The organism is Methylobacillus sp. (assembly GCF_036844465.1).
Classification (GTDB): Bacteria; Pseudomonadota; Gammaproteobacteria; order Burkholderiales; family Methylophilaceae; genus Methylobacillus.
In genome coordinates, this window is record NZ_DAIUFW010000008.1 from 1 (window position 1) to 57,671 (window position 57,671).

A 57,671-nucleotide genomic window follows, 5' to 3' on the forward strand; every position below is an offset into this window, starting at 1 on the left:
GCTATTACCGCGAGTTGTTCGGCGAATGCCCCATCGACACCCTGCGCCGTGCTGTAGAAGGCTTTAAGCAGCCCTGATACTCTCTAAAATATATTTGCAAGAATAAACCATCGAATATCCTGGGTGATAAACCTCACCCCTTTCCCAATACCTTGGTTTATATACCATTTCATATAGCTCTGGCTGCCCTTCCAGCCTTAGCATTCCCCATGCATATACTTGGTAATCCCGCCTGCTGCACTCAGAACTCCAAGCCACTATCACCATAAAAACAAAAAGCCTCGCAAATACGAGATTTGCGAGGCTTTTTTTCGGCTCAAAGAAATGAATCTAATCAGATCAGAACGCGAACCTGAGCGATGCGACTGCCGAACGGCCCGCGCCCATGCTGGCGTAGTGGGCAGAATAGGCTGAACTGTAGTACATCTTGTCCGTCAGGTTGTAGAGATTCAACTGCAAGGTCGTGTTCTTGGTCAGGATATAGCTGGCCATTGCATCGTAGCGCACATAGCCCGGCGTACCCTTGCGGATGAGCACATTGTTAACGCCGTATGAATAACCGCCAATTACATCGCTCTGCCCGGAAGCACCCACACCCACCGTCAGCTCAGGCGTGACCTTGTAGCTCGTCCACAGGCTGGCGCTGTGCTTGGGCGTATTGGGGAAGGCTTTGCCCGTACCTGCGTTATCAACACCTGCCGTGGTTTTACCAATATCCTTCTGCTCACTATCCATATAGGTATAGCCACCAAATACATCCCACTGCGAAGTCAGGCGACCAGCAAAACCGAACTCAATGCCATTGACCACCTTTTCACCCGCCATCGAAGCCAGCGAAGTGTTCGGGTCGCGGACACGGGCATTGGTAGTGTCGTTACGGAAGATCGCGGCTGTCAGCGACAATTGATTATCCAGTACGTCCCACTTGGTGCCGATTTCGTAGGAACGGGTCTTTTCCGGCTTCAACGCATCAGCGTTGAGGATTGGGCTGCGTCCGCCATTAGAGATAGTCTGGCTCTCGCTGCCTTGACCGTTGGTGCCACCACCCGGCGTGGATGAGGAACCAATGCTTGCATAGACACTGGCATTAGGTTGCAGCTTGTAAACCACACCCAGTTGGTAGTTCAACAGATTGTCGTCACGACTGAAGGAGGTAGTAGCATCCCACTGCTGGGTGCGGTAACGGTCATAGCGCAAGCCAGCATTGATCAGCCACTGCTCATTGAGCGTAATGGTGTCGAATGCATAAAGTGCGGTGGTATTTGTCTTGTAATGTGTGAAGCTGCGATTACGCACCATATGGCCCGTCCATGGATCGCTACTGTTGGGGTCATACAGACTGGTACACATGTAGGGTGAAAAACCTGCTACGCACTGATTGCTATTGGCAATATTCACACCATTGGCATCGACCATTTTGTAGCTGTCAACATCTGACTCTTCAAACGACAGCTCCAGGCCAGTCACGTATTGGTGCTTGACGTCGCCGGTAAAAGCTTGGCCAGTGAATTCGGTCACGTTCTGTAGCGCCTCGTTCTCGGCATAGCGCGAGTTCATACGGCGCCATACCTTGCCGCTGCTGACATTGTTCTGACTATCATCAGGCTGTGTCCAGACAAAGTCCTGAACTCCCTTGCTCCAGCGCGTGGCGTTGCGAATCTTGTTGGTATCGCTGAACTTGTGCTCAAAGTCGATAGTCAACATATCGCTCTTTTCCTTGCGGAAGTCACGCTCTTTCAAACCATACCAGTTGTCACGATCGCCACCGTAAGTGGGTCGCACGAATATAGGTGAGGTCAACGTATTGACATTATTACCTCTCGCATACGGCACACCGCTGTCAGGCATATCGTCCGTCTGCATGTGTTCATAAGCCAACGTAAGCTGGGTTGGCGTGCCCATACCGAAGGTAATGGTTGGCGCAATGCCCCAGCGCTGATTGTCCGGGCCGTCACGGCCAGGCACATCGGCATCGTGCGCCATCAAGTTCAGTCGGAAGCCGGTAGTATCATCAAGCATGCGGTTGATATCGAGCGTACCGCGCTTGTAGTTATCAGTACCGATACCAAGGTCGCCGCTAATGAAATTTTCGCTCTTGGCCTTTTTGGTCTGCATGTTGATGCTGCCGCCAGCGCCGCCACGTCCTCCGTAGGCGGAATCAGCGCCCTTGATGACCTCGATGGATTCAATGTTGTACACCTCGCGTGAGCGAGCGCCGATATCGCGCATGCCATCAATGAACAAGCTGCTTTGCGAATCCATACCGCGAATGAATGGACGGTCGCCTACCGGGTTGCCGCCTTCGCCAGCACCGAAGGTGATACCCGGCACGGTACGCAACGCTTGCTCAAATGTGGTCGCACCCTGATCACGCATCAATGCGTCGGTAATGACAGTGACTGTTTTTGGAGTATCCAGCAAAGGAGCGGTGAATTTGCTCAAGGAAGCCCGATTAGCTTTGTAGCCGTCAGTCTCTGCCTCTTTATCTGCAGAGACCTTTACCTCCGGCAAGGTATTGCTATCCTTGACCGGCTCGTTGCCTTCTGCAGCAGCTGTATTGGCAAACAAACATGCAACGGCAATAGTCAAAGGCTTGACGGCAAAGTCAGCCAGTTGGCTCTTTGATTCGAACATTGATTTCATCCTGTTTTATTTAAATGGGAAATGAACGCCAGCCAGTAATCAAGCACTCTCCCTGTCCCTGGATACGTCTGGCAAGCAATTTGCAGCACGCGCGTAAAACACCCGTACTGCAAATACAATTGGCATTGCGAATTATTCCTATTTATTATTGTAATAGTTTGTCAATTTGTGTTTGTTTGTGTAAAAAAGAGCAAAAATTGCAATAGTTCGCCACAATTAAACAGCGGGAAAAGATAATGATCCGGAGCGTCTGTTGACGCTCCGCTTTCTCTAGCACGCTCTTATCTCGGTATGATTCCGGAACTTGGCATCGTGGGAATGCTGTTATCGGCTATCAATATATGAGTTGCCGGATCCAATCTGGCAGATAGAGTGGCAGGACAAGCCTGGGATTATAGATTTACAGCGGTAATTCGATGACCGCGCGCAAGCCGCCTTCGTGACGATTGTGCAGGCTGATTTCCCCGCCATGGGCGCGGATGCATGAGCGTGCGATGGAGAGCCCAAGCCCGATGCTGCCTTGATCCTGGTGGCGTGCCGCATCAAGCCGCACAAACGGTTCAAAAACCAGCTCAAATTGGCCAGGGTCGATCCCCGGCCCATTATCCGTTACTTCGATACGCAGAAATTTATCGTCTTCCGAGCGCATGACATCAACCGCCACGCTACCGTAACAGGCAGCATTGCCGACGAGATTACCTATGGCGCGCTTGAGATGGACTGGCCGGCAACGATAGAACATATTGTCACTGACCTGTGAATGCCAGCGGATATCCTTGCCTTGTATGCGTTGGCTTTCTACCACTTCACTCACCAAAGCATTGAGAGGCACATCCTGCGTCGGCTCTTGCAACGCTTCATTACGAGCGAATTGCAGGGTACCTTCCACAATCACGCCCATATCGTCCAGTGTTCGCGCCATGCTGTCGCGCAGTTGCTCATCTTCGATGAACTCGGCCTGGATGCGCAGCGAAGTCAATGGTGTACGCAAGTCATGGCCAATCGCGGCAATCATCTGCGTTCTGCCTTGAATAAATTTCCCCAGGCTTTTCTGCATGTCATTGAAAGCATGAGTGATCTCGCGGATGCCTTCCGGGCCCGATGGCCGTGCCAACTCCACATATTCACCCCGGCTGAGCCTGCGTGAGGCCTCGGCAAGCTCGCGAAGCGGACGCATGATTCGACGCCCGAACAAGATGGCGATAATGGCACTGGGAATCATGCTGATGAGAATAGAGAAACTCAGCACCCTGCTCCAGTGCGCAGGTAGTATGGTGGGCCAATGCTCGCTGCGCAGCCATCTGCCGTCCGGCAGAAGCACATCGACATGCAGCGACCATGCCTGAACACCCCTGAACGCCCTTTCCAGCCAGTTATCCTGGTCAATGCCATCCAGATTGTAATCTACCTGCGACAGCCGCACTTGAATGGGAACCTCTGCAGGCAAATTGAGCATCTGGTGCAGCGATTCAGTGATGTCACGCTCCTGCTTTTCCATGCCGCGTGGATTCTCCAACACTTCGCTTGCCAGATAGAACCGGGAATCAGGCAGGTTGATATCTGCAAGCAGCGTATCCGCATCATTGGAATGAATAACCGCCTGGTAAGTGGAAAATATCCTGGCCTCGATAGTACGCGCAGACATGGGATGGAGCGTCATATTCTCCGCTTTCCACCAGGACAACGTTACCGCTGCAATCAGGTGAGCCACCACCATGGCGAGCAGCCATAACGCCAGCAACTGCCCGGAGATGCTGCGAGGCCACCACCTCAAGATGCAATCACCATGACCTTGGCCGCCAGCATGTAGCCATCTCCGCGCACCGTCAGCAGCATTTTGGGGCGACGGGGGTCGGATTCCAGCTTTTTCCGCAGGCGGCTGATCTGGCTATCTATGCTGCGATCGAATGCAATTGCGTCTGTACGCTGGGTCAAGTCAAGCAACTGGCTGCGGCTCAATACGCGGTTGGCATTTTCAACAAACGCGCGTAACAAATGGTATTCCGCAGTGCTGAGTGGCACGTTTTCATTATCGGGATTGTAGAACTGGCGGGTGCCAGTATCGAATACCCAACCGTTGAAGGTAAAGGACACGCCGCCTTTAGGCTCGCTACCTTCCTGTTGCCCGTTGCTTCGCGCTGTGCGGCGCAACACGCTGCGCACCCTGGCCAGCAGCTCGCGTGGATCGAATGGCTTGACGATATAATCATCCGCGCCAATTTCCAGCCCTGCGACACGGTCCACCTGCTCTGCCATGGCGGTCAGGAGAATGACGGGAATGCCCAGATGCTCCAGCACATAACGGCACAGGGAAAGGCCATTTTCCCCCGGCAGCATGATATCAAGCACGATCAGGCTGAAATCGCGTTCTTCCAGCCGTTGGCGCATTGCCTTTCCATCCGCTACCGCCTCAACCTCGAAATCAAACTTGCGCAAGTAGGCGGACAGCGGCTCCCTGATACTCTCGTGGTCGTCAACAATGAGCACGCTTGGCTGGACACTCATGTTTCGCTTTCATCATCATGTAAATAAGAAACATTATAAACCAGCCGGCTCAGTATATTTTTAGAGATAGAGGGCAGAAGGAATATCCCGCTCGCCAAACAAAAAGCCGGGAGTTACCCCGGCTTGCTGTTGCGCTGCAATATTCACTTGATTGAATATTTACCTGACCGGCAGGTATACCACTTCTCCAGCCTTCATGTCCGGCATCAGGATAAAACGTCCATCCGCAGACAAGGCGATATCGGCAGAAGACTGGTGCCCTTCGCTGATCAATTGCGGCGTAGCGCGTGGCTCGGCCAATTGCCAGACTTTTCCGCCCGCCCAGTCACTCACATAAAGCAGGCCATCGCTGTCTCGCACCAAGCCATCGGCACCGCCGAATCCCTGATTGAGCAAGGTCACGACTGGCTTGCTGCCAGTATGGTTCAACTGGAACAGTTTTCCGCTACCAAAATCCGCCACCAACAACTTGCCGGGGCCATCCAACAGCAGGCCATTCGGGCGCTTGATGCCAGCTTTATCGTTGATCAACTGGCGCACCTTGCCTGCAGGGGAAATCTGGTACACGGCAGCATGCTTACCGTTGTCATCGCCGCTGTCGGACACATAGACATTGCCAAGGCCGTCAATTTCGATGTCATTGAGGAACACTGGCGTCTGTGGAAAATCACCCGGCTTGGCAATCACGGTTTTGCTGCCATCCAGACCGATTCTCACAACCTGGTCCACATCCGCGACATACAATTGGTTGTTGAACAGGTCCAGGCCTTTGGGATCATTCAGTCCATCTGCCAACGTCTGGCGGCTGCCATCCTTGTTGATGACGGTAATCTTGCCATCACCCTTCTTGCCGAATTCCCCGATCTCGGAAATGAATATCCTGCCATCTGGATGCGCCACGGCAGATTCCGGCATCGCCAGTCCAGTAATCTTGCTGTTTGCAGGAGCGGGGCTGGCAGAGGCAGTTGCTTGCCCGTAACTGACGCGGTAGATGACGTCGCTATAATCATCGGAGATCAACAGCGAACCATCATTGAGCTGCAACACGTCGGTTGGCCGCCCCCAGGCGGCGCCATCGTTGAGCCAGCCCTCGATAAATACCTCGGTGGATTTGGGCTTGTGCTGCTCATCAAACACCACGCGCATGAGCTGGTAGCCGATAGGCTGGCTGCGGTTCCAGGAACCATGCTGCGCGACAAAGGCATTGCCATGGTACTCGCTGGGGAATTGCTTGCCGGTATAGAACTTGAAGCCGAGATTGGCGCTGTGGGCCTGGAACTCGACCACGGGCGGCGTTAGCGCCTGGGGCGGTTTCTTGTTTTGCCATTCCGCAGGCCGCGCATCACGCCCGCCAACGTATGGGAAACCGAAATGCAGACCGGCCTTGGGTGCAGCGTTCAGTTCATCAGGCGGGATATCATCCCCCATCATATCCATACCGTTATCCGTAAAGTGCAGCACGCCGGTACCCGGTTGGAAATCCATGCCCACCGAATTGCGCACGCCCCTGGCAAACACTTCCACATTCCTGCCGTCCGAGTCCATGCGCAGGATGCTGGCTTCCACGCCTTGCGGGTCGCAGATATTGCACGGCGCGCCTACCGTGACTACAGCTTCTTGTCCGGGCCATAGGCGATATAGCGCCAGCCGTGGTGCGCCTTGTTCGGCAATTTGTCGTAAATCACCTCGCGCATGTCCTTGAACGGCAGGCTCAGGTCGAAATCAGGCGCGGCATAACGCGTGATGCGGTTCTGCTCGGCCACATACAGGTTGCCGTCTATCATGGCGACGCCATTACCCACAGACAAATCGTCCAGGATGGTGACCACCTGGTCAGCCTTGAAGTCCTTGTTCTTGTCCACCACGGCATAGACTTTATTGCCGCGCGTGCCGACATAAACCGTGCCATTGGTGCCCAGTGCCATCTGGCGCGCGCCCGGCACCTCGGCATAGATTTCCACCTTGAACCCGGCAGGCACCTTGAGGCGGCTCAGGTTGGCCTGAACCTCAGCCACATCAGCATGCGCAATGCCGGACATCCATCCCATTGCCATGCTGATTGCCAGTCCTGCCATACGCTTATAAACAGGCATGTTGTTTACTCCTTGATTTACCAAATATGTAAGTATGCCAAAATCATTAATCTCTATATATGGAAATATTGAAATTACAAAATTCCATAATATGGAATTATCCCCACCTTGCTATTCCCAACAGGATATAAGGTTTATGATGGAACCTATCTGTAGATATCCTTGGCAACACCGACTCATGAAGGAGGGTTGGAGCTCAAGATTATAGGAATAATGCAGCTGGGCGCAGAGTTTTCCGAATATGCACATGCTTCTGTCGGACCATGCCTACTTCGGTATCAGACAAGCAAGACTGGCCCATATTCATTATTCCTTCATATGATGGGTGTAGCATGGTTTCAATTGCATGGAGGAGAAAATTATGTGCAGAGGCGTAAAAGTAACTGACCATATTGGTGTTGAAAAACGCATTGAATTCCCGCATCCACACGCGGCACTACCAGTCAAGGATGCCGCAGGCAATATCCGCTGGTTGCGCTGGGGCAACAACCTGGAAGAAAAGGAAGATGGTTTCTTCATTGGCGGCTGGGCGCGCCAGGTATCGCTGGACCAGGGCAAATGGGACAAATTCAAGCCTGAGCCGGTAGATCTGGTTGTAGATGAGTTCTTGAGCCGTGATGCCAAGCGCAAAGCTCACTGGATCGATATCCCGGACAGCCATGTCATCAAAGGCATTATCGCTACCCGTCATGACGAGCGCCGGATTTATGTCATTACCACGCAGGCCCCGGAAGAGTTTGCCGGCACCGATGAATGCTGGCCGTTGATTGCGCCAGCTATCTAGCGCTAGATTCAAATAGCACAAAACAAAAAGCCTGCAATTTACATCGCAGGCTTTTTGTTTTGTTGGCCTTCGGCCATACGGTCATCGTTATCGGCTGGCTGGCAAATTGCAGTACTGCGCAACATCCGCTTCTGCTTCACTAAAAATGAAATCCTCTCCTTCCCGCGCTTCAACCACAAAAGGCCGGAGCGCGCCATATTCCTCATTGTCGGGCTGAATCCGGTATTCGCCACACACATAACTTACCTCGCCATGCTTCACTTCTTGCAAATGCTCGAACTGTGCAGTTTCAGGATATTCAATATGCTTCAGGGCAGCATTCTTCGCGCTGTCGATCACCTTGCCATCCAGCATACGCACCTGTGTAAATACCACCCACGCAAGCACCAGGGCCAGGACAGCAAGAAACAGTTTTGAAATGGATAATCTCACTTTTTCTCCTTTAGCAGATTCACTATAAAACTGTTGACGCATACTTCATGCGGAAGCGGAAATACCTGGCCGTCACATGCTGACCGTGCCTTTCCATCCACCAGGTTTCTGATGGCATATTCCTTTATCGCTCAGCATCGGCTTTTGATAGGGCGAAACGTGATCGCTCTTCATGATTTTCTCCGTCTTGGCGAGATCGTGCGCCTGCCATACTAGCGCCCCTTTGGCACTGGCGCTGATCATCAGCGTAAAGTCCTTATTGTGTTGTGCTGGAGCAGCTTGCTCGCAACTGCCTTCCGCATGGGCAATATTTCCCGTTGTCATCAGCACATATATCACCAACCACAAGGTAGGCATTCGCCATATTTTTCGCATGCAGTCCTCCTTATCATCAATTCATTGGCAGACGGTTTCACTCTCTCTTGCTCGCCATTCAGGCGTTAACCCCATCCTATGGCATCATCATAACCACCAGTATCTGGTCGCCACATAGGACAGCCGTTGAACCTGCTGTCAGATTCCTCTGACAACACCATCTATCTGGCAACGCCATATAAAAAAGCCTCTATCCAAAGACAGAGGCTTTTCAGAAACGAAGGCTAATAGTGCTCTAGAAAATCAGCCAAACCAATAGCAGCACCGTAATGGGCACACCTAACAACCATGCAATGACATATGGCATTTTTCTCTCCTTCTGGTGATTAATAAGGATCTCTGACAGTGGTATGAACGACGCTACGCGCAGTGCAAGTCCCTGCCACGACAGCGGCGATCAGGCTCAAGAGGAAACCAAATGCCGCCCAGAGGGAGAACTGGGCCGCCATTTCGGCCGCCTTGTCAGCAGCTTGCTTGGCTTTTTCCTTGCTGGCGGCATAGGCGTCTTCCAGTTTTTGCACTTCCGCATCAGCCTGCTCTCTGGAAACTCCGGCAGCTTCTGCCAAGGCACTCACCGCACGGTCACGATCGATAGTGCGGCCATTCTCATCCGTATTGACCAGATAGCGGGTGAGCGCATGCCAATACATCCCAGGGCGAGGTTTGCGCTGAGACTCACCGCTTTGCTGCTGATCTGGTCCAGGCGCCATATCGCGGAAAAATGCTTCCACTTCCAGCCTCAGATCGCTCCCAGCTTCCGGACTCAAGCCTGAAGCAAGCAACGCACCTCCGGCAGCGGCCCCACCACTTGCAGCACCCACTGTCGCAGCAGTAGTCTTGAAGACGCCACCGACAAGATTGGTAAACAAGCAGGCCCCAGCAATTGTCGCCAGCGCCCAAATGACGATACCAAGCAACGCCCCGCGGCAACGGGTGATTTCATTGCTGGACAATACAGCCACGATAGTGCCTGCCGTCAATGAAAGTATCCAGCTTACAACCCACCACAAGGTCGCACCTATGCCCAATGCCTCGGCTGAAGGAGTTCCTCCCGCTTCCAGCGGCTCCACGAAGCTAAAGCCCACGCCTGTACCTACCAGGCTCAGGATCAGCTGTACTGCAATGGCCACGGCAAGTCCGGCCAGGATGGCCCGCCATGAAATGGAATATCCCAGCCAGTCCACCCTTCTTGTTGTTTCAGTATGCAACGTTGCCATGTCGGCCTCCTAATCATGTTGATTGATTGTTATATTCCAGCCCTGAATGGACTGTAGGCAGATTAGAAAAAACAAACAACGCGCGTCATCGGCGAAGTGCTTTAATGTCTGTCAGACCGCTCCTACACAAGAGCGATGACACAGATGACTTGGTAAATCGGGAATAGAAAGAGACAGATGAGCAGTAGCAGAAGATCAGGATGAGGCCACTGCCATAGCGCAGAAAGAAATATATCTTGATAACAGATAAGCAGATACATCATCCAGGCCAGGCAACAGCCTGGCCTGGATGGATTACTTCTCCATCCAGAGAAACTGGTCGTTATCCGTTTTCATGAAGAAGAAACCATTCTTGTCGATCCTGAGCGCGCGGATGCGATAGTCACTCAACACCGGCTCGGCATACACCAGGCGCTCGCCTTCCTTACGCATATACAGCAGGTTATTGGAAGCCATCCCTGCGACAAAAAAGCCTTCTTCCCAATATTCATTCTTGCCGGTTTTGGGATATTTTGCGATGGCGCCCACGCCAATGGAAGGATTGAATACGAATACCGGCTTCTCGAAATTTTCGTGGGAATTGTATTTGTTGCCATAATAGTTCCCCATCCCCTCGCGCTCATACAGTGTGCCGTAACTGACTACCGGCCAGCCGTAGTTCTTGCCGTGTTTGATCAGGTTGATCTCATCTCCGCCCTTGGGGCCATGCTCGGTTTCCCACAATTCGTTGCTGTCGCGGTCAAAATACAACCCGCCCGAAGGTGAGCGCAAGCCGGAAGCATAGACTTCGGCAGTCGCATTATTGAGATTGATCCTGATCATCTTGCCCAGCGCGGTGGCAGGATCCTGTACGCCATCCGGCTTGGAGAAATCGCCTACGCTCAGGAACATGGTGTGATCATCTGCCCCCAGCACCAGCTTACCGCCTACCTGATGACCAAGAAAAGGCTCCTTAATGGCTGGATAACTCAGGAATATATCTTTACGATAAGTCAGCGTGGCATTCTCGCGGTCAAGATCGAAGGCCGAGACAGCGAGCCTGGCGCCATTGGCTTCATGGTCCCAGGTGGTATAGGCGACGTACAGAACATCGTCCACCAGCAAAGAATCCTTGACCCCGGCGAGCTCCCTGCAATACACCAGGCCATCGTAGTCTTCGCCCTTGGGTTCTTCACGCTGCTCCAGGCCAGGCTTGTCCAGACGACCGGCATGACTGGCAATCTCCAGTTCGCCGGATTCATTGATCCTAGTGAAATAGATGTCGCCACACTTGGTAATGAAAAGGAACTGCTTTTTCCCCAATATCTCGAACGGGCCTGTGGGATATTGGTCGCTGAACGGCAGCTCGCGCACTTCCAGCTCTTCGCTGCCGAAGATAGAAGTCAACTTCACTTGGCGGGGTTCGGGCATGATTTCATCCACATCCACGCTGGCGAAATAGCCTTGTCCAAACGGCCACCATTGCATGTGGTATTGGTTGGCGCCAGCAAAAAACAGGATAACGCCGAGCAACAGAACCAATAATGAGATAAAGAGTTTCTTATATTTTTTAAGCATAGTCATACGCTGCCTGATTGATATTGGTTGGTACTCGCAGTTTCTGCAGCAAATGTCGTGTTCACAAAGACCGGCTCACCTCGTAAAAGTTGCTACTTTTATAACATGTCATTGCTGCTCAGCAACATGCCAGCGGTTGCGGCCTGCTAGCTTGGCTGTATACATGGCCTGGTCTGCCAGCTTCATCAGCACATCATCTGTCATCTGCTGGCCGTCGCTCAGCGCAATGCCGATGCTCGCTGAAATATGCAGCCCGCCCTCCACTGGCCGCGCAAGCTCCTGCACCAGTTTCTCGGCAATGCGCACGGCATCCTCTATACCATGGATATCTTCCAGCAACACCACAAACTCATCGCCGCCCAGGCGGGCCGTCACGTCATTCACCCGCGTCACCTTGCGCAGCCTCGCCGCCACTACCTGCAACACCAGGTCACCCGCCGCATGGCCATAGGTATCGTTGATCTGCTTGAACCCATCGAGGTCGATCAACAATACAGCCACCAGGCTATGCTCGCGTCCGGCGCGGGCAAGGGCGCGCTTCAGGCTATCCGTCATGAGGGTGCGGTTTGCCAGGCCGGTCAGGGAATCATGCAGCGCCATGTAGCGAAGCTCGCGCTCCTTGTGGCGCAGTTGCGTATTCACCGCCTCGATTTCCTTGGTGCGCAATGCCACGCGCTCTTCCAGCTCGCGCTCGCTCTTGATCAAGGCATCCACCAGCTCTTGCTTGGCATTCAGGGTATCGCGCTGCGCCTGTTCCTTTTCCTTGCGCATAATAGTAATCCGGTTAGCCAGTGCAAACGGCAGCATCAGCATTTCAATCGCGGAGCCGACCTGCATGGCATTGATGGTAAAGGCATTGGTCGGCAGCCAGCCAAAGTTACGCAACCCCAGGATCGCGACTCCAGCCAATACTGCACTCCACGCCATCAGGAAATACAATGCGCCCGGATTCTTGCGCATTAAAGAGCCAACTGCCATGATGGTGACAAACAATGAAAATGAAACACCTGCCATCGATACCACCAGCGCGGAAAACCGGTAGGTGAAGAAAAACGGCGCGCACAGGCAGAACACGAAGAAACCGGCAAACGCCAGCATCACCAGATCAAGCCGTGGAAAAGTTTGGCGCGTGTTGAGGAAGATGCGGCTGAACAATACGCCGAAAAAACCCGTCGCCGCCATGCCGCACGGCAGGGCGATATTGCCCCATGCCGGCCATAATGGCCAGAAGAACTGGTTGCCCAGGCCGTTCATCGAGGTCTGCGCCACCACCATGCTGCCCACAAAGGCCACATAGAACAGAAAAACCGTCTCACGCGTGGATAGGTAAATCAGGAAATTGTAGAAAAACAACGCCAGCAGGACGCCATAATAAAGCGTCAACAGCGCATAGGTGTACTGGTCGTGCTTGTGCAAGGCCTCGACCTGCCACAGGTTGACAGGAACGGTCAGCGTGCCTTCCGAGCGCACCTTGATGTAGATGACCTCCTCTTCCGAGGCCAATTGCAGCGGGAATACCAGGTTGCGGTGCGAATAAGGCCGCTGGCTAAACGGATAGAGGTCGCCGGATTGCTGCATGCGGTATTGTCCATTCGCATCACGACTATAAACCTCCACATGGTCGAGAGAGGCAAACGCCACTTCAAGCAGCCAGCGGTCAGTATGTTTGCTGTCAACAGAAACCGGCAATGCAAGCCAATAGCTTGAACTGGAATATCCAAGATTCATGCCATTGCGATTTTGCGACATGAGTCGCCATGGTCCGCCTGCCTGCAGTGGCGGCAACCCCTCCACAGTCAACTGATTGTCACGGTCTTCGAGGTACTGCAGAAAAGGCGTGGCAGACACCATACCCTGGCCAGGTTCCAGGAGCAATCCGACTGGTTGCGCTCCCGCCCAGACATGACAGTTCACCAGCAGAATCAGGATGATTAGCCTTAGCAAACAGCCTCCCTTATATGGCTGATGATTCTATCTCATCATCACGCCAGCATTTTTTGTAATCCGGAATAAAATTCCATATTTTCTTGTCACGCTAAGAGTGTACTGAATTCATTGCCTTCAGCACCAGCCCTGTGATGGGTATTGCCTGTATTTGCTACCGCCCAATCGGCTTTAATTCCAGACATATCCCAGGTTGAAGATCAGTGCGCTATCAGTGCTTTTCCTCCCATCAGCAGGCTGGCCTGCCCAGTCCAGGTTATATTGGACCGAAGCGTTGAAGTTATTAATGATAGGGAAACGCAGGCCAGTCTTGGTAAAGGCCAGCGCATTGCTCGCATTATCCAGTCCCAGCAGGATTTCATGCTCATGGAAGAACTGCGTGCTGCCACCGAGAATACGCTGGTCGTATTTCACCGCCCAGCGCGCGCCAGGGTAGCTTTCGTTATCGACATCGTAGTAATTGACCGTGACATAGTTCAAACCGCCTTCGACGAACAGGTTGAGGTCTGGCCTTTCATATACCTGATAACCGCTACCGGCCCCGGTGGTCGTCCGCAACCTGATATCCCGGAACCGGTCGTTTTCCAGCGTGTTGTTGACATACACATACCACTTGTTACTGACAAAACGGTCCAGCTTGATGAGGGAACGGTTGTTGAACTGGGTGTTTTCCCCTTCGCTGGTCGCGCGGTTGACCACGGCAGCCACCGTCAAACGATGCTTGAGCGTGCGCGCAATGGATTCCCCATCCAGACGCAAGGTAGTGGTATCGGTGTTCCCCTGCGTCACGGCGCCGCCCAGATTGATGCGCCCCTTCCAACTCACCCCTATTCCGGAAAGCTCCGGGGTCGGGTTGATGTACATCAATTCCTCCAAAGGAATTTCCTTCTCTTCGTATTGTTTATCCTCATTTTTCCTGACGCGTGCTGGCGCCAATTGAATGGTGGCCTTGCCGATATCGTAGCTTTCCAGCGGCGTCCTGAGATTGGTACGGTCACTGAGGGTGATAGCCAACGGTTCATCAGTTCTGATGGTCTCGATCTCGGACCAGATCACCTGAATCTCCCCTGCATACGAAGTCTTGAACACTACTTTCTCATTGAATTTCCGCACTATCTTGCCCGTGATGACATCGCCGTTCTTCATCCTGATCTCGTCCGCCGACGCCAACCATGGCCATATGCCGCAAACTGCCACCAGAATAACTATCCAAACCCTCAAAACACTTCCTTTCAACTCAATCAAATACATTTTCACTATTCAATATAATGTCATATAACGCAGTGAATACTGCCCCCCCCATATCAATTAAACAGATATCAATAGCATTCACTATATTGTTAATTGATGATCAATTAAGATCAATCCCAACGAAAAGCGTTCACCCCGATCATTTTTACCCTTACCATTTCATCATGAATAATGAGACAATTTCCAGTTGATCAATATCAGGATATTTTAAAGAAAGATTAGCATGAAGCTATGTTCTACTGCCTTATTCGCCGCCTTATTGCTTCATGGCGCCACTGCATTCGCCATCTGCAAAGATCATGGCAATTACCAGCCAGAACAAGGTAGTTCTATCATTGGCGGCGTCGCCTTTGCCGATTATAAGAACGACAAGATAGACGCATACTTTTACGGTGAAATGTGCTGGACCGCTTCCGAAATCGCGGAGGAGGGCAACCACCGTATTTTCTACAAACTGATTGCCAGCCGCGATGCCAATGGCCGCATCGCTAGCTACGTCTCCTTGCCAGAATCAGCTCCCGGTATGTTTCCCTGCCCCAAGGGCAGCGTGCAGATGGCCGCCGATGGCTATTTTGACAAGATCGATGGCGCCAAGCCCGGCTTCCGCACCCTAGCATGCCAGGCCAATGACACTGCGCCATAATCCTGACATCCACAGCCTTTATCATGCTGACATTCTCCAAATCAGCACCGCCACAAACCCCGGCATGAATAGGTGCATAAGTTATAATGGTGGAATTTTTAAAATATCCGTGCCGCAACATCCGGTTACCCTCCGGGGGGCGGCGAGAAAAGAATGAGTCCATACCAGAAAATTGCGACTGACGATGTTCGCATCAAGGAAATCAAGGAGCTGAGATTACCGTCGGAGCTACTTGAAAAACTGCCTGCAAGTACCGCCATCACCGACAATATCGTAGCTACCCGCAGCGCGATTCATAAAATCCTGCACAGCGCCGACGACAGGCTGCTGGTCATCATGGGCCCGTGCTCCATCCACGATTATGAGGCCGGACTGGACTACGCGCGCCGCCTCGTCGCCATGCGTCCGCGCTATGAGCAAGAGCTATTGCTCGTCATGCGCGTCTATTTCGAGAAGCCGCGCACCACCGTAGGTTGGAAAGGCTTGATCAACGACCCGTTCCTCGACGGCAGCTTCCGCATCAACGAAGGCCTGGAGCAGGCACGCCGCTTCCTGCTGGATGTCAACGCGCTGGGCATGCCCGCCGGCACAGAGTTCCTTGACGTCATCACGCCGCAATATACCGCCGACCTGGTGAGTTGGGGCGCCATCGGCGCACGCACAACCGAATCACAGATTCATCGCGAGTTGGCCTCTGGCCTTTCCTGCCCTGTCGGGTTCAAGAACGGCACGGACGGCAATATCCGCATCGCCGTGGACGCCATCAAGGCAGCTGCCAGCCCGCACCATTTCCTGTCCGTCACCAAGGAAGGGCGCTCTGCCATTATCTCCACCAGCGGCAACGAGGATTGCCATGTCATCCTGCGTGGTGGGAAAGTTCCGAACTACGATGCAGCCAGCGTGGAGGACACTTCACGCGAGTTGGCCAAGGCAGGCTTGGCTGCCAAAATCATGATCGATTGCTCTCATGCGAACAGCCTCAAGCAATTCAGGCGCCAGATCGATGTCATTGCCGATATCCGCAGCCAGATTGCCACCGGCGACGACCGCATCATTGGCGTAATGATCGAATCGCACCTGAATGAAGGCAGGCAGGATCTTATCCCGGGTTGCGAGCTTGAATACGGAAAATCCATTACCGACGCCTGCCTTGGGTGGGATGATTCCATCGCATTGCTCGATGCACTGGCCGTCAGTGTGCGCCAGCGCCGCAAGCACCAGCAAGAGACCGAGTAAAAGCAGGTTTCACGGTATGCGTGCGCCCGCTTCATGGCGGCTGATGCAGGCCGAGGACCTACCCGCCGTCGTGCAGATTGCCGGGCAAGTGCATCCTGATTATCCCGAGGATGCAGCAATTTTCGCCGAGCGCCAGCAACTTTACCCGCAAGGCTGCTGGATACGGCAACACGGCAGCGATATCTACGGCTACCTGATCAGCCATCCTGCGCAACTTGGCTCCCCGCCAGAACTCAATAGCCTGCTGCATGCGTTGCCTGTCAGCGCCACAACCTATTACTTGCATGATATCGCCTTGCTGCCAGCCGCAAGAGGCATGCATGCTGCAAACAGCATCCTCACACAGCTATGTTCGCAAGCCGCCCAGCAAGGCCTGGATAATCTCTCGCTGATTGCCGTCAACCAATCTACTGATTTTTGGCAACGTCAGCATTTCCAGGCTGCCAACCATCTCGCCTCGGCAGTCAAACTAAAAAGCTACGGCCAGGCCGCCTGCTATATGGTGCGTTCACTAAGCTGATAGTGAGGTACCCAAATTTTCCATCAATGCATCTGGGCAGCTGCTGCTTGTTGTCCAGCAGCAGGCTCACGCATCAATAGCCAGACCAGGCCAGCCCCTATCCCGGCCGTGGCGGCCCCAAGCAGAAAAGCCAGACGATAACCCGTCAGCAATGCCGCAGCCAAAGTCTCACCTTGCGCCAGCACCTGTTGGCTTGCCAATCCTGCCACGCTTGCAAATATTGCCAGCCCTACGGCTCCACCCATCATGAAGGCAGTATTCACCATGCCCGACGCCAAGCCGGAATCTTCAGACGCAACATCATTCATTGCTGCCAGCAACAAGGGGTTGAACACCATGCCGCCGCCCAAGCCCAATAACACCATGGCCGGCAGGATATCCGCCACAAACCCGCCATCCAGCGGAGCACGCGCAAACCAGCCCAAACCCAGCGCCGCAAGCAGCAGCCCTGCAATCAATGTATGACGCACCCCGATACGCAGTACCAGCCATGCCGATATTCCCAGTGAAAACAGCGCCATCACCACATTGGCAGGCAAAAATGCCAAGCCAACCTGTAAGGCGTCATATTGCAAGACAAACTGCATATAGAGGGCCGCCATGAAAAACCAGGCAAACAGGGCAGCAGCCCACAATACCGCCACAGCATTGGCAACAGACATATTGCGCTTGCGGAACAAGGTCAACGGCATCAACGGCACCGCCACCCGCAATTGCAATACAATGAACACAATCATCAGCAGACCTGCCAGCGCGAACAATCCCATGGTCTGGATAGAAAACCACCCGGCCTCGTTGCCATTTACGATGGCATATACCGTCAGCATCATGGCTGATGTGATGCTGATTGCACCGCTCACATGCAGTTTCTGAGGTCGCAGCTCTGCATCATGAGCTGGCAACAACCGCATGCACAGGCCATACACCAGCACGCCGATAGGCAGATTCACCAGGAAAATCCAGTGCCAACTCCATAAGCTCGTAAGCACACCGCCCAGCAACACACCCAAGCTACCGCCCCCGGCACAAACGAATCCGTAGACCCCCATGGCCTTGGCGCGCTCAACCTGCCCGCTGAACAAATTCATGATCAAGGACAACGCCATCGCCGTTACCACGGCACCGCCCAGCCCCTGCGCGGCTCGCGCCCACACCAATTGCTGCTGTGTGGTTGCCAGCCCGCAGACCAATGAAGCTGCCGTGAACGCTGCAATCCCGACCAGGAACAAGCGCCGCCGCCCGAAAAAATCCCCCATCCTTCCACTCAGCAGCAGAAACCCGCCAAAAGTCAGCATGTAGGCATTCACTACCCATACTAGCGAGGTTTCACTGAAGCCAAGATCAGCCCGGATGGATGGCAACGCCACATTGACGATGGTGGTATCAAGCACAATCATCAGCACACCCAAGCACAGCACAATCAACACCAGCCAGCGTTTGGAAACCTGAGAATGATGGTCTGCCTGCATAATGCCGCCTTACGAGAATTGAGAGAGGTGACGGAAAAGAAAAAAGTTACGCAATTGCGCAACCTGGATACTTTATGGACAAAACAGCAATAAAAAAGGGTTAGCTTTTCAGCTAACCCTTTGTTTTTTCTGGTGGGCCGTGCGGGACTCGAACCTGCGACAAACGGATTAAAAGAGTCATTTCACCAGTCCCTTAAAAGGCCAAAGCTATACAACGCAAGGGTTTTAGCCACTTACGGACGGCAGACAATACCATTGAGCTTCATTATTGTCGACAGCTAGTTGACGTTTTGGCTCAAGATTCAGGCAACCTCACTCCACCCGTAATAAGAGCATTTTTCTGGTCTCGCTCCCTTCTGGTTAAGTGCGTACGCTTTTCTTTTGCCAGCAACTCCCGTAAACGCTCTTCAGGATTAAATCGCTCCAAGACAGGCTTTTGCCTCTCACCTGGCCTTTCATCAAACGTACCCCGCTTCAATTCGCGCTGATACTCCCTGCGCATCTTTCTGCCCATCGTGCTGGGATCGACATGCCCATTTTCATCAAAAAGCACATCGCCAGCCCCTTTCCTTGAAGACATTGGTTCTGGGGACTTGGGTTTCACTGGGGCTGACTGTTCCTTAACAGCCTCAGATTGCTTCACCGCATTCACGATCACGTCATATGCTCGTTTTGCTTCCTCAGTCTCCATAAAGGCCTTGGCATATCCATTTTCACGAACCGAGGTGACATGAAAAGTACGCACCGCATCCTTCAAGCACTTTCGGATATATGCCGAGAGTGTGAACTCCATTTTTTTGCACGCAAGCTCAGCTTCCTCTTTCAATTCCCTGTTGAGCCGAATTGTTAACGTAATATCGTTTTCCATAAAAACCCCCTGTCGTTACGCTGTACATACACGCGTATGAACCATGTACATACATTATTTCCGGTAAAACCCGCATTAATGCTGGCTTTCCCCTTTACACACGCCCGTTTAATCTTTCCCCCCGTATTACCTACGGGGGCGGTGTGAGTGCATGATGCAATTTGAGGGTTTTGCAGGGCAAGGGGCTAAATTTGAATGGCTTGCAATGGGGCGCAAAGAAACATTTGAATTTCTTATGGTTTTGGCTTCATTGATAATCCAGATAGCAAAAGGCCGTTGCGTATAGCCGCCCCTGGCTGGCCCAACGCAACGGCCTTTGCTTTTCAGGATTTACCTGATCAGGTCTATTCCCGCCGCCCCTTTCCAGTTATCCACAGCGCTTGCGTCGCATGCGCTGCGCTATGGATAACTGGGGCGGCTTTTTAAGGCTACTTAATAGTATCAAGCTTATCTAGCTTTAACATCTCCTGAAAACTACGAACAAAACGGAAATCACTCCATTCACTTACTCGAAGTCTCACCAAACCTTTTTCCACAGCACCACGCAATAATGCAGCATCAGAGAAACCAACAATTTGGGCCAACTTCATAAAACCCTTATGTTGGATTGCTCTAATAAAAAAAGGGTAATCTTGAGAGTATTGAGCATAATATTGCAATTGAGGGTACCACCACCCATCATCCTTTATCAGAGCCATAACAAAAATAAGAAGATCTGCCTCAATAAGAGAAGATAAAGGTAAATCACTGCGATCTGATTGAATTTTAATCAGTTCAGCAGCAGGGCTATACAATCGCCTACCTTCAGGAGCTAGTTCTGATTGTAAAATCTCAGAGGTGGCATGAAATCTTTTAAAATCTGTAAAACTGTCTACTGAGTTTTTATATTTTTCTGGCATTAAATAATGTGACGTTAAAACATCATGCAAAATCTTAAGTGCACCCGACTTTAAAAGTGAAGCTACTATATAAATAAAAGTCTCATATACAAATAAAGCGTGAGATTCATACCACGCATCACTCCATGAATTTAGCTCTGGAGGCGCTGTTTTAAGAGAAAGCAACTGCTCAAGAAAATCACTTAACGCCTCATTGAACTGATCACTGGGCCTAACTGAGCTCTCAAGGCTAACCCAATCAATAATATAATTTCTCGCAATCTTTAACTTAGAACAATCTTCAATAATCTTCTTTGCTAAGTTTTCAACATCTGGCCTTTCTCTTGTTCGCAATAAATCTATGTAATCAACACACTCTTTAATAAATTCCTGCCTATATAAAGGCAACCCTTTTTTATCCTCTAAAACAGCAATTTTCAGCATATTAAACTTTGTAAATGCTGAAGTTATAGGCGTAGAAATATTACTTGTAATATATAGAGGCGCTGTTCCAATTTTTGGTTTTTCATGTAATGGCTTTCCATACAAAACCCTTACCAAAGTTTCCCAATTATCATTCACAGCTTCTACCGAGGAGAAATCTATCCATATTCTTGACTGCAGAAAAATAGGAAGAAAAGGCTTTCCATCATCAGAGAATTCCGCAACTATCGGAATAAATTTAGCTTGATCAACCTTATCATAAACCTCTTTAGAAATTATTTGCGACTCAGTTCCTACGCCAGCCTCTCTTCCATCAGCTTTTTCAGAATATCGTTTATCGCAAATAACAAGAACATGAGTCACACTTTTATCGGTCACCATTCTTTCCATAAAAGCAAACTTATCATGCCCCTCCTTCAAATCATAAATATCTAAAATTACATCAACGCCATTTGAAATAAGCTGTTCCGCCCAACTTTTGACTCTCATCTGATGCTCAGAAGAACTCCAGCTATATGAAATAAATACTTTTGGTTGCATGTATTCCCCTTTTCCAAACTGATAGAAGTTTTAATGTATTTATAAATAAAGCAATAAAACTTTACACACCATTGCTTGACTTTGCACCCCATTAAACCCTATTCTGAACTCCTCTCAAAACTACAAGCGGCCTGTCGCCCCGTCAGATCGCGGCTATTTTTACGTCCATTGTTTTCTTATGGCGGGGTAGAGACTGGGTATACAACACCGCAAGGGAAGCCCAGACGCGGCTTCTTGTAGGCCGAGAGTGCGCCCGCCACCCCGTAAGCAGTAGGGTGGCCTCTCTCTAAACTACAGGAGGTCACTATGACCAGTCAGCAATCCAATCCCCTGAACGGGAAATTCTGGGTGGAAGCCGAATATGGCGGACGCCACATCCAAAACAAAGCAGCCCAAGCCCTGACAGCCACTTATGGCGCCATGGGTGTTGCCCATCTCATCGAGCGCAGCATTGCAGAAATGAACCTGGCCCGGGAAACCGAGCATGAGTATTCAGGTTTGCAGCCCGTGCTCCTGGAGAACATTCTTTGTGCGCAGCATGTCTTGCTGAACGTGATCAGCAAGCATGTGGAGGAATTATGCGAGCACCACAAGGAAGGACAATGAGATGGCCATCAAAAAAATGGAGGGGGGCTGGCTAGTCGATATCCAGCCCGGTGGCCGTGGGTCTAAACGGTTCCGTAAGACGCTAGGGACCAAGAGCGAGGCATTGGCTTATGAGGCTTGGTTGAAGTCCAAGGTCTTGACCACGCCGGAATGGCAGCCTGCGAAGCGTGATCTACGCAGATTGTCCGAGCTGGTCGATGTTTGGTTTGAGCATCATGGATCTAACCTGCGAGCTGGACAGGATACCTATAACCGCTTGAAGGCGCTTTGTGTTGCCCTGGGCAATCCTTATCTTGATCGTTTCACTACTGGGATGTTTGCGCACTATCGCAAGGCACGTGCAGAGGCTGGCATTGCGCCGAATACGATTAACCGTGAGCATGCCTATCTGCGAAGTGTGTTTAACGAGGCCAAGCGCCTAGGACACTGGAACGGCGATAACCCCTTGTCAGCAGTCAGGCAGATCAAGGTGCCAGAGCGGGAGTTGTCATACTTGTCGAAGGAGGATATCAAGCGCTTGCTGGCTGCACTTGAAAAGTCGAAGAGCCGGGATGCATTGCTGATTGCGAAAGTGTGTTTGTCTACAGGGGCACGATGGAGTGAGGCCGAGCAATTGAAGCCAAGTCAGGTGCGGGATGGGATGGTGCATTTCAGCAATACAAAATCAGGGAAGAACCGATCTGTACCTATTCCCGAATTCCTGATTAAAGAGCTAAAAGCGCAGGATAAGCACAGAGGGGCGTATGGGCGTTTATTTCAATACTCCTATAACGCATTCAGGGAAGCAGTCAAAAGAGCGCAGCTAGCGCTGCCAGATGGGCAAATGACGCATGTATTGCGACATTCCTTTGCCAGCCACTTCATGATGAACGGTGGGAACATTCTGGTGCTGCAGCGCCTACTAGGACACAGCAGCCTGACCATGACGATGCGATACGCGCACCTTTCCCCCGATCACTTACAGGAGGCTAGGAAGTTAAACCCGATGATGAATCTGGATTAGGCGCCATTGCTGCACTATAGACACCTTTAGCGGGTCGTCATTTGGTTGACGTTTTTGAAATGAAAAAGGGTTAGCTTTTTAGCTAACCCTTTGTTTTTTCTGGTGGGCCGTGCGGGACTCGAACCTGCGACAAACGGATTAAAAGTCCGCTGCTCTACCGACTGAGCTAACGGCCCTTGAGATGAGAGTCTCATCTCGGAAAGCGCGCAATTATGAAGAAAAGCGTGGTTGGCGTCAATGCCGGATTGAAAATTCCTGTTACGTTACTCGTCGGATTAATAGTCAGCAACGTCCAGATGAAGGCGAGAAATACTTTTCCTGACTATCTCATGCCGGGAAAACGCCCCTGCATGGCACGCATCATTTTTCCCATGCCGCCCTTGGAGAACATTTTCATCATTTTCTGCACTTCCTCGAACTGGTTGAGCAGGCGGTTGACTTCCTGCACCTGCACACCGGCACCTGCCGCAATACGGCGTTTGCGCGTAGCCTTGATGATCTCCGGCTTACGGCGCTCCTGCGGTGTCATGGAGTTGATGATGCCCTCGATGCGGCGCAATGCCTTGTCGCCCGCCTCATTATTAACTTGGCCCATCATGCCGGAAATCTGTGTCGGCATTTTGTCCATCAAGGCACCCATGCCGCCCATTTTGCGCATTTGCAGCATCTGCGCCTTGAAATCATCCAGGTCAAAATTCTTACCTGACTTGACCTTGTCAGCCAGTTTCTTGGCTTCGTCCAGGTCTACGTTTTTCTGCGCCTGCTCAATCAACGAGAGCACATCGCCCATGCCCAGCACACGGGAAGCCATACGTTCAGGATGGAATAGCTCGATACCATCCACTTTTTCGCTGACGCCGATGTACTTGATTGGTTTGCCAGTGACATGGCGCACAGACAATGCTGCGCCGCCACGAGCGTCACCATCGAGCTTGGTGAGCACGACACCAGTCAATGGCAGGGTTTCGCCGAAGGCACGCGCGGTATTGACAGCATCCTGGCCTTGCATGGCATCGACCACGAACAAGGTCTCGATCGGATTGAGCAGGCTGTGCAGTTGCTTGATTTCGGCCATCATGGCTTCATCGATACCCAAACGGCCTGCGGTATCGAAAATCACCACATCATAGAAATGGCGCTTGGCGAAATCCATGGTCTGCGCCGCAATATCTGCCGGCTTTTGTGTCGCGTTGGAATCAAAGCAATCCACCTCCAGGCTCTTGGCCAGCGTCTTCAATTGCTCGATCGCAGCGGGACGGTACACGTCGGCACTGGCCAACAGCACTTTCCTTTTCTCCGCCTTGAGCAAACGCGCAAGCTTGGCAGAAGTCGTGGTTTTACCGGAACCTTGCAAGCCTGCCATCAGTACGACCGCCGGTGGATTGGTCGCTAGGTTGAGTCCCACGTTCTGCTCGCCCATGAGACGCGTGAGTTCGTCATGCACCACCTGGATCACGGCCTGACCAGGAGAAAGGCTTTGCAACACCTCGCGACCGACCGCGCGCTCCTTGACCTGGTTGATGAATTCCTTGACCACGGGCAAGGCAACGTCAGCCTCCAGCAGCGCCATGCGTACTTCACGCATGGCATCACTAATGTTTTCCTCGGTGAGCCGTGCATGGCCACGCAGAGTTTTAACGACTTGCTGTAATCTACTGCTTAGATTTTCAAACATAATGGATACCAAAAGAGCTGCTGCGCATATAACGCATTATGCGGGCAACTGCATGTTATAGTGTTACGAACATCCTGGATTCTAACCCAAGTCATTACCTATGATGGTGTTTCTGCCTTTTATCACTGCATTGATTTATTCATGGGCCGCTGTCAATTACTGGCACCAGGCCAAGCGCCGCGACACCATGACCCCGCACTCACCCTGGCAATCTCGCCTGGTGGCTGCCGGGTTGGTCTTGCACGGCATTTCCCTTTATTGCACCTTGTTTTCCAACGGGCTGAACCTGAGTTTCACCAATGCACTTTCCACCATTTTCTGGCTGACGGTATTGATCTACTGGATCACCGACCTCAGGAATCAATGGCATAGCCTGCAGGCACTCGTACTTCCGCCCGCTGCATTTTTCGTATTGCTACAAGCATGGCAGCCGGAAACCCACTTCCTTGCCTACGCCGCACAGCCGCTATTCATCGCCCATATGGTCATTGCCATGCTGGCCTATGGCCTGCTGACCTTTGCCGCGCTGCATGCACTGCTGATGCTGGCGGCAGAACGCAGACTGCACCACCAATCCAGTTGGCTTGGTCTGGCTGATTTTCCACCACTCATGACCATGGACACCCTGCTGTTTCGCGTCATTACCTTGGGTTTTACTCTGCTGACACTCACATTGGCCAGCGGCATGATGTTCTCGGAATCGCTGTTTGACCAGCCCATGCAATTCACACATAAAAATATCTTCACCATGCTTTCATGGCTGATCTTCGCTGGGCTGTTGTTTGGGCGTTATCGCTACGGCTGGCGCGGCCGCATGGCGGTGCGCTGGACCTTGAGCGGTTTTGTGTTACTGGTGCTAGCCTATACGGGCAGCAAGTTCGTCCTCGAAATCCTGCTGCACCGCTAAGCATCATTCAGCGCAGACTGATGACAGGCCACCCGGCCTCTTCCGCATACGATTGCAATATGGCATCGGGATCCACCGCTACCGGTTTATCCACCAGCTTCATGAGCGGCAAATCGTTGTGGGAATCGCTGTAGAACCAGGTCATTTCAAAATCCTGCAATGTCTGGTCACGCTCGGCCAGCCATTCATTCAGGCGGGTGATTTTCCCTGTCTGGAAACTGGGCGTGCCCACCACCTTGCCGGTGAATTCGCCGTCCACTTCCTCCGGCGTCGTGCCAATCAGGTAATCAATACCGAACTCCCTGGCGATCGGGCTGGTCACAAAGCTATTGGTTGCCGTGATGATCATGAGCAGGTCACCATTCTGTCTGTGCTTCTCCACCAGCGCGCGCGCCTTATCGGTAATCATGGGGCGTATTTTCTGCGCCATGTATTCCTGGTGCAGCGCATCCAGTTCGGCACGCTTATGTTCGCTTAATGGCTTGAGCTGGAAATCGAGAAAAGCGTAGATATCCAGCCTGCCTGCCTTATAGTCTTCATAGAAGGCAATATTCTTGGCCAGGTGATCCTGTTCGTTAAGCAAGCCCTTGCCAATAAGGAACTGGCCCCACTGGAAATCACTGTCGCCAGCCAGAAGGGTGTTATCAAGATCAAACAACGCGAGTTGCAAAATATTTCTCCATCCGTGGCAAAATTGTTAGAGTTTAGCCCATGAACCTGAAGTATGCGACCTCGTCCCACTGTGAGGCTTCACCGGTATGAATCTGCCTGACTACCTGGTGCCATTTGCCTGGCAATGGATAGCCAATGCCTTGGCATTGGTCATCCTTGCTATTGCCGCCACTCGGGCGCCATGGAAGCATCTGGGCGATTCCGCGCTGCAGCATGTGTTCCTCGGCTCCATCGTCACCCTGATGGCTATCTGGCACGTCAAAGCCGGGGTACGTCCCGGACTGAATATTCATTTACTGGGCGTTACCGCTTTGTGTCTGATGTTCCGCTGGCAACTGGCGCTGATTGCCATTTTCATCATTCTGACTGGTGTTACGGTCGTTGGCATGGCCGGATGGCCCTCTCTGGGTATCAACTTCCTCATGATGGGTGCTATCCCTGTCGCTTTCAGCTACTCCCTGTTCCGCATCGTGGAAAGCAAGCTTCCCAATCATCTGATTATCTACATCTTCGTCAGTGGCTTTCTGTGCGCAGGACTAACCATCGCCTTGTGCGGGCTGGGCATTGTACTGGCCCTGGCCGGCATGCACGCCTATTCGCTAGACTATCTGATCGGCAGCTATCTGCCCTATTTCATCCTGATCGCGTGGTCAGAAGCATTGCTCACCGGCATGGCGGTCACCCTGATGACCGCTTTCCGCCCACGGTGGCTAGCAACATTCAGCGATAAGCGCTATCTCGACACCAAGCAATAAAAAAGCGCCCCTGGAGGCGCTTGATCACACTCCATGTATCTTACAGATGAAAATCACCCGCTGCCTCAGGCTGGTAATCGACCTTGAGGATTTTGTACTGGCGAACACCGCCGGGCATATTCCAATCAATCACGTCGCCCACCCGGTAACCGAGAATTGCAGTGCCCAATGGCGCTACCACGGAAATGCGATTAGTGGATGCGTCAGCATCTACCGGAAATACCAATGTGCATTGCATTTCCTGCCCATTGGCCTCGTCCCGTAACAATACGCGCGAATTCATGGTCACCACTCCTTCAGCTACCTGCTCAGGAGCCACTTCTTCGCTACGCGCCAACTCATTCTCAAGGCGGGTCAGGTTCTCCTGTTCCGGAAAACCGTTCTTGCGCAGCTGTTCTATCATGGCGAACAACCTATCCATATCAAAACTCGTTACCTGGATTGCACCTTGCAACATGGCAGTTCCTTTATCTCGTAATATTCAATCATTATTGAAGCAAAGCATCACACCTGCGGATGAGCCCGTTCGGTATTGGCATGCAGTTTATTCAGGCCGTTTAAATAAGCCTTGGCCGAAGCAATGACAATATCTGTGTCCGCCCCTTGACCATTGACGATACGACCGCCCCTGGAAAGGCGCACGGTCACTTCACCCTGGGCATCCGTGCCGCTGGTGATATTGTTAACAGAATAGAGTTGCAGTTCCGCACCGCTATTAACGATTTTCTCGATAGCCTTGAAAGCGGCATCCACAGGGCCGCCTCCATCCGCTTCCGCCCGGCGCTCCGTTCCGTGTTCCGCGACCGCGACGATGGCATGCGGTGTTTCACCGGTTTGCGAGGCGACTTGCAGGTAAGCCAGCTTGAAGCACTCTTCATTGATGACATTATCACTGACCAACGCCTGGATATCCTCATCAAAAATCTCGGACTTCTTATCCGCCAACTCCTTAAATCGTGCAAACGCAGCATTGAGCGCGTCTTCACTTTCCAGCGTGATGCCCAGCTCGGTCAAGCGGGTGCGGAATGCATTGCGGCCAGAGAGCTTACCCAGGGTCAGCTTGTTGGCACCCCAGCCCACGTCTTCGGCACGCATGATTTCATAGGTTTCACGATGCTTCAACACGCCGTCCTGATGGATGCCGGATTCGTGCGCAAACGCATTGGCGCCAACCACCGCCTTGTTCGGCTGCACCGGATAGCCGGTAATGGTGGACACCAGCTTGGAAGTAGTCACGATCTGGGTGGTATCGATCGTGGTTTCCAACTGGAATACATCACGGCGAGTCTTGACCGCCATCACGATTTCTTCCAGGCTGGCATTGCCTGCGCGCTCGCCCAGGCCATTGATGGTGCATTCCACCTGCCGCGCTCCCGCCAGCACGGCTGACAAGGAGTTTGCCACTGCCATGCCGAGATCGTTATGGCAATGCGTGGACCAGACCACCTTATCGGAATCCTTCACCCGCGTGATCAATTGCGCCATACGCTCACCCCATTGCTGCGGTACGGAATAGCCCACAGTGTCCGGCACATTAATGGTTTTGGCGCCCGCCGCGATCACCGCATCGAATACCTGCACCAGAAAATCCATGTCCGAACGTACCGCATCCTCGGCAGAAAACTCGACATCATCCGTATATTCCAACGCCCATTTCACAGCCTGTACCGCACGCTCCAGCACCTGCTCCGGCGTCATGCGCAGCTTGTTCTGCATATGAATCGGACTGGTTGCGATAAAGGTATGGATGCGGCGTTTCCTGGCTGGGCTGATTGCCTCTCCAGCGCGGCGGATATCATTTTCATTGGCGCGCGCCAAAGAGCAAACCGTAGATTCGGTAATCACTTCGGCAATCGCACGAATAGCATCAAAATCTCCCGGGCTGGCTGCCGCAAATCCCGCCTCAATGACATTAACCCCCAGCTTTTCAAGCTGGCGCGCCACCCGCAGCTTCTCTTCCTTGGTCATAGCAGCACCGGGGCTCTGCTCGCCGTCACGCAAGGTAGTATCAAAAATGATGAGCTGGTTCTGTGTCATGGCATGCATTCCATCAAGTTGGAGTTATAAGCGGAAGTGTATTAAGTTAAGAGGGTGTGGCTAAATTGACTGGATGCAATATTAGCGCGGGCTGCACAGCATCCGGCCTGCCAAGGCTTGGGCAGTCTTGGCAGCGGCCAATTCCGGATTGTGCGTAAGATTTTGCATAGTGGCCTGAATATAATTCTTTTCCCTTGGCAAGGCAAGCCACAAGTCCTTGGCGCACACCGAGATTTGAGGCACGATGCGTGTTTCTCTTTCACTTGGCTACAAAAGCAGCATGTCCCATCGTTCCACATCCTTAAGCACTTTCTTTTTGCATGGGCTGCAAAGCGCATTTTTCCTCAGGGTCAATGCCAATGATTTACGGATCACGCCATTGCAATTGCTATGGATGCTGGTGTTCACCACGACTATTTCCATCCTCATGAGCAGGCTATCCATCAACGGTCCTGCGGAATTCTCCCCCAGGGCATTGCTGTGGGGCTGGCTGCTGGTGCTGCTCTCGCTATGGCTGTGCTGGTATCTCAGCGACCATGCGCAAAAACTTGGCCAACATATCCAACCCGCAGCCTTGTTTGCAATCAGCATTGGACAGGTGTTCGTGCTGGATATCATCAGCGCTGCTATCTACACCAGCCTGATCCAGCCACTGGGCCTGGAAGGGTCAGGCTGGCACTGGTGCCTGTATCTCGTCACCACTCTCTGGGCCGTCATGGCTTTCTGGTTACTGTTGACTCGCAGCACGCACGCATCCGGCAGGCTGATTCTGCTGACCGGCCTGTTTGCCCTCGCTTCTCCCCTGGTCGTGCACTTTTCGCAAGCGCCCACGTACTGGCTGCCTGAAGAGGAAGAGGCCAACAACACGGAAGCTGCTCTGCAGTTGACACAGGAAAAGCTGGAAACCCAATTGCAATTGGCCAGCAGACAACGCGCAGCCCTCACCCCGGAGCGGCCAGGCATTGTGGACCTGTTCAGCATCAGCTATGCACCCTATGGCGATGACGAGGTATTTCTGCGCGAGAGCAGCATGGTCAATGCCGTGATCGAGGAACGCTTCGATGCCGCCGGACATATGCAGGAGTTGGTTAACCACCCTGCCACCATGGAGAGCCTGCCCTGGGCCAGTCTGGAAAACCTGGAACGCGCCATCAACCGCGTGAGCGATCTCATGAATACCGAAGAAGATGTGCTATTGGTCTACCTGACCTCCCACGGCGCGCAGAATGGCGAGCTCAGCGCCTCGCTGTGGCCTCTGGAGATGGGCATGCTGACCCCGCAGACGCTTAACCTGTGGCTGGACAAGGCCGGCATCAAACACCGCATCATTGTGGTGTCCGCTTGCTATTCCGGCAGCTGGATAGAGACACTGCAGAACGAGAACAGCCTGGTCATGACCGCCGCCGATGCCACGCATACGTCATTTGGCTGCGGCAGCGGCTCGGAGCTGACTTTCTTTGGACGCGCCGTATTCGATGAGGCTCTGCGAGAAACCCGTTCGTTTGAAGAGGCGTTCCAGCGTGCCGTGCCTATCATCAAAGCGCGGGAACAGCAGGCTGGCAAGCCGGACGGCTTTTCCAACCCGCAGATATTCATCGGCAACAAGATCAAACCCACGCTGCAGGCATTGCAACACGAGCTTTGAATTGACCAGGCTTACTGGCCAGCGGCAGGAGTACTCGCAGATTTCTTAGCCCCAAACCTGCCCCACAGCCACATGGCATAGCCGGAAACTCCATAAATCAGGAACACGGCAAACAGCACCTCCGGCGGGCTGTAGGAAATCAGTACAAAGGCCAGTACGATCAGCAAAATGACGACAAACGGCACGCTGCGGCGCAGGTTGATGTCCTTACCGCTGTAATAACGCAGGTCACTCACCATGGAAAGCCCGGCAAACAGGGTAATCGTCCATGCCACCCACTGCATTTTGACAGTATCAAAAAACACTTCCGAGCCGCTGACCTGGTTCTCATAGGACACCCAGACCAATCCGGCCAGCAATGCCGCAGCAGCCGGACTGGGCAACCCCTGAAAATAGCGCTTGTCGCTCTCATCCAGCTTGGTATTGAAACGCGCCAGGCGCAGGGCTGCACCTGCGCAGTAGATAAAAGCGGCAATCCAGCCCAGCTTGCCCAGCGGCTTCAGCGCCCAGACATACATCACCAGCGCCGGCGCCACCCCGAACGACACCATGTCGGACAAGCTGTCATATTCGGCGCCGAATGCGCTCTGCGTATTGGTCATGCGAGCCACCCGACCATCCAGCCCATCCAGCACCATGGCGATGAAAATCGCCACAGCAGAATGCTCAAAATTGCCGTTCATGGCCTGCACAATGGCATAGAATCCGGCAAACAAGGCAGCGGTGGTGAACAGGTTGGGCAACAAGTAGATGCTGCGCTCACGCAGGCCAGATTCCATGAATGAGCCAGTGCGGCGTGGACGGTTGGGAATTTCAGCCATTCAAGCATTTCCTCAGATGAACAATCGTGCGGGATATCCGCGCGTAAAACTGCGCACAGTATAACAAGCGCATGGTCATCATGTACGTGCGCTTTTCCATAAAATATGTCAGTCCATGATAGTATCGCGGCTTGAATTTTGGTTGGTCATCATGGAATTTACCCTTCACAAGCAAGACGGTGCTGCGCGTCGCGGCACCGTAAGTCTTATCCATGGCGAGGTGCAAACCCCTGCCTTTATGCCGGTTGGCACTTATGGCTCCGTCAAATCCCTGTCGCCGGATGAAGTACGCGATATCGGCGCGCATATCCTGCTCGGCAACACCTTTCACCTCTGGTTGCGTCCAGGCCTTGAAGTCATCAGCGAATTCGGCGGCCTGCATCAATTCATGGGCTGGAACGGCCCCATCCTCACCGATTCAGGCGGCTTTCAGGTATGGAGCCTGGGCGATCTGCGCAAGATTACGGAGGAAGGCGTGCGTTTCCGCTCGCCCATCAACGGCGATAGTTGCTTCCTCACGCCCGAGGAATCCATGCGCATCCAGAAGGTGCTGAATTCCGATATCGTCATGATCTTTGATGAATGCACGCCTTACCCGGCCACCCACATCGAGGCGCGCGACTCCATGCGCCTCAGCCTGCGCTGGGCTGCTCGCAGCAAAGCTGCGCACCATGGAAATCCCAATGCGCTGTTTGGCATTATCCAGGGCGGGATGTATGAAGACCTGCGCGATGAATCGCTTACGGGCCTTACGGACATCGGTTTCGACGGCTATGCGATTGGCGGGCTCTCCGTCGGCGAACCCAAGGAAGATATGTTGCGCATTCTCGCGCACACCACTCCTCAGATGCCGCAGGACAAGCCCCGCTACCTCATGGGTGTCGGCACGCCGGAAGACCTGGTGGATGCCGTTTCGTATGGCGTAGACATGTTCGATTGCGTCATGCCTACACGCAACGCCCGCAATGGCTGGCTATTCACCCGCTACGGCGACATCAAGCTCAAGAATGCCCGCTACCGCAAGGATACGCGCCCGCTGGATGAGGAGTGCAGTTGTTACACCTGCCTTAATTTCAGTCGCGCCTACCTGCATCACCTGCATCGTACCAGCGAGATTCTGGGCGCGCGCCTTAATACTATCCACAACCTGCACTATTATCAGGAGTTGATGGCTGGCATGCGCCAGGCCATTGAGCAAGGCCAGTTTGCTGCTTTTGCCGTCCGGTTCCGGCAAGACCGCCAGAAATTACGCCTAGCTGCATAAAATAGCGCTGATGCCACAGTATGTTAGAATTCTGCGCTAATATTTTTCGCTTCGAATATTTCACGCTATTTAATAAAGAGAGGTTTCCCCGTGTTCATCGCTTCCGCATATGCTGCTGATGCAGCCCAGGCCGCTCCAGACTGGACCAGCTTCCTGCCCCTGATCATCATCTTCGTGCTGTTCTGGTTCATGCTGATCCGCCCGCAAATGAAGCAGGCAAAAGAACAACGCAAGCTGATCGAAGCCCTGCAAAAGGGCGATGAAGTCACCACCAGCTCTGGTATCGTCGGCCGCATTACCAAGGTAGCCGAAGGTTACGTCAGCCTGGAAATTGCACCGGAAACTGTCATCACCATCCAGAAACATACGGTGCAGACCCTGTTGCCCAAGGGCACCATCAAGTCGCTGTAAGCTGGACGCACTTTTTAAGATTCCCCTGGTCTTTCAAACCTCAATGCAACACTGAAATGCGAGCTGCTTCATGAACCGCTACCCTTTATGGAAGTACCTGATGGTACTGTTTGTCGTGCTGATCGGCCTGTTATACGCTGCCCCCAATCTGTTTGGAGAGTCCCCGGCTGTCCAGATCACGACAACCAAGGCCAACCTCAGGATTGATTCCGCCCTGCTGGAAAGCACGGAAAACATTCTCAAACGGGAGAATGTGCCTTTTGAAGCGCTGTTCCTCGACAACACAGGCGTCAAGGTGCGCTTCCCCAGCACGGATGTCCAGCTACATGCCCGCGATGTGCTGCAAGCCGGTTTAGGCAAGGATTATGTCATTGCGCTGAACCTGCTCTCCCGCTCGCCGGAATGGCTGCGCAGCATAGGCGCACGCCCGATGTATCTGGGCCTGGACCTGCGCGGCGGTGTGCATTTCCTATTGCAGGTAGATATGAAGGCCGCACTGGACCAGGCGGCAGAGCGTTATGTGGGCGATTTCCGCAGCGCTCTGCGAACAGCACGTCTCAACTATCTCGGTGTTGCTCGCGAAGGTCAAACAGTCACCATCCGTTTCAAGGACACTACAGAACTCAACAAGGCGCAAAAAGTCCTGACAAAGGAATATCCGGACCTGACTTTCCGCACCGACGACCGTAGCGATGAAAAACTGCTCACTGCCGCATTGAGCGAGCCAGCAAAAAACCGTATTCAGGAATTCGCGCTCAAGCAGAACATTCAAACCCTGCACAACCGTATCAACGAACTTGGCGTTGCTGAACCCGTGATCCAGCAACAAGGCCTGGATCGCGTGGTCGTGCAATTGCCTGGCGTGCAAGACACTGCCAAGGCCAAGGAAATTCTCGGCCGTACCGCCACGCTGGAAATCCGCATGGTGGATGAGGACAAGAGCAATGCTGTCACACTCGAGAACGCCTCCAAGGGCCAAGTACCATTCGGTACCGAATTCTTCACCGACCGTAATGGCATTCCCATGCTGGTCAAGAAGAATGTGGTCTTGACCGGCGATTACATCACTGATGCCGGTCCCGGCATGGATCAACAAGGCGGCGGCGCTGTCGTGCATGTCACGCTGGATGGCCGTGGGGCCCGCATCTTCAAGCAGGCCACGCGTGAAAATGTCGGCAAGCGCATGGCGATCCTGCTTATAGAGAAGGGCCAGGCAGAAGTCATCACCGCCCCAGTGATCCGCGAGGAAATCGGTGGCGGCCGCGTGCAGATTTCCGGCATGGCCAATACCCAGGAAGCCACTGATGTAGCATTGCTGCTGCGTTCCGGTGCCTTGGCTGCCCCGATGGAAATCATCGAAGAGCGTACCGTCGGCCCCAGCATGGGTGAAGCCAATATTGAGCGCGGCATGCATTCCACGCTGTGGGGCTTTGTGGCCATTTCGCTGTTCATGATCGTCTACTACATGCTGTTCGGCAGCGTCTCCGTGCTGGCGCTGAGCATCAACCTGCTATTGCTGGTTGCCCTGCTCTCGATGTTGCAAGCCACACTTACCCTGCCCGGTATCGCGGCGGTGGCATTGACCCTGGGGATGGCGATTGATGCCAACGTGCTGATCAATGAACGCATCCGCGAGGAGCTGCGCTATGGTAATTCGCCGCAAGCCTCGATTACCGCTGGTTACGAGCGCGCGTTCGGCACCATCCTCGACGCCAACGTCACCACCATGATCGCGGGCCTGGCGCTGTTTATGTTTGGTACCGGCCCGGTCAAGGGGTTTGCCGTAGTACACGTGCTGGGTATCCTGACTTCGATGTTCTCCGCCGTGCTGGTTTCCCGTGCCGTGATCAATCTGATTTACGGTTACCGCCGCAAGCTCACTCACTTGTCCATCGGCTAGGCACCCATCAACAGGCAACACACTAGAGTAAATATCATGGAATTTTTCAGAATCAAAAAAGATATACCGTTCATGAGCTATGGCCGTGTCACCACGACCATCTCGCTCCTGACCTTCCTATTATCGGTATTCTTCCTGTTTACCAAAGGCTTGCACCTGGGTGTGGATTTCACCGGCGGCACCATGATGGAAGTCAGCTACCCGCAGGCCGCCAACCTGGAGAGCATCCGCAAGGCCGTCGATGAAATCGGCCTCAAGGATGCCACCGTGCAGAACTTTGGCACCAGCCAGGATGTGCTGATCCGCCTGCCGCTCAAGCCCGATCTTTCCACGGCTCAACTTTCCGAAAACGTGCTCAATGCCTTGTCCGAGATTGAACCCGCCGTGAAATTGCACCGTGTGGAATTCGTCGGTCCGCAGGTCGGCCAGGAGCTTTATGACAAGGGTGCCTTGGCCATGTTGTTCGTCTGTGTTGGCATTATGGCCTATCTCGCCATGCGTTTTGAATGGCGCTTCGCGGTGGCCGCCGTGATCGCAAACATGCACGACGTAGTGATCATCCTCGGCTTTTTCGCCTTTTTCCAGTGGGAATTCAACCTCACCGTGCTGGCAGCCATCCTGGCCGTGCTTGGCTACTCGGTCAACGAATCGGTCGTGGTGTTCGACCGCGTGCGCGAGAACTTCCGCAAGATGCGCAAGGCGAGTGTGCCTGACATCATCAACAATGCGATTACCCGCACCATGTCGCGCACCATCATCACCCACTTCTCGACCGAGCTGATGGTGTTATCCATGCTGTTCTTCGGCGGCGAAGTACTACATAACTTCGCCTTGGCGCTGACCATCGGCATCCTGTTCGGTATTTACTCCTCCGTGCTGGTCGCCAGCCCGATTGCCCTGTACCTGGGTGTATCGCGCGAAAACCTGATTGGCGGCGGCGAAAGGAAGCCCGAGGGAGAAGAGGTATTGCCTTGACAAAGCCGGCGCTTCGCGCCGAAACTAACGGTATCTTTTTTAATCGATAGCTACCGTTGGACAGTTCCTTACTATGGCAGCTGGGCATTCTTGCCCTGCTGCTTTTTACTTCCGCTTTTTTCTCCATGGCCGAAACCAGCCTGTTGATGCTCAACCGGCACCGGCTCACCATCCTCGCCCAAGAAGGCATACGCAGCGCCGAATTCGCCTCCAGGCTACTCAACGAACGTGCGCAGTTCCTGAGCGCCACTCTACTTGGCAATACATTATCCAATGCCGCCGCCGCAACCTTGGCTGCCTTCATCAGTATCCGGTTACTCAATCTCGGCGAGCTATGGATGCCGGTTTCCACCATTCTGATCACTTTTGCCATCTTGGTATTCAGTGAAATCACACCCAAGATGATTGCCGCGCGCCATGCCGAGCCGCTAGCGCTGGCATTCAGCTATGTGCTGCTGCCACTGGTCAAGATCACCCGTCCCCTGATCTTGCTCGCCAACCTCTGCGCCAACAGCCTGTTGCGCCTGCTGGGCATGAAGGTGGGTTTTACCGAAAGCAGCCCTACCGCCAGCATTGAAGAACTGCGCAGCATCTTCAGCGAAACTGCCAGCCCCATTCCGCAAAAGCACCGCGAGGTCTTGCTCAACCTGCTGGACCTGGAGCAATCCACGGTAGATGACATCATGACGGTGCATACGCAATTGGAAATTATTGATGCTGATCTGTCGATGGACGATATCCTTGAGCAGATCGCCGATACCTCGCATTCATTCCTGCCAGTGCGCAAAGGCTCCAATGAAGAAATTATCGGCATGTTGCGCATCCGCACTCTCATGAATGCCTTGCGTTCACAAGCGCTGGATCAGTCATTGCTGACACAACACATGGAATCGCCATATTTCATTCCCTCAGGCACGCCGGTGTATACACAGATGCAGGAATTCAAGTACTGCCAGAAACGCATCGCGCTGGTCGTAGATGAATATGGCGAGCTCAAGGGGTTGATTACGCTCGAAGATATCAGCAAAGCCATCATTGGCGACTTCGCCAACGACACCATTCCGCAACAGCAGCCATACCATCAGGAAGACAAGGGGAGCTGGCTGGTGGATGCCAGCAACAGTCTGCGAGACATCAACAAGAAACTGAATATCCACCTGCCGGTCGATGGTCCGCGCACTTTGAACGGCTTGATCATCGAACATTTCGAGGATATTCCCGAACCGGGCATCGGCCTCCGGATCGGGGACTACAAGCTGGAAATCCTCAATACTCAGGACCGCACTGTCAAAACTGTCCGGATTTATCCATAATCAGCCAGGCATGGCAAATACTTGCCATGCAATTCGGCTTTAATCGGGAATAACCCCACTTAATTCAGACTTGAAAAATTCTGCATTAGGCTCAAAATAGATCACACGTATGGCTAGCATCAAACATCAGGACAATATCGTCGAGAAAACAGGCAAGGCAGACATCAAGCCGCCCTCGATGTACAAGGTCATTCTGCTGAATGATGACTACACGCCCATGGAATTTGTCGTGGATATCATGCAGCGCTTTTTTCATAAAAACCGTGAACAAGCAACGCAAATCATGCTCCAAGTTCATACAGAAGGTGCTGGCGTATGCGGTGTTTACCCGCATGACATTGCCGAAACCAAAGTAAATCAAGTCGTTCGTTATGCCCGTGAGCACCAGCACCCGCTGCAATGCACGATGGAAGAAGCCTGAAGAAAGCTGAGGAAGCTTAAATGATTGCGCAAGAACTCGAAGTATCCCTACATATGGCATTCATGGATGCCCGTCAGAAGCGCCACGAGCTCATTACCGTGGAGCACCTGCTGCTGGCCATGATTGATAACCCGACAGCGGCGGATGTCATGCGCTCCTGCGGGGCCAATCTCGACAACCTGCGCAGCGAGCTCAACAACTATATCGAAGAGCATACGCCCACCGTCGAAGGCAACGAGGAAGTAGATACCCAGCCGACGCTGGGCTTTCAACGCGTGATCCAGCGCGCCATCCTGCATGTGCAATCTTCCGGCAAGAAAGAAGTCACCGGCGCCAACGTGCTGGTCGCCATTTATGGTGAGAAGGATTCCCACGCCGTATTCTTCCTGCACCAGCAAGGTATCACCCGCCTGGATGTGGTCAACTACATTTCCCATGGTGTCGCCAAGGTCGCTGATGGCAATAGTGCCAAGCGTCCGGAAGCTGAGCAGGAAATCGAGGCCGATGCATCTCCAGCCAGCGCACTTGAAACCTATACCCAGAATCTGAACCAACAGGTATTGGCTGGCAAGATAGATCCCCTGATTGGCCGTTCGCAAGAACTGGAGCGCGTCATTCAGACACTGTGCCGCCGCCGCAAGAATAACCCGCTGCTCGTGGGCGAAGCAGGCGTGGGTAAGACCGCCATTGCCGAAGGTCTTGCACGCCGCATTGTCGAGGGCAATGTGCCTGAGATATTGGAAAATGCCGTCATCTACTCCCTGGATATGGGTTCCTTGCTTGCGGGCACCAAGTATCGCGGCGACTTCGAGCAACGGCTCAAGGCCGTAATGAAGAAACTGGCGGACCAGCCCGACGCCATCCTGTTCATCGACGAGATTCATACCCTGATCGGCGCGGGTGCTGCCAGCGGCGGCACGCTGGATGCCTCCAACCTGTTGAAGCCGGCGCTTTCCAACGGCTCGCTCAAGTGCATAGGCGCAACCACCTACCAGGAATTCCGCGGCATTTTCGAGAAGGATCATGCCCTATCGCGCCGTTTCCAGAAAGTGGATGTGGTCGAGCCTAGCGTCTCCGAAACCGTGGAAATCCTCAAGGGCCTCAAGTCGCGCTTCGAGAAGCACCACAGCGTGAAATACACTGCCTCGGCCCTGAACACGGCTGCCGAGTTGTCCGCCCGCTACATCAATGACCGCCACCTGCCCGACAAGGCCATCGACGTCATCGACGAGGCAGGCGCGGCGCAGCGCATCCTGCCGAAATCCAGGCAGAAGAAGGTGATCGGCAACAAGGAGATCGAGGACATCATCGCCAAGGTGGCACGCATCCCACCCAAGAATATCTCCAGCGATGACCGCAACGCGCTGAAGACGCTGGAACGCGACCTCAAGGCCACCGTCTTCGGCCAGGACAAGGCCATCGAGGCATTGTCCGCCGCGATCAAGATGGCGCGCAGCGGCCTGGGCAGCCTCAACAAGCCGATCGGCTCCTTCCTGTTCTCCGGCCCTACCGGCGTCGGCAAGACCGAAGTGGCCAAGCAGCTTGCCTACACCCTGGGCGTGGAATTGATCCGCTTCGACATGTCGGAATATATGGAGCGCCATGCCGTATCGCGTTTGATTGGCGCACCTCCTGGCTATGTCGGTTTCGAGCAAGGCGGTCTACTGACCGAAGCCATCAACAAGACGCCATATTGCGTCTTGCTGCTGGATGAAATCGAGAAGGCGCACCCGGACATCTTCAATATTTTGCTGCAGGTAATGGACCACGGCACGCTGACCGACAACAACGGCCGCAAGGCGGATTTCCGCAACGTGACCATCATCATGACCACCAACGCAGGCGCTGAAGCAATCAGCAAGACCAGCATCGGCTTCACGCTGGGCAGCAACTCCGGCGACGAGATGGGCGACATCAAGCGCCTGTTCAGCCCCGAGTTCCGCAACCGCCTCGATGCAATTGTCTCGTTCGCGCCGCTGTCGCAGGAAATCATCATACGCGTGGTCGACAAGTTCCTCATGCAGCTTGAAGACCAGCTCCACGAGAAGAAAGTGGAAGTCACCTTCAGCGAGGAGCTCAAAGCCTACCTGGGCAAGAAGGGCTTCGACCCGCTCATGGGCGCCCGTCCGATGTCTCGCCTGATCCAGGATACGATACGCCGTGCGCTGGCGGACGAACTGCTGTTCGGCAAACTGGCCAATGGTGGCCGTGTGCACGTGGATATTGATGAGCAGGACAATATCAAGCTCAGCTTTGATGAAACCGCTCCCAACTCTCAAGATAACAGCGCATCACAACTGGAAACTGATGTCGCAAATTAACTGATTGTCTATCAATAAAAAACGCCGCAATTGCGGCGTTTTTTATCTTCCCGGCCAGACTCATTCATCCGTATAAACCGGGCACTTCTGCATAATGGCCTGAAAAAGCTCGCTTGCCAGCCACGCATTTAGCCAGCCACGCAATCGGGGATAGTCAGCCTGCACGAACCAGTCGACATCCACCATGGAAAACTGGCGGATAAAAGGAAAAATAGCGACATCCGCCAGATGCGGCTGCTCTCCTTGTAGACAGGATTGTATTGCAAGCCGCCCTTCCAGAAGGGTAAGAAACCGCTCGCCTTGCGCACGATATATAGCTGACGGCTGATCAGGGAAGCGGTCCGCATATTTGTAGCGGTCCAGCGCCTGCTTAAACTCGCCGTCATTCAGGGTAATCAGTTCCACTGCATCCGCCTGTTGTCGCACCGAGCCCAACCAATTTTCCGGATCATGCTGCGCGAGGGCCCAATGCATGATATCCAGGCTTTGCTCCAGCACTTCTCCATCCGCCAGTTGCAGCACAGGCACGGTACCCTTAGGAGAAATCTGCAGCATGTGCGCTGGCTTGGCCCTGAACGAAATCTCCCGGGTTTCCACCTTGACTCCGGCATAATGCAACGCCATACGCGCACGCATGGCATACGGGCAACGACGGTATGAGTAGAGTATGGGGAGTACCATAGGTTTAAAGATTAGTCCGTGAAGCAGCCGATACTTCTCAAGTATGCTTTAATTTAGAGCAGGAGTTAAATAAACAGCCCGGCGATACACTTGCTGCCAGGTACTCTGCCGCAGACAACGATACTTAAAAGTACGCCATTACAAGAAACAAACTGCGAGCTGGCTTAGCCCAGTTTGTGGCAAATCTCATCAACCAGCACCGGCCCTCGATAGACCAGCCCGCTGTAGACCTGCACCAGTCTGGCACCCGCCTCTATCTTCTGCGCGGCATCGTCTCCGCTAAGGATGCCGCCAACGCCGATAATAGGCAGTGCCCCAGCGAGATGGCTGGACAAGGCTCTGATCACGGCAGTGGAACGGTCGCGCACCGGCGCGCCAGATAAGCCGCCAGCCTCCTCCGCATGCGGCAGGCCTTTCACGGCATCGCGTGCCAGGGTTGTATTGGTAGCGATTACGCCGTCGAAACGATATTGCATGAGCAAGGAAGCAATATTGGCAATCTGACCTTCATCAAGATCGGGCGCAATCTTGAGCGCAATCGGCACATATTTGCCATACCGGTCGGCCAATACCTGCTGCTCTTGCTTCAAGGTCTGCAGCAATTGCCCCAGCGCCTCCTTTTCCTGCAAGGCACGCAGGTTTTTGGTATTTGGCGAAGAAATATTGACCGTGACATAGTGAGCGTGTGCATAGACCTTACGCAGGCAATGCAGGTAATCATCCACTGCACGCTCGTTGGGCGTATCGAAATTCTTGCCGATATTGATGCCCAGCACGCCTTTGTATTTGGCAGCGGCCACGTTGCGCAGCAAGGCCTCCACGCCCAAATTGTTGAAACCGAAGCGGTTGATTACCCCTTGCGCCTCGGGAATGCGAAACATACGCGGCTTGGGGTTGCCGGGCTGCGGGCGTGGCGTAATGGTACCAATCTCGATGAAACCAAAGCCTAATGTTGCCAGCGCGTCGATATAGGCGCCGTTCTTATCCAGACCAGCCGCCAGCCCCACTGGGTTGGGGAATTGAATGCCCATCACTTCCCGCGTCTGACATTTGGCAGGTCGCGGATAAAGGTTGAGCAATCCTGAGCGCTCCAGCCGCTTCAGGCTCTTGAGAGTGAAATCGTGGGCTCGTTCAGCGCTAAGTTTGAACAACCAAGGTTTAAAAATGGAATAAAGCATGGGATGATTTTACCGGAAAACCGATCCCATGCTCACAAGATCATATAGATGTGTAATGTTGGATGAACAACGCAGCGGCCCATATAAAGCCTGCGGTAGTCACGATGAAGCTAAGGCCAGTATAGACTTTTACCCACATGACTTGCCAGAAATCAGGCTTGAAGGCTGCAATCACAAATACGCCTGGGTTGGTGAAACCGCCAATCGCAATCAGCCAGCATGCCAGCGCCGGAATTTCTATGCCTGCGCTTTTGGCGGCAGCATAAACACCAAAGCAATACAATGACATCAGGACAAAATCGATATGTGCCTTGATCAATACGCCGTAATCCTTGACCAGACCGCCATCAACTCCCGCCACCACAAACCAGCGCGCAAAAGTACCCAACCATGCCATTGCCAGCACCGCAATGATCATTCCACCTGCCGCTGCCAATAAAATCTCCATCCCCATCTCCTTTTACATATCGGTATAAAATTGACTACTCATGCCGCAATGTTCCAAGAATCTCCTCACACACCTCCTCTCCAACCTGGTGCCAGACCTTTCCTGATGGCAAACACTTGACGTTAGGGCCTTTCTGGCAATACAGCAGACAGTTGATAGGCTCCACTACATAGTCCAGACCAGCATTCTTCACACGTTGCTGCAAATGCCCCAGCAGCTCCTTGCCACCTTTAGCACCACAACTATCGCTAGGCCCATGTCTATGCATTACGCATACTTGTAATTTATTCATTCGGCAAATATATACAGATCTGTATATATCAGTCAATCATTTTTAAACGGTTGATATTTCCTTTCATCAACAGCGAGCAATAAAAAAGCACCCGAAGGTGCTTTTTCAATTACATCAATTCCGAATCGGCAAGGTTTTACTTCAATACCAAGACCTGTTCAGAAAGCCGGACCATGCGTTCCACAGCAGTCACCCAGATAATGCCATCTCCTACTTGGCCGGTATGTCCAACCTCGGCGAGTATCTGCAGCACACCTTCTACCAACTCATCGGGACAAACAATATCGATACGGACCTTGGGACTGTAATCCGTCAACTCCTCACGGACACCCAGAGCAGTACGGGAGACATGGTGTCCGCAGCCGTCCACCTTGCTGACCGTCATACCGGGAAAACCCTTGATATTGCGCAGTGCCGAACGAATCTTGGGCAGGCGTTGCGGCGGTACAATTGCTTTGATCTCTTTCATTTCATGACCTCATCAGGCTTCTATACGTTTCTCTTCAAACTTGCGGTACAAGGTCGGCACCACCACCAAGGTCAGCAAGGTCGAGGTAATCAACCCGCCAATGACCACGATCGCCAATGGTCGCTGGATCTCGGAGCCCGGCCCTGTGGCGAACAGGAAAGGAATCAAGGCCAGCATGGCTACGGTAGCTGTCATCATCACGGGACGGAACCGCTGCGTGCAGCCCTTGATAATCGCTTCGCTCTGGCTCAGGCCCTCATCGCGCAGGCTGCGGATGTAGGAAACCAACACCACGCCGTTGAGCACTGCAATCCCCCACAGTGCAATAAAGCCGACCGATGCTGGCACCGACAGGTACTCCCCCGTCACGAACAATCCAATAATGCCGCCGATGGAAGCAAAAGGCAGCACCATGATGATCATGCCGGCATAACGCACCGAATTGAACAGCAGGAACAACAGGAAGAAAATTGCCCCTATGGTCACAGGAATGATCACCGTCAAGTGTCCCATGGCGCGCTCCATGTTCTGGAACTGACCACCAAACTCCAGATAATACCCTTCAGGAAGCTTGAGCTTTTGCCCCAAAGTCTGCTGCAGCTCGGCCACAAAACCTCCCAGATCCCTGTCCTTGACGTTCACTCCAACCACTACGCGCCGCTTGGCAAGCTCACGGCTGATCTGTGCCGGACCATCCCTCACCTCAATATTCGCCAGGTCGCGCAAGGCCACACGCGATCCGTTGGGTGAAGTGATGAGGATATTGCTGATCGCCTCGATATTGTCGCGGAAGCTCTCGGGATAGCGCACAGCCGCACTAAAGCGACGCTGGCCTTCATACACTTCCGTCGCCACCTTGCCGCCGATCGCAGTTTCGATCACGTCATGCACATCAGAGGCATTGAGGCCATGCCGCGCAATGGCATGACGATTCACCGTGATGTTCAGGTATTGCTGACCAGACACCTTTTCCACCTTGATTTCGGTAGCCCCTCGTACGCCGCCCGCAATACGCGAGATTTCGTCCGCCTTGGCCTTGAGCAGGTTCATATCCTCGCCGAATATCTTGACGGCCACATCAGCACGCACCCCAGTCAGCAGCTCGTCCACCCGGTCGGAAATTGGCTGAGCCATAACGATCTGCACGCCAGGGAGGGATTCCTCCAGTACGGTACGCATCTTTTCCGCAATATCGTCCTGGGTCCAACCTTTCGGCCACTCCTCCCGCGGTTTCAGGCTAATGATGGGTGTGGACTCATTCTGCGCCTGCGGGTCAGCCGGGCTTTCACCACGACCAACACCGGAAACAGCAGACTTCACGCCGGGCACCTTTTCCATGATCAGGCGCATGGCGTCATTCTCCATCTTGATCGACTCTTCGAGCGAGATATTGGGTACACGGTTGATACCCGGCACAATGGAGCCTTCCCGCATTTCCGGGATGAAGGAAGTGCCGAGGAAAGGCACCAGCAGGATGGTGCCGATGAACAGGGCGGTAGCTGCCAGGATGGTGGTCTTGTCATGACCCAGCGCCCAGTTGAGCATACGCAGATAAGGACGCTTGATCGCCTGGATGAATCGCGTATCTTCGCCGCTGCCACCCTTGAGGATGTAGGAGCACAACACGGGCGACAAGGTCAGCGAGATCACCAGGGAAATGAACAGCGCAATGGCAATGGTCATGGCCAGAGGCGCGAACATCTTGCCCTCCATGCCCTGCAAGGTCATCAACGGCAGGAACACCAGGATGATCACGCCGACACCGAACAGCACCGGCGTGCCCACCTCGGCCGCAGCTTCCAGCACCACGCGCACTTTGCTCTCGCCTTGGCGGTGGCCCAGGTGGTGGAACGCGTTCTCCACCACAACCACCGAACCATCCACCATCAGGCCGATCGCAATCGCCAGCCCGCCCAGCGACATCAGGTTGGCGGAAAGGCCATAGTAGTTCATCGCCATGAAGGTGATCAGCGGCGTCAGGATTAATGTACTCACCACGATCAGACTGGATCGCACGTCGCCGAGGAACAGGAACAGGACGATCACCACCAGGATAATGCCCTCGATCAGCACCTTGGTCACGGTATGCAGGGCCGCATCCACCAGCTCGCTGCGGTCGTAGTACGGCACGATCTGCAAGCCACCAGGGAGCATGCCCTGCTCGTTGATTTCCTTGACTCTGGCTTTGACGCGGCTCACCACCTCCTTGGCGTTACCGCCACGCATCATAATGACGATGCCGCCGACAGATTCGGTGTAACCGTTCTTGACCACGGCACCCACCCGCACTTCATGCCCGACCTGGACCTCCGCCACATCACGCATGTAGACTGGCACGCCATTCTGCTCCTTGAGCACAATATTGCGGATGTCGTCGAGGTTTTCGATCAAGCCTACGCCGCGGATCAGGTATTGCTCGGCATAATGCGGCAGCACACCTCCGCCGCTGTTCGCATTATTGCGGGCCAGCGCCAGGTAGATATCCTGCAGTTTCAGGCCGTAATGGCTCATGCGGTCCGGATTGACCAGAGCTTGGTATTGCTTGACATAGCCGCCCTGCGAGTTGATCTCGGCAATACCAGGAATACCACGCAGCAACGGGCGCACCAGCCAATCCTGGATGGATCGGCGCTCGGTCAGTTCTTCTTGTGACAATGGCTTTTCACCATCACTGGGTTTCTCCAGCGTGAATTGGTAAACCTCGCCCAGACCCGTCGCCACAGGCCCCAGGATGGGCGTCACGCCTTCCGGCATGCGCTCCATTACCTCCATCAGGCGTTCCATCACCAATTGCCGCGCGAAGTAGACATCGGTCTTGTCGGTAAACACCAAGGTGATCAGCGACAGGCCGTTGCGGTTCATCGAACGCATTTCCTCCAGGCCCGGCAGGCCGGTCATGGCGATTTCCAGCGGCACGGTGATGAAGCGCTCCACCTCTTCAGGTGAGCGCCCGGTTGCCTGGGTGGCAATCAGCACCTGCACATTGGTCACATCGGGAAATGCATCAACCGAAAGTTTTTTCAGGGCAAACGCCCCCGCAGCCATCAAGGCCAGCGCCACGACAATCACTATCAGGCGCTGCTTGAGGGCAGCTCTAATCAGGGATTCAATCATGGCTTATTCCAGCTCCTTGCGTTTGCGCTCATTGTTGACATGGAATGCGCCGTCCACAATGATCTTTTCACCTTCATCCAGCCCGGAAACCACCACGGCCATTTCCTTGTACTCAGTGCCCAGTTTCACTTCACGCAGGCGGAATTTATTGGGCGCAATCTCGACATAGACATAGTCCCGGTCATTTTCACGCACCACGGCACGCTTGGGCACGGCCAGTTGCTGGGTCAGCTTGGATTGCACCAGCATGGAAACCAGCATGTCCGGCTTGATGCTTTCATCACTGTTCTCCAGATCGGTACGCACAGTAACGGTACGGGTCAGCGGGTTCACCACATCGCCAACAAAAATCAGCTTGCCGGTAATCTTGCGGTTGCTCAATGCGGGAATCTCGATTTCCACATCTTCACCCTCCTGCACCAGTTCGACCTGCTGTTCCGGCACCTCAGCCACTGCCCACACACGGGAAAGGTCAGCAACGATGAACAGTTCCTCGGCAGGCTGCACCACCTGTCCCAGATTAACCTTACGGCTGATCACTGTGCCCGAAAGCCGGGCATCCACATTGCTGTAAGAACGTATCTGACCGGAGCGGGCAATCTGCGCAATCGCCTTTTCAGACATGCCCAGCACCTGCAATTGCTCCTTGGCGGTGTAGAGATCAGCCTTGGCAGCGTCCAGTTCCGCTTCGCGGCGCTGCAATTCCGCCGCACCGATCACATCAGCTTCCAGCAATAGTCGCGCGCGCTCTACCGCCTTGGTCTGCAAGGCAATCTGCTGCGCGGCCTTGATATAGAGCAACTGGTTCTGCGCCAGCTCGGTGCTATTCAAGGTCGCCAGCACCTCGCCCTGCCGAACATCTTGTCCCAACACCGCTTTGATGTCGGTGATGCGCCCAGTCACCGAAGCGCCGATACGCGCCACACGCTGGTCATCCGCCTGGATACTGCCAGGCACGCGCAATACCTCGCGGATTTCCGCCTTGCCCACTTCTGCAATCTTGACCTGGCTCTGCAATAAAGGAGAAAGCTCGACCACATTCGGGTCTTGCTGCTCTACCACTGCCTCGTCAGGGGTTTCAGCTGGCTTGCACGCCGCCAGCAGCAATACCAAGGCAAGCAGGCTGCCCGGCATCAGAATGGAATTCATTTTTTTTAAGGAATGGGGGAACATTACGGCTTAACCTCCAGAAGTTCTGTACCAAGCAGGCGCTCTATTTCCAGCATGCTGCTGACGTAATCAAATTTTGCGGCAAGGTAATCCTTGCGTACGGCACGGAAAGTGCGCTGGGCATCCATGTATTCCAGGATGCCACGCTCACCGTAACGATAAGCTGCCTCCGCCACTCTGAGTACCGATTCGGCCTGGCTCAGCAAGCCGTTCTCGAATGCAGCCAATTGCTGCTGCGCAATCACGTAGCGCTGATACGCCGCTTCCATGTCACGCTGCAAGCCAAGTGCGCGATCGCTCAGCGTTGCCTGGCTTTGCCGGATCTGTGCAGCCGCAGCCGCGATCGGACCCTGGCGCTTGTCCCACAATGGCAATGGCAATGCCACGCCCAGGCGTATCTGCCTAAGGTCAGGATCTTCCTCGACCCCAGCCTTGAGCGTCAGGCCAGGGTGGCGCAAGCGCTCTTCCAGCCTGAGCTTGGCTTCCGCAGTATCAATGCCAGCCCGCAATTGCGATAGCTGGGGGCTCTGCGCCACCTGCTCACGCAGCTTGTCCAGCGATGGCAAACCATAGGTCAGGGGTAATTCGCCCTCTACGTCATACTCCAGCGGGATGGTAGAACCCAGCAGCCCGCGCAGGTAAGCCTTGCCTTCATTCACGCGCACCAGGGCAGTCTGATAATCCCGCTCGGCAGCCAGAGCCTCGGTATCGGCTTTGATCAATTCATACTTGGGCGCTTCGCCCACCTCGACCCGCAGCTTCACCCGCTCACGAATCTGCTGCAGGAGATTGCGGTCCCCTTCCACCATCCTGAGCACTGCCTTGCGCTGTATTACGTCATAAAAAGCATTCTTGACGCGCGACCGCAACTCGATGCGAATCAATTCCACACCCGCATCGGCAATCCGGGTTTCAATCTCGGCAGCCTCGATCCTGGCTTCGCGCACCTTGGGGAAATCCAATGATTGCGACAATCCCACGCTCCAGTTACGTCTGTCGCCCTGCCCGCCCGGCGTCAGATAACGGCTGGGACCCATGGTCGCCTCCACCTGGGGGTTGCTATAAGTCGAGGCAGTCGTGACCGCGGCCTCTGCGACATCGCGTTGCGCGGCGGCAATCCCCAGCGCCGGATTGTGCTGCATGGCGGTTTCCATCAATTCCGGCAGCGTATAGGCTGCCCATGCTGACGGCGCCTGCCAGCAGAACAGCATGGCAGCCAGCATCCCCGCAAAATAAGCATGCCGCCCGGCACGGCGCACCCTGGGCGCGCCAACCTGTGGCATGCCTGTTTCCATATATGTTTTCATGTGACCCTTAAAACACTTGAATGAGATGGTTCTGCAAGCATACCGCCGTCAACGGCTTGCATCCACAGAACATCAATCGGTTGAAGCGCTAGCTTCCACACATATCGCTATATGCAGCAATCCCAATAAAGGCATAGGAATATCAGGAAGATAGCAGCCACAAAAAGCCCTATCAACTGACAATGGCCATCACAGAAACGGCCATAATCAGGATGGACTACAGGCGTCGTCAGGCAATAGGAGGTCGGGTGATCAGGAAGAGATCGGGAGGAAGATAAGACTCAATCGGAAGGGCGAGTTTGAGATCAAAAACAAAAACAGGGCGCAACAAAGGCACACGCATGGCAAGAATTGGCTCGCTGACCTCGCGGTCGTTGTCCATTTCTATCTGCTGCACATGGGTAAAGGTTGGACTATCAAAGTCCACGGCAAAAGATCGTTCAGTCTGCTGGGCGAACAGGCTCAAGCACAACACGACGCTGAGTAGCGCAAACAGGCGCTTCGCGAAAATCATGCCGCGATTATAGCTAGAATCCCCATGGCTGAGAACCGGTTTGCCGAATGCCAGCATCAAGCGCGGCGCCAGCTCGTTCCCTGGGGCGTGTCTTCAAGAATAACCCCCTGGGCGGCCAACTCGTCGCGGATACGGTCGGCCTCGGCGAAATTCCTGTCCTTGCGCGCCGCCAGCCGCTCGGCAATCAGCGCATCGACCTTTTCTGCCGTCAGCCCGCCATCATCGCCGCCGCCTTTCAGGAACTCGTCGGGGTTCCGCTGCAATAATCCCAACTTGCCGGCCAATCCCTTGAGCAACCCGGCCTGCGCCAATGAGCCGCTACGATTCACCTCGTTCGCCAGCTCGAACAGCACGGCAAACGCTTCCGGCGTATTGAAATCGTCATCGAGCGCTTCCTTGAAGCGGGCGGCTTCAGGCTGCTGCCAGTCAATCTCCACCTGGGGCAGGTCAAATCCGCGCAAGGCGGTATATAACCTGGTCAATGCCTGTCTGGCATCGTTCAGGTGATGGTCGGAATAATTCAGCGGACTGCGGTAGTGCGCCCGGAGGATGAAGAAACGCACCACTTCCGCATCATATTTTTCCAGCACTTCGCGAATAGTGAAGAAATTACCGAGTGATTTCGACATCTTTTCGTCATCGACGCGGATAAAGCCGTTGTGCATCCAGTAATTCACGAAAGTGCAGCCGTGCGCGCCTTCGCTTTGCGCGATCTCGTTCTCGTGATGGGGAAACTGTAGATCCTGGCCGCCGCCGTGGATATCGAAATGCGGCCCGAGATGGCGCGCGCCCATGGCCGAGCATTCGATATGCCAGCCGGGACGGCCCGGCCCCCAAGGAGAATCCCAGCTCGGCTCGCCCGGCTTGGCGGCTTTCCATAACACAAAATCCATGGGGTCGCGTTTGTGAGCATCCACTTCCACACGCTCGCCTGCCCGCAAATCTTCCAGCGACTTACCCGACAGCTTGCCGTAACCGGCAAAGCTGGAAACGGCGTAATAGACATCGCCATTATCAGCGGCATAGGCATGCTGCTTTTCGATCAAGCTGCCGATCATCGTGGTCATTTCATGAATGTAATCCGTCGCGTGCGGCTCGCGGTCGGGCCGCCACACGCCGAGCTTGGCCGCATCCTCATTCATGGCGTCGATGAAGCGGCTGGTCAGCTCGGTGATCGTCTCGCCATTTTCATTTGCGCGGGCGATGATCTTGTCGTCGATATCGGTGACATTGCGCACATAGGTCACTGCATAGCCAGAGCAACGCAGCCAGCGATTGACCATATCAAACACCACCATGACGCGCGCGTGCCCAAGGTGGCAATAGTCATATACCGTCATGCCGCAGACATACATGCTGACCTTGCCCGGGACGATAGGAGTAAATATCTGCTTCGCACGTGCGAGGGTGTTATAGATTTTCAGCATTTTTCAGGCAAGATAGGGATTTTTAAACGGGGTAGCGTATCGCAAATATGGATAAATGACGCTACCTCGGCTTGTAAAATTGAATAAATATCAACGGTTCGCGAGTATATCACAAGCCTGTTTCGCGCCATTGGCCCGCTGATGCGACTCCTACAGGGGCCGGGCCGCAAAATTTAAGCTATCCAACACCCGCGGCTTCCGCTATCCTATTGCCCCTATATATCCATCAACCAGGTTACGGGCTTTCACACCCACCCAATACTGTCAGCATAACGTCATGATCGACAGGCAGTTTGTGAAATTTCGTCACCAGGCAATGAGGGCACCCTGATGCAGATTTTAATATTGGAGGATATTCTGATGCACACTATTTCCCGTGCTTTGCTAGTTCCTTTCCTGTGTCTTTCCATGCTGTTTGCCGGTGTGAATGCCCAGGCCAGCGACACGTCACCCCAACAACTGGAAATTCAAACCAACCATGGCAGCTTCATCATTGAGCTATACCCAGACAAGGCTCCCAAAACTGTCGCCAACTTCATCCAGTATGTCACCAGCGATTTCTATGCGGGTACTACCTTCCATCGCACCGTAGACAGGTTCATGATCCAGGGCGGCGGCCTGACGGCAGATATGCGCGAGAAATCCACTTTCTCTCCCATCGAGAACGAGTCCAACAATGGCCTGAAAAACGAATATGGCGCCATTGCCATGGCTCGCGCATTCAATCCCAATTCGGCCACTTCCCAATTTTTCATCAATCTGGCTGACAACAAATTTCTTAATTTCCACAAGCCTGAGGCGGCCTATATCGGCTATTGCGTCTTCGGCAAGGTTATCAAGGGTATTGATGTCGTCGAACGCATTGGCAAGAGCCCTACCAAGGTAGTAGGCGCTCACCTCAATGTTCCTGTCGAACCGGTCGTGATTGAAAAGGTGGCCCTGCTGGACCAACCCATCAATATTGCCGACCGCCTGGATTACAAGAAAGTCAAAACCATTGCGCAGACAGAAGCGCCAACTAAAAGTAAAGGAAAGAAACCTTGATCAAGCTGCATACCAACTTTGGTGAAATCACTCTGGAACTTGATGAAAAAGAAGCGCCAATCACCACGGCCAACTTCATCCAGTACGTTAAGGATGGTTTTTACGACAACACCATCTTCCATCGCGTCATTGACGGTTTCATGATCCAGGGTGGCGGCTTCACGCCTGAAATGGAGCAAAAGCCCACCCGCGAATCCATCCAGAACGAAGCCAACAACAGCTTGCTGAACCAGACCTATACCATTGCAATGGCGCGCACTGCTGCGCCTCACTCAGCCAGCAGCCAGTTTTTCATCAATGTGGCCAACAACGATTTCCTCAACTTCACTGCGCCCACCCACCAAGGCTGGGGCTATGCCGTTTTCGGCAAGGTAGTGGCAGGTACCGAAGTCATTGACCAGATCAAGAAAGTCAAGACCGGCAGCAAAAATGGTCACCAGGATGTGCCGCTTGAGCCTGTGATCATCGAGCGCGCTGAAGTCGTTTAACAACTTCAACAACACACGACAAGCATGGCATCCACAGGTCGGAAACAAGAGGCATTCAGCCTGTTCATTTCCGACCTGCATTTGTGCGATTCTAGGCCAGCCATTACCGGCCAGTTCCTGAGATTCCTGCAACAGCAGGCCGCCCAGGCTGAAGCTCTCTATATCCTAGGGGATTTTTTCGAATATTGGGCCGGGGATGACGACCTCTCCCATCATCAGCCCATTCTCCAGGCTTTACGCGCTTTGTCTGCCCAAGGCATCCGCATCTACTTCATGCATGGCAATCGTGATTTCCTGGCTGGAGAAGCTTTTGCCGCCGCCGCTGGCCTGACCATATTGCCAGATCCGACCCTGCTCACACTATATGGTAAACAGGTATTGCTCAGCCATGGCGACGCGCTTTGCACTGACGATATTGCCTATCAGGCGTTTCGCCAGCAGGTGCGCGCTCCAATCTGGCAACAGGCTTTTCTGCAGCAGCCGCTCAGCGTGCGTAAAGCGCAAATTGAAGCCTTACGCCAGCGTAGTGAACAGGAAAAATCTGGTAAGCAGGAAAGCATCATGGATGTTAACGCGGAAGCGGTGACCAATCTGCTGCGCCAATACGACTACCCGGAACTGCTTATCCATGGGCATACCCACCGGCCCGCATTGCATCCCCTGGAAGTCGATGGTCACAGGATAGACCGCTGGGTATTGGGGGACTGGTACGAGCAAGGCAGCTGCTTGGTACTTGATCAAAATGGCGTGCGCAACCAGCCGTTAGATTAGGTTGGCAATATCAGCTCACAAAACCCAGTACAGTGCTCTTAGCCTGACATTGTTTCCAGAGACAGTGCAGTACATTCGCAACAACCTCAGGAGAAGTGATTAGCCGCTCTTGCTGCTGATCATGGCTGATACCCTGGCACCTTCGTCTCATCTACCTCATCAATCTGCTCAGGCTGCAAGTAGAGATGGGCATATTGGAGATACACTTTTTCGCGAATGAAGACATCGAACAGATCGGGATCGATATGCTGATTCAGCTTCATATTCCCCAATATCTGCAGTGTTTCCGATAAAGTCTTGGCTTTCTTGTATGGTCGATCAGCAGAAGTCAGCGCTTCGAAGATGTCGACAATCCCCATCATGCGAGCAGGAATGGAAAGCTGTTCGCGACGCAGGCCACGCGGATAGCCACGGCCATCCATGCGTTCATGATGCCCACCCGCATATTCCGGAATGCGCCGCAAACCAGGTGGATACGGCAAGGATTCCAGCATCTCTATCGTCACCACGATATGATGATTTACCATCTGGCGCTCTTCCGGGGTTAAGGTGCCTGACTTGATGGTCAGGTTGTACACTTCTTCTTCAGAGAGAAAACTGGTTTCGTTTCCTTGTGGGTCTTCCAGCCGATACTGCGCAATCGCCCTGACGCGCTCTTGCTCTTCTTCGGACATGGATTCACTTCCCATATTCACTTGCCGCAGGAAATTGAGGTCTTCATCCAGCCGCCTAACCGAATCGGCATGCTCCTGTGCCAACAACGCCTCATCCTGTGCTTGACCCTGTCGCACCGCTTGTAATTGCTGGCGCAGCAAACGGCACTCCATCTGCTTCTTCAACAGCGCAAACCGTTGCTCCAGCAAGACAATGCGATCAAACAAGGTAGAAAGTTTGGTTGGCTTGTCCATCAGGGAATCCGGTATGGCCACCTTGCCGCAATCATGGATCCAGGCAGCAATCCGCAGCTCGTCCAATTCCTCCTCATCCATATAGAAATCCTTGAGCGGACCGGATTCTGTGCGATTCACTGCATCGGCCAGCATCATCGCCAGCTCGGGCACCCGACGGCAATGGTCGCCAGTATAGGGGGACTTGGCATCAATCGCCCCGGCAATCAGGCGGATGAATGCCTCGAACAAGCCCTTCAACCCTTCAATCAGTTGGTGATTGGTCAGGGCAATAGCCGCCTGTGAGGCCAATGACTCCACCAAATGCTGGCTGTACTTGGAGAATGAGGTAATCTCGCCGGTGGCTGCATCCTTGGCATTAATCAATTGCAGGACACCAATGATATCGCCTTCATGATTCTTCATGGGAACAGTGAGGAATGAGCATGAGCGATAGCCGGTGGATGCATCAAACTGGCTGGTTCCTGAAAAATCGAACCCTTCCGCCTCATAGGCATCCTCTATATTGACCGTGCAATCATTGAGCACCGCATACGCGGCCACCATGTGATGGTTAGGCCGCCCATCGTCAAGGTAGAGCGGCAAGGGCTGGAAGGGAATAGGGTTGCCTGTGGTGCCGCCCATTGCGATACCGAGCGAGCTGGTGCGCATGATCTCAAAATGCAGGGTATTGTCCGGGGTCACGATATACAAAGTGCCGGCATCCGCATTGGTCAACCGCTTGGCGCTGATGACGATCATTTCCAGCAGGCGCTGATGGTTATGTTCTGCGGACAGTGCAATACCTATCGCATGCAGATCTTCCAACTGCCTGATCAATGTATCCGATATTGCCATGATTCCACTCTCCCCAAGATATGCAGGCTACTCCAATATAAACAGCATCCTGATACCGGCAAGCTCTATGACATCGCCATGGGCCAATCCTTGTGCTTGCATCTCCACCGCGTTTCCGTTCAGCACCGGGCGGCCGTCGCCTTCAACATGGGCCAGGAAATAACCCGGTGCACGTCTGGTGATGACTGCAACCTGCACCCCGCTCTTGCCTAATGTCGTCAGGGTTTTCTTGAGCTCGACCTCTCGTCCCTGGCTCGCGCCATTCAACACCCTGACTCTGGCCGGGCCGACAGGCTGCTGCCTATCATTTCCCGCAGCCTGGGCGCTATCAGCAGCGTTATTCTGTTTCTCGGCTTCAGCCAGCATTTTCTTGACCACGGGCATGACGAATACTGTTTTCTCGAACCCGCGCTCTGCCGCAATGTCTTCCTCGCGGTATTCGATCTGATGCCGCCCCAAACCTATCATATCGCCATCCTGCAACAGGTGTCGCGTGATTACGCGCCCATTCACCAGCGTTCCATTGGTGCTCTGGTTATCTTCAAGGTAAAACACGCCTCCCTCAGGCTCCACAAATGCATGCTCGCCGCTGATCGCCAAATTTTCCAGGCGGATATCACAATTAGGACGCCTGCCTATACTCAAGCGCGCTTTACCCAACGGAAATTCCGCCAGAAAATCCCCTTCCAGCGTCAGCACCAGTTTTGCCATGTCACCTTCCCTTGTAGCAAGACTTCCAGATAATTCAGCATGCTTGCAAGCAATATTTATTCAATACTTGTGACTGCAATCTTTACAAAGGAAAGCCAAGATTACAAGCCTACGTCGCAATAGGGTTAGCCCGTTTCTGCCACACAAATAAAAATAGCCAGTCCAGGCTGGCTATTTTCACACGATGTCAGGCTTACTTCCGCCCGCGCTGGAACTCGTCCGGACGCGCTTCCGCGGCAATCTTGTCCAGCACGCCATTGACGTATTTGTGGCCATCGGTACCGCCGTAGAGTTTGGCCAGCTCCACCCCTTCATTGATCGCAACCCGATAGGGAATGGTCACATCATGAATCAGTTCATAAGCCGCAATACAAAGGATTGCATGCTCAATCGGGCTAAGCTCTGACAGTTGACGGTCCAGCACGCCTACCAGACGCGCATCCAGCGCGTCGATATTGTCCGCCACGCCTTCAAGTAATTGGCGGAAGTACTCGTAATCAGCGCGATCAAAATCAGGATCGTCCGCAAGCTCACGGATGATGAGCTTGACGTCCTTGCGGTTCATCAGGCCAAGGTACACGCCCTTGAGTACCAGCTCGCGCGATTTGCGGCGACTGCGCCCCGCCTTGGCTGGGCTGGTTTTTCCTGCATCCGCAGGTTTCTTGTCGCTCTCGCTCATAGCCGCTTCAACAGGTTGATCATCTCGACCACAACATCAGCCGCTTCCGCACCCTTGACCGCCATGCGCGCTTCGGCCTGCTCGTCGTTTTCAGTGGTAAGGATGGCATTAGCAACCGGAATGCCGGTGCTGAGCTGCACGTCGGAAATGCCGCGGGCGGATTCGTTGGAAACTACTTCAAAATGGTAGGTCTCACCGCGGATGATGGCGCCTAGGGCGATCAAGCCGTCAAACTGGTCGCTATCCGCCATTTGCAGCAGGATGGCCGGGGTTTCCAACGCGCCCGGCACGGTGGCCAGGGTAATGTCGTCGTCCGCCACGCCCAGTTTGTGCAGTTGCGCCACACAAGCCTGCAACAAGCCCTCGCCTATATTGCTGTTGAAACGGGATAGCACGATGCCGATGCGCAAATCCTTGCCATTCAAATCCACTGCGATTTTTTTCATGATGGTGTCCGTTGAAGCACAGCCTCACTAGCTGCTGAGGCTGCGTTGTTGAATTAAGCCCAGCACGCGGCTGGAAAATTGGATTATTTTAACACGTTAGCCTGCAACGGCAGCAGCTCAGCATGGCGGAAACAATCTACGGTGTGATCATTCACCATGCCGACCGCCTGCATGAAAGCATAGCAAATCGTCGAGCCGACAAACTTGAAGCCATGCTGCTTCAAAGCCTTTGACATCTGGTCGGAAACCGCCGTGCTGGCAGGCACCTCCGCCATGTTGCGCCAATGATTGACCTGCGGCCTACCCTGCACAAATTGCCAAAGGAAAGTATCCAGGCTGCCGTATCTGACTTGCACCTCCAGCGCGGCACGGGCATTGCCGATGGCGGCGTGCACCTTGAGCCGGTTGCGGATGATACCGGGATCGGCGAGCAAGGCAGCGACCTTGTCCGCGTCATACGCGGCAACGCGGGCAACCTCGAACTGGTCGAATACCTGACGGTAATGCCCGCGCTTCTTCAGCACCGTGCTCCAGCTCAACCCCGCCTGCGCGCCCTCCAGCACGAGAAACTCGAACAGACGCGTATCGTCATGCACGGGCACGCCCCATTCCATATCGTGATAGGCAATGTCCAGCGCGCCTTTGGCCCAGGCACAGCGATGCGTCATTTCGACCCTCTCCTCCCGCCCATGCTCAATGGAACAGAATCACGGCTTTTTGCAGTGTACTCCAGACACCATAGGCAATTGGGATGCCCACAGCGATCCAGACCACCGCGGTCAACACGGCGCTGCTCTTGTGCGCGGGGGCCTGCATACCCTTCTGCGCCTGCTCATGCGAGGCTTTTTTCTCGGCGGCAAGCTGCTCGGCGGTCATGTAATGCTTTTCCGCCACTGGCCGCACCAGGAGATTGCACGCCAGCCCCACCAACAGCAAGGCCGCCAGCACATACATAATGATGCCGTAGGCGTGATCGGCAGGCACACCCTGATCAAGCTGGTAGTCGCGCAGGTAATTGACGATCACCGGCCCCAGCACCCCGGCCGTGGCCCAGGCCGTCAG

Annotated in this window: 55 protein-coding genes and 1 tRNA gene (1 of these 56 running past the window's edge); 20 read left to right on the forward strand and 36 right to left on the reverse strand. The window is 53.7% G+C overall.

The genetic code is table 11. From position 1 onward, the window contains the following. Nucleotides 1-339 precede the first annotated feature (339 nt). The 5 genes from V7Z75_RS11040 to V7Z75_RS11060 all read right to left on the reverse strand — a co-directional run bounded on the left by V7Z75_RS11040 (nt 340) and on the right by V7Z75_RS11060 (nt 7,241). Nucleotides 340-2,634, reverse strand: coding sequence for a TonB-dependent receptor (locus V7Z75_RS11040; RefSeq protein WP_334108744.1), 2,295 nt, complete (start codon nt 2,632-2,634; stop codon nt 340-342). Nucleotides 2,635-3,043: 409 nt separating this feature from the next. Next, complete coding sequence (locus tag V7Z75_RS11045) at nt 3,044-4,417, reverse strand: ATP-binding protein (RefSeq protein ID WP_334108745.1); 1,374 nt, start codon at nt 4,415-4,417, stop codon at nt 3,044-3,046. Further along, nucleotides 4,414-5,148: a response regulator transcription factor gene (locus V7Z75_RS11050; RefSeq protein WP_334108746.1), complete on the reverse strand. Its 735-nt coding sequence runs from the start codon at nt 5,146-5,148 to the stop codon at nt 4,414-4,416. Before V7Z75_RS11050 ends, V7Z75_RS11045 begins: the two co-directional genes overlap by 4 nt. A gap of 159 nt (nt 5,149-5,307) precedes the next feature. After that, complete coding sequence (locus V7Z75_RS11055) at nt 5,308-6,714, reverse strand: SMP-30/gluconolactonase/LRE family protein (RefSeq protein ID WP_334108747.1); 1,407 nt, start codon at nt 6,712-6,714, stop codon at nt 5,308-5,310. Between the two features lie 41 nt (nt 6,715-6,755). After that, the gene (locus tag V7Z75_RS11060) at nt 6,756-7,241 is read right to left on the reverse strand and encodes a hypothetical protein (protein ID WP_334108748.1); all 486 of its coding nucleotides are present in this window, start codon (nt 7,239-7,241) and stop codon (nt 6,756-6,758) included. A 361-nt stretch (nt 7,242-7,602) separates the two neighbouring features. Here V7Z75_RS11060 and V7Z75_RS11065 point away from each other — a divergent pair, with 361 nt between their 5' ends. Continuing rightward, complete coding sequence (locus V7Z75_RS11065; RefSeq protein WP_334108749.1) at nt 7,603-8,025, forward strand: hypothetical protein; 423 nt, start codon at nt 7,603-7,605, stop codon at nt 8,023-8,025. A gap of 87 nt (nt 8,026-8,112) precedes the next feature. Here V7Z75_RS11065 and V7Z75_RS11070 read toward each other — a convergent pair whose 3' ends face one another. From V7Z75_RS11070 to V7Z75_RS11095, 6 genes are all read right to left on the reverse strand, one after another. Then, the gene (locus V7Z75_RS11070; RefSeq protein ID WP_334108750.1) at nt 8,113-8,499 is read right to left on the reverse strand and encodes a hypothetical protein; all 387 of its coding nucleotides are present in this window, start codon (nt 8,497-8,499) and stop codon (nt 8,113-8,115) included. Nucleotides 8,500-8,529: 30 nt separating this feature from the next. After that, nucleotides 8,530-8,832 (reverse strand): hypothetical protein, encoded by a 303-nt coding sequence (locus V7Z75_RS11075; RefSeq protein ID WP_334108751.1) that lies wholly within the window; start codon nt 8,830-8,832, stop codon nt 8,530-8,532. A 326-nt stretch (nt 8,833-9,158) separates the two neighbouring features. Then, a complete protein-coding gene (locus tag V7Z75_RS11080) occupies nt 9,159-10,049 on the reverse strand; it encodes a hypothetical protein (protein ID WP_334108752.1) in 891 nt (296 codons plus the stop codon). A gap of 294 nt (nt 10,050-10,343) precedes the next feature. Further along, nucleotides 10,344-11,606: a PQQ-dependent sugar dehydrogenase gene (locus tag V7Z75_RS11085; protein WP_334108753.1), complete on the reverse strand. Its 1,263-nt coding sequence runs from the start codon at nt 11,604-11,606 to the stop codon at nt 10,344-10,346. Between the two features lie 108 nt (nt 11,607-11,714). Beyond that, nucleotides 11,715-13,550 carry a diguanylate cyclase gene (locus V7Z75_RS11090; RefSeq protein ID WP_334108754.1) on the reverse strand — a complete coding sequence of 612 codons (1,836 nt, stop codon included), beginning with the start codon at nt 13,548-13,550 and terminating at the stop codon, nt 11,715-11,717. A 171-nt stretch (nt 13,551-13,721) separates the two neighbouring features. Next, nucleotides 13,722-14,696, reverse strand: coding sequence for a DUF481 domain-containing protein (locus V7Z75_RS11095; protein WP_334108755.1), 975 nt, complete (start codon nt 14,694-14,696; stop codon nt 13,722-13,724). A gap of 328 nt (nt 14,697-15,024) precedes the next feature. On the opposite strand from V7Z75_RS11095, the gene V7Z75_RS11100 reads away from it, so the two are divergent. From V7Z75_RS11100 to V7Z75_RS11110, 3 genes are all read left to right on the forward strand, one after another. After that, nucleotides 15,025-15,444, forward strand: coding sequence for a hypothetical protein (locus tag V7Z75_RS11100; RefSeq protein WP_334108756.1), 420 nt, complete (start codon nt 15,025-15,027; stop codon nt 15,442-15,444). 153 nt (nt 15,445-15,597) lie between these two features. Then, entirely contained in the window at nt 15,598-16,680 is a 1,083-nt protein-coding gene (gene aroG / locus V7Z75_RS11105) for a 3-deoxy-7-phosphoheptulonate synthase AroG (protein ID WP_334108757.1), read from the forward strand. A gap of 16 nt (nt 16,681-16,696) precedes the next feature. Further along, complete coding sequence (locus tag V7Z75_RS11110) at nt 16,697-17,200, forward strand: GNAT family N-acetyltransferase (RefSeq protein ID WP_334108758.1); 504 nt, start codon at nt 16,697-16,699, stop codon at nt 17,198-17,200. 23 nt (nt 17,201-17,223) lie between these two features. On the opposite strand, the gene V7Z75_RS11115 is transcribed toward V7Z75_RS11110, so the two are convergent. Beyond that, nucleotides 17,224-18,669, reverse strand: a complete 1,446-nt coding sequence (locus V7Z75_RS11115; protein WP_334108759.1) for an MFS transporter — start codon at nt 18,667-18,669, stop codon at nt 17,224-17,226. 295 nt (nt 18,670-18,964) lie between these two features. Next, nucleotides 18,965-19,537, reverse strand: coding sequence for a hypothetical protein (locus V7Z75_RS11120; RefSeq protein ID WP_334108760.1), 573 nt, complete (start codon nt 19,535-19,537; stop codon nt 18,965-18,967). A gap of 151 nt (nt 19,538-19,688) precedes the next feature. On the opposite strand from V7Z75_RS11120, the gene V7Z75_RS11125 reads away from it, so the two are divergent. Next, nucleotides 19,689-19,823 carry a hypothetical protein gene (locus V7Z75_RS11125; RefSeq protein WP_334108761.1) on the forward strand — a complete coding sequence of 45 codons (135 nt, stop codon included), beginning with the start codon at nt 19,689-19,691 and terminating at the stop codon, nt 19,821-19,823. Nucleotides 19,824-19,965: 142 nt separating this feature from the next. Here V7Z75_RS11125 and V7Z75_RS11130 read toward each other — a convergent pair whose 3' ends face one another. Beyond that, complete coding sequence (locus V7Z75_RS11130) at nt 19,966-21,399, reverse strand: SEFIR domain-containing protein (RefSeq protein ID WP_334108762.1); 1,434 nt, start codon at nt 21,397-21,399, stop codon at nt 19,966-19,968. A 306-nt stretch (nt 21,400-21,705) separates the two neighbouring features. On the opposite strand from V7Z75_RS11130, the gene V7Z75_RS11135 reads away from it, so the two are divergent. Both V7Z75_RS11135 and V7Z75_RS11140 read left to right on the forward strand, forming a co-directional pair. Continuing rightward, a complete protein-coding gene (locus V7Z75_RS11135; protein WP_334108763.1) occupies nt 21,706-22,005 on the forward strand; it encodes a hypothetical protein in 300 nt (99 codons plus the stop codon). Between the two features lies 1 nt (nt 22,006). Then, nucleotides 22,007-23,008 carry a phage integrase gene (locus V7Z75_RS11140; RefSeq protein WP_334108764.1) on the forward strand — a complete coding sequence of 334 codons (1,002 nt, stop codon included), beginning with the start codon at nt 22,007-22,009 and terminating at the stop codon, nt 23,006-23,008. 100 nt (nt 23,009-23,108) lie between these two features. Here the strand turns inward: V7Z75_RS11140 and V7Z75_RS11145 are convergent. After that, nucleotides 23,109-23,184: transfer RNA gene (locus V7Z75_RS11145), tRNA-Lys, on the reverse strand. Nucleotides 23,185-23,330: 146 nt separating this feature from the next. Beyond that, complete coding sequence (gene ffh / locus V7Z75_RS11150; protein ID WP_334108765.1) at nt 23,331-24,683, reverse strand: signal recognition particle protein; 1,353 nt, start codon at nt 24,681-24,683, stop codon at nt 23,331-23,333. Nucleotides 24,684-24,783: 100 nt separating this feature from the next. On the opposite strand from ffh, the gene V7Z75_RS11155 reads away from it, so the two are divergent. Continuing rightward, nucleotides 24,784-25,590 (forward strand): cytochrome C assembly family protein, encoded by an 807-nt coding sequence (locus V7Z75_RS11155; protein ID WP_334108766.1) that lies wholly within the window; start codon nt 24,784-24,786, stop codon nt 25,588-25,590. Nucleotides 25,591-25,597: 7 nt separating this feature from the next. Here V7Z75_RS11155 and V7Z75_RS11160 read toward each other — a convergent pair whose 3' ends face one another. Then, nucleotides 25,598-26,260 (reverse strand): HAD family hydrolase, encoded by a 663-nt coding sequence (locus V7Z75_RS11160; protein WP_334108767.1) that lies wholly within the window; start codon nt 26,258-26,260, stop codon nt 25,598-25,600. Between the two features lie 88 nt (nt 26,261-26,348). On the opposite strand from V7Z75_RS11160, the gene V7Z75_RS11165 reads away from it, so the two are divergent. Then, the gene (locus V7Z75_RS11165; RefSeq protein ID WP_334108768.1) at nt 26,349-27,017 is read left to right on the forward strand and encodes an energy-coupling factor ABC transporter permease; all 669 of its coding nucleotides are present in this window, start codon (nt 26,349-26,351) and stop codon (nt 27,015-27,017) included. A gap of 40 nt (nt 27,018-27,057) precedes the next feature. Here the strand turns inward: V7Z75_RS11165 and rnk are convergent, their stop codons facing one another. Beyond that, nucleotides 27,058-27,474 carry a nucleoside diphosphate kinase regulator gene (rnk, locus tag V7Z75_RS11170; protein ID WP_334108769.1) on the reverse strand — a complete coding sequence of 139 codons (417 nt, stop codon included), beginning with the start codon at nt 27,472-27,474 and terminating at the stop codon, nt 27,058-27,060. A 47-nt stretch (nt 27,475-27,521) separates the two neighbouring features. Next, nucleotides 27,522-29,054, reverse strand: a complete 1,533-nt coding sequence (locus V7Z75_RS11175) for a 2-isopropylmalate synthase (RefSeq protein ID WP_334108770.1) — start codon at nt 29,052-29,054, stop codon at nt 27,522-27,524. Nucleotides 29,055-29,298: 244 nt separating this feature from the next. On the opposite strand from V7Z75_RS11175, the gene V7Z75_RS11180 reads away from it, so the two are divergent. Continuing rightward, nucleotides 29,299-30,699, forward strand: coding sequence for a C13 family peptidase (locus V7Z75_RS11180; RefSeq protein WP_334108771.1), 1,401 nt, complete (start codon nt 29,299-29,301; stop codon nt 30,697-30,699). A gap of 11 nt (nt 30,700-30,710) precedes the next feature. On the opposite strand, the gene pssA is transcribed toward V7Z75_RS11180, so the two are convergent. Then, the gene (gene pssA, locus V7Z75_RS11185) at nt 30,711-31,520 is read right to left on the reverse strand and encodes a CDP-diacylglycerol--serine O-phosphatidyltransferase (protein WP_334108772.1); all 810 of its coding nucleotides are present in this window, start codon (nt 31,518-31,520) and stop codon (nt 30,711-30,713) included. A gap of 151 nt (nt 31,521-31,671) precedes the next feature. On the opposite strand from pssA, the gene tgt reads away from it, so the two are divergent. The 7 genes from tgt to clpA all read left to right on the forward strand — a co-directional run bounded on the left by tgt (nt 31,672) and on the right by clpA (nt 40,125). Next, nucleotides 31,672-32,784 carry a tRNA guanosine(34) transglycosylase Tgt gene (gene tgt / locus V7Z75_RS11190; RefSeq protein ID WP_334108773.1) on the forward strand — a complete coding sequence of 371 codons (1,113 nt, stop codon included), beginning with the start codon at nt 31,672-31,674 and terminating at the stop codon, nt 32,782-32,784. Nucleotides 32,785-32,874: 90 nt separating this feature from the next. Next, entirely contained in the window at nt 32,875-33,195 is a 321-nt protein-coding gene (gene yajC, locus V7Z75_RS11195) for a preprotein translocase subunit YajC (protein WP_334108774.1), read from the forward strand. 70 nt (nt 33,196-33,265) lie between these two features. Then, on the forward strand, nt 33,266-35,095 hold the full coding sequence (gene secD / locus V7Z75_RS11200) for a protein translocase subunit SecD (protein WP_334108775.1): 1,830 nt from the start codon (nt 33,266-33,268) through the stop codon (nt 35,093-35,095). 36 nt (nt 35,096-35,131) lie between these two features. Next, a complete protein-coding gene (secF, locus tag V7Z75_RS11205; protein WP_334108776.1) occupies nt 35,132-36,070 on the forward strand; it encodes a protein translocase subunit SecF in 939 nt (312 codons plus the stop codon). A 56-nt stretch (nt 36,071-36,126) separates the two neighbouring features. After that, nucleotides 36,127-37,383 carry an HlyC/CorC family transporter gene (locus tag V7Z75_RS11210; RefSeq protein ID WP_334108777.1) on the forward strand — a complete coding sequence of 419 codons (1,257 nt, stop codon included), beginning with the start codon at nt 36,127-36,129 and terminating at the stop codon, nt 37,381-37,383. 109 nt (nt 37,384-37,492) lie between these two features. Beyond that, nucleotides 37,493-37,804 carry an ATP-dependent Clp protease adapter ClpS gene (gene clpS, locus V7Z75_RS11215; protein ID WP_334108778.1) on the forward strand — a complete coding sequence of 104 codons (312 nt, stop codon included), beginning with the start codon at nt 37,493-37,495 and terminating at the stop codon, nt 37,802-37,804. 20 nt (nt 37,805-37,824) lie between these two features. Beyond that, nucleotides 37,825-40,125: an ATP-dependent Clp protease ATP-binding subunit ClpA gene (clpA, locus tag V7Z75_RS11220; RefSeq protein ID WP_334108779.1), complete on the forward strand. Its 2,301-nt coding sequence runs from the start codon at nt 37,825-37,827 to the stop codon at nt 40,123-40,125. Between the two features lie 60 nt (nt 40,126-40,185). Here the strand turns inward: clpA and V7Z75_RS11225 are convergent, their stop codons facing one another. The 10 genes from V7Z75_RS11225 to cysS all read right to left on the reverse strand — a co-directional run bounded on the left by V7Z75_RS11225 (nt 40,186) and on the right by cysS (nt 50,725). Beyond that, nucleotides 40,186-40,806: a glutathione S-transferase gene (locus tag V7Z75_RS11225; RefSeq protein ID WP_334108780.1), complete on the reverse strand. Its 621-nt coding sequence runs from the start codon at nt 40,804-40,806 to the stop codon at nt 40,186-40,188. Between the two features lie 164 nt (nt 40,807-40,970). Continuing rightward, nucleotides 40,971-41,984 carry a quinone-dependent dihydroorotate dehydrogenase gene (locus tag V7Z75_RS11230; protein WP_334108781.1) on the reverse strand — a complete coding sequence of 338 codons (1,014 nt, stop codon included), beginning with the start codon at nt 41,982-41,984 and terminating at the stop codon, nt 40,971-40,973. Nucleotides 41,985-42,024: 40 nt separating this feature from the next. Further along, the gene (locus V7Z75_RS11235; protein ID WP_334108782.1) at nt 42,025-42,432 is read right to left on the reverse strand and encodes a hypothetical protein; all 408 of its coding nucleotides are present in this window, start codon (nt 42,430-42,432) and stop codon (nt 42,025-42,027) included. Nucleotides 42,433-42,466: 34 nt separating this feature from the next. After that, nucleotides 42,467-42,700 (reverse strand): (2Fe-2S) ferredoxin domain-containing protein, encoded by a 234-nt coding sequence (locus tag V7Z75_RS11240; RefSeq protein WP_334108783.1) that lies wholly within the window; start codon nt 42,698-42,700, stop codon nt 42,467-42,469. A 160-nt stretch (nt 42,701-42,860) separates the two neighbouring features. Beyond that, complete coding sequence (locus V7Z75_RS11245) at nt 42,861-43,193, reverse strand: P-II family nitrogen regulator (RefSeq protein ID WP_334108784.1); 333 nt, start codon at nt 43,191-43,193, stop codon at nt 42,861-42,863. Nucleotides 43,194-43,205: 12 nt separating this feature from the next. After that, a complete protein-coding gene (locus V7Z75_RS11250; protein ID WP_334108785.1) occupies nt 43,206-46,307 on the reverse strand; it encodes an efflux RND transporter permease subunit in 3,102 nt (1,033 codons plus the stop codon). 3 nt (nt 46,308-46,310) lie between these two features. Then, entirely contained in the window at nt 46,311-47,456 is a 1,146-nt protein-coding gene (locus tag V7Z75_RS11255; RefSeq protein ID WP_334108786.1) for an efflux RND transporter periplasmic adaptor subunit, read from the reverse strand. A 23-nt stretch (nt 47,457-47,479) separates the two neighbouring features. Next, nucleotides 47,480-48,760: a TolC family protein gene (locus tag V7Z75_RS11260; protein WP_334108787.1), complete on the reverse strand. Its 1,281-nt coding sequence runs from the start codon at nt 48,758-48,760 to the stop codon at nt 47,480-47,482. 253 nt (nt 48,761-49,013) lie between these two features. Then, the gene (locus V7Z75_RS11265) at nt 49,014-49,358 is read right to left on the reverse strand and encodes a hypothetical protein (protein WP_334108788.1); all 345 of its coding nucleotides are present in this window, start codon (nt 49,356-49,358) and stop codon (nt 49,014-49,016) included. Then, nucleotides 49,355-50,725 carry a cysteine--tRNA ligase gene (gene cysS, locus V7Z75_RS11270; RefSeq protein WP_334108789.1) on the reverse strand — a complete coding sequence of 457 codons (1,371 nt, stop codon included), beginning with the start codon at nt 50,723-50,725 and terminating at the stop codon, nt 49,355-49,357. The genes V7Z75_RS11265 and cysS overlap by 4 nt, the downstream gene beginning before the upstream one ends. Before the next feature lie 360 nt (nt 50,726-51,085). On the opposite strand from cysS, the gene V7Z75_RS11275 reads away from it, so the two are divergent. From V7Z75_RS11275 to V7Z75_RS11285, 3 genes are read left to right on the forward strand one after another with little or no spacing between them, the layout of a single operon-like run. After that, nucleotides 51,086-51,769 (forward strand): peptidylprolyl isomerase, encoded by a 684-nt coding sequence (locus V7Z75_RS11275; RefSeq protein WP_334108790.1) that lies wholly within the window; start codon nt 51,086-51,088, stop codon nt 51,767-51,769. Then, entirely contained in the window at nt 51,766-52,257 is a 492-nt protein-coding gene (locus tag V7Z75_RS11280) for a peptidylprolyl isomerase (RefSeq protein ID WP_334108791.1), read from the forward strand. The genes V7Z75_RS11275 and V7Z75_RS11280 overlap by 4 nt, the downstream gene beginning before the upstream one ends. Before the next feature lie 24 nt (nt 52,258-52,281). Then, nucleotides 52,282-53,028 carry a UDP-2,3-diacylglucosamine diphosphatase gene (locus tag V7Z75_RS11285; RefSeq protein ID WP_334108792.1) on the forward strand — a complete coding sequence of 249 codons (747 nt, stop codon included), beginning with the start codon at nt 52,282-52,284 and terminating at the stop codon, nt 53,026-53,028. A 119-nt stretch (nt 53,029-53,147) separates the two neighbouring features. Here V7Z75_RS11285 and V7Z75_RS11290 read toward each other — a convergent pair whose 3' ends face one another. The 6 genes from V7Z75_RS11290 to V7Z75_RS11315 all read right to left on the reverse strand — a co-directional run. After that, on the reverse strand, nt 53,148-54,773 hold the full coding sequence (locus V7Z75_RS11290; RefSeq protein WP_334108793.1) for an HD domain-containing phosphohydrolase: 1,626 nt from the start codon (nt 54,771-54,773) through the stop codon (nt 53,148-53,150). Nucleotides 54,774-54,800: 27 nt separating this feature from the next. Further along, nucleotides 54,801-55,484, reverse strand: a complete 684-nt coding sequence (locus V7Z75_RS11295) for an FHA domain-containing protein (protein ID WP_334108794.1) — start codon at nt 55,482-55,484, stop codon at nt 54,801-54,803. A 193-nt stretch (nt 55,485-55,677) separates the two neighbouring features. Beyond that, complete coding sequence (gene nusB, locus V7Z75_RS11300; protein ID WP_334108795.1) at nt 55,678-56,163, reverse strand: transcription antitermination factor NusB; 486 nt, start codon at nt 56,161-56,163, stop codon at nt 55,678-55,680. Then, nucleotides 56,160-56,609, reverse strand: a complete 450-nt coding sequence (gene ribH / locus V7Z75_RS11305; protein ID WP_334108796.1) for a 6,7-dimethyl-8-ribityllumazine synthase — start codon at nt 56,607-56,609, stop codon at nt 56,160-56,162. Before ribH ends, nusB begins: the two co-directional genes overlap by 4 nt. An 83-nt stretch (nt 56,610-56,692) precedes the next feature. Continuing rightward, the gene (locus V7Z75_RS11310) at nt 56,693-57,277 is read right to left on the reverse strand and encodes a DNA-3-methyladenine glycosylase I (RefSeq protein ID WP_334108797.1); all 585 of its coding nucleotides are present in this window, start codon (nt 57,275-57,277) and stop codon (nt 56,693-56,695) included. A 25-nt stretch (nt 57,278-57,302) separates the two neighbouring features. Then, on the reverse strand, nt 57,303-57,671 hold the 3' portion of the coding sequence (locus tag V7Z75_RS11315; RefSeq protein WP_334108798.1) for an OFA family MFS transporter. 1,248 nt of this gene lie beyond the right edge of the window; the window shows 369 of its 1,617 coding nt (coding positions 1,249-1,617); its start codon lies beyond the right edge, outside the window; the stop codon is at nt 57,303-57,305.

What these genes read in the sequence shown, in the direction of transcription:
- V7Z75_RS11040 (WP_334108744.1), bottom strand. Translation starts at nt 2,634, where the DNA reads ATGTTCGAATCAAAGAGCCAACTGGCTGACTTTGCCGTCAAGCCTTTG.
- V7Z75_RS11050 (WP_334108746.1), bottom strand. Translation starts at nt 5,148, where the DNA reads ATGAGTGTCCAGCCAAGCGTGCTCATTGTTGACGACCACGAGAGTATC.
- V7Z75_RS11060 (WP_334108748.1), bottom strand. Translation starts at nt 7,241, where the DNA reads ATGCCTGTTTATAAGCGTATGGCAGGACTGGCAATCAGCATGGCAATG.
- V7Z75_RS11065 (WP_334108749.1), top strand. Translation starts at nt 7,603, where the DNA reads ATGTGCAGAGGCGTAAAAGTAACTGACCATATTGGTGTTGAAAAACGC.
- V7Z75_RS11070 (WP_334108750.1), bottom strand. Translation starts at nt 8,499, where the DNA reads ATGCGTCAACAGTTTTATAGTGAATCTGCTAAAGGAGAAAAAGTGAGA.
- V7Z75_RS11075 (WP_334108751.1), bottom strand. Translation starts at nt 8,832, where the DNA reads ATGCGAAAAATATGGCGAATGCCTACCTTGTGGTTGGTGATATATGTG.
- V7Z75_RS11080 (WP_334108752.1), bottom strand. Translation starts at nt 10,049, where the DNA reads ATGGCAACGTTGCATACTGAAACAACAAGAAGGGTGGACTGGCTGGGA.
- V7Z75_RS11085 (WP_334108753.1), bottom strand. Translation starts at nt 11,606, where the DNA reads ATGCTTAAAAAATATAAGAAACTCTTTATCTCATTATTGGTTCTGTTG.
- V7Z75_RS11095 (WP_334108755.1), bottom strand. Translation starts at nt 14,696, where the DNA reads ATGAAGAACGGCGATGTCATCACGGGCAAGATAGTGCGGAAATTCAAT.
- V7Z75_RS11100 (WP_334108756.1), top strand. Translation starts at nt 15,025, where the DNA reads ATGAAGCTATGTTCTACTGCCTTATTCGCCGCCTTATTGCTTCATGGC.
- aroG (WP_334108757.1), top strand. Translation starts at nt 15,598, where the DNA reads ATGAGTCCATACCAGAAAATTGCGACTGACGATGTTCGCATCAAGGAA.
- V7Z75_RS11110 (WP_334108758.1), top strand. Translation starts at nt 16,697, where the DNA reads ATGCGTGCGCCCGCTTCATGGCGGCTGATGCAGGCCGAGGACCTACCC.
- V7Z75_RS11115 (WP_334108759.1), bottom strand. Translation starts at nt 18,669, where the DNA reads ATGCAGGCAGACCATCATTCTCAGGTTTCCAAACGCTGGCTGGTGTTG.
- V7Z75_RS11120 (WP_334108760.1), bottom strand. Translation starts at nt 19,537, where the DNA reads ATGGAAAACGATATTACGTTAACAATTCGGCTCAACAGGGAATTGAAA.
- V7Z75_RS11125 (WP_334108761.1), top strand. Translation starts at nt 19,689, where the DNA reads ATGATGCAATTTGAGGGTTTTGCAGGGCAAGGGGCTAAATTTGAATGG.
- V7Z75_RS11130 (WP_334108762.1), bottom strand. Translation starts at nt 21,399, where the DNA reads ATGCAACCAAAAGTATTTATTTCATATAGCTGGAGTTCTTCTGAGCAT.
- V7Z75_RS11135 (WP_334108763.1), top strand. Translation starts at nt 21,706, where the DNA reads ATGACCAGTCAGCAATCCAATCCCCTGAACGGGAAATTCTGGGTGGAA.
- V7Z75_RS11140 (WP_334108764.1), top strand. Translation starts at nt 22,007, where the DNA reads ATGGCCATCAAAAAAATGGAGGGGGGCTGGCTAGTCGATATCCAGCCC.
- ffh (WP_334108765.1), bottom strand. Translation starts at nt 24,683, where the DNA reads ATGTTTGAAAATCTAAGCAGTAGATTACAGCAAGTCGTTAAAACTCTG.
- V7Z75_RS11155 (WP_334108766.1), top strand. Translation starts at nt 24,784, where the DNA reads ATGATGGTGTTTCTGCCTTTTATCACTGCATTGATTTATTCATGGGCC.
- V7Z75_RS11165 (WP_334108768.1), top strand. Translation starts at nt 26,349, where the DNA reads ATGAATCTGCCTGACTACCTGGTGCCATTTGCCTGGCAATGGATAGCC.
- rnk (WP_334108769.1), bottom strand. Translation starts at nt 27,474, where the DNA reads ATGTTGCAAGGTGCAATCCAGGTAACGAGTTTTGATATGGATAGGTTG.
- V7Z75_RS11175 (WP_334108770.1), bottom strand. Translation starts at nt 29,054, where the DNA reads ATGACACAGAACCAGCTCATCATTTTTGATACTACCTTGCGTGACGGC.
- V7Z75_RS11180 (WP_334108771.1), top strand. Translation starts at nt 29,299, where the DNA reads ATGCGTGTTTCTCTTTCACTTGGCTACAAAAGCAGCATGTCCCATCGT.
- pssA (WP_334108772.1), bottom strand. Translation starts at nt 31,520, where the DNA reads ATGGCTGAAATTCCCAACCGTCCACGCCGCACTGGCTCATTCATGGAA.
- tgt (WP_334108773.1), top strand. Translation starts at nt 31,672, where the DNA reads ATGGAATTTACCCTTCACAAGCAAGACGGTGCTGCGCGTCGCGGCACC.
- secD (WP_334108775.1), top strand. Translation starts at nt 33,266, where the DNA reads ATGAACCGCTACCCTTTATGGAAGTACCTGATGGTACTGTTTGTCGTG.
- secF (WP_334108776.1), top strand. Translation starts at nt 35,132, where the DNA reads ATGGAATTTTTCAGAATCAAAAAAGATATACCGTTCATGAGCTATGGC.
- clpS (WP_334108778.1), top strand. Translation starts at nt 37,493, where the DNA reads ATGGCTAGCATCAAACATCAGGACAATATCGTCGAGAAAACAGGCAAG.
- clpA (WP_334108779.1), top strand. Translation starts at nt 37,825, where the DNA reads ATGATTGCGCAAGAACTCGAAGTATCCCTACATATGGCATTCATGGAT.
- V7Z75_RS11225 (WP_334108780.1), bottom strand. Translation starts at nt 40,806, where the DNA reads ATGGTACTCCCCATACTCTACTCATACCGTCGTTGCCCGTATGCCATG.
- V7Z75_RS11230 (WP_334108781.1), bottom strand. Translation starts at nt 41,984, where the DNA reads ATGCTTTATTCCATTTTTAAACCTTGGTTGTTCAAACTTAGCGCTGAA.
- V7Z75_RS11235 (WP_334108782.1), bottom strand. Translation starts at nt 42,432, where the DNA reads ATGGAGATTTTATTGGCAGCGGCAGGTGGAATGATCATTGCGGTGCTG.
- V7Z75_RS11240 (WP_334108783.1), bottom strand. Translation starts at nt 42,700, where the DNA reads ATGCATAGACATGGGCCTAGCGATAGTTGTGGTGCTAAAGGTGGCAAG.
- V7Z75_RS11245 (WP_334108784.1), bottom strand. Translation starts at nt 43,193, where the DNA reads ATGAAAGAGATCAAAGCAATTGTACCGCCGCAACGCCTGCCCAAGATT.
- V7Z75_RS11250 (WP_334108785.1), bottom strand. Translation starts at nt 46,307, where the DNA reads ATGATTGAATCCCTGATTAGAGCTGCCCTCAAGCAGCGCCTGATAGTG.
- V7Z75_RS11255 (WP_334108786.1), bottom strand. Translation starts at nt 47,456, where the DNA reads ATGAATTCCATTCTGATGCCGGGCAGCCTGCTTGCCTTGGTATTGCTG.
- V7Z75_RS11260 (WP_334108787.1), bottom strand. Translation starts at nt 48,760, where the DNA reads ATGCCACAGGTTGGCGCGCCCAGGGTGCGCCGTGCCGGGCGGCATGCT.
- cysS (WP_334108789.1), bottom strand. Translation starts at nt 50,725, where the DNA reads ATGCTGAAAATCTATAACACCCTCGCACGTGCGAAGCAGATATTTACT.
- V7Z75_RS11275 (WP_334108790.1), top strand. Translation starts at nt 51,086, where the DNA reads ATGCACACTATTTCCCGTGCTTTGCTAGTTCCTTTCCTGTGTCTTTCC.
- V7Z75_RS11285 (WP_334108792.1), top strand. Translation starts at nt 52,282, where the DNA reads ATGGCATCCACAGGTCGGAAACAAGAGGCATTCAGCCTGTTCATTTCC.
- V7Z75_RS11290 (WP_334108793.1), bottom strand. Translation starts at nt 54,773, where the DNA reads ATGGCAATATCGGATACATTGATCAGGCAGTTGGAAGATCTGCATGCG.
- V7Z75_RS11295 (WP_334108794.1), bottom strand. Translation starts at nt 55,484, where the DNA reads ATGGCAAAACTGGTGCTGACGCTGGAAGGGGATTTTCTGGCGGAATTT.
- nusB (WP_334108795.1), bottom strand. Translation starts at nt 56,163, where the DNA reads ATGAGCGAGAGCGACAAGAAACCTGCGGATGCAGGAAAAACCAGCCCA.
- ribH (WP_334108796.1), bottom strand. Translation starts at nt 56,609, where the DNA reads ATGAAAAAAATCGCAGTGGATTTGAATGGCAAGGATTTGCGCATCGGC.
- V7Z75_RS11310 (WP_334108797.1), bottom strand. Translation starts at nt 57,277, where the DNA reads ATGACGCATCGCTGTGCCTGGGCCAAAGGCGCGCTGGACATTGCCTAT.